We start from the raw sequence: 53,777 nt of genomic DNA, 5'->3' as shown, positions 1-53,777 counted from the left end.
AAATCGGCTCAAACATGAAGAAATGAAATGACTGAGTCAGCCGAGAAGAATTTCCCCGCTTATTCGCACCTTCCCTAATGGAACCCAAGTTGACATTGTTCGTCGAAAGAATGATCCAGTTACACAGCCACCGATAGGTACACCACTGTTTATAGATCCCTCTGCTGAGGACCCCACTGAGTATTTATCACTGGATTTGAACACTGGACTTTTTGTACCCCTGCATCCCGATGGTAGTCAGGAATTTAAACGTGCCGAATACACGATCAAGGTTCTGGGCTTAAATACTCGCGATTACCTGAGTCGCGCGCGAAGAAATGCGTATGCAAGCTATAAAGATGCTTTGAATGCTTATGCTAGGCTCAAAGAAGAGGGTAGTTCCATAGCTGTGCTGAATAATAAGAGAATGGAAATTAACAAAAAACACCATCCGACAGTTTGGCATGAAATGAAAGTCATAGCCTCTTTGGGCATAGCCCATCAAAATGAATTTGAACAGTCACCCGAGCTGTATCAGGTATGAGTTCAACTGAGCTAGTGGGACTGAATAACATCCGATCGACCTCTTGTTTAAAGGGGTGAGGGGAGGCCGCCTCATAACCACATGAGATTATAATGCCCGAATCCCCGTGTCGGCGGTTCGATTCCGTCTCTGGGCACCACATTTTGGTGCCATGAAATAAAAATTTGTTCATGCACAATGGTTTGAAGTGTGCCGGCTTAGCTCAGTAGGTAGAGCAACTGACTTGTAATCAGTAGGTCACCAGTTCGATTCCGGTAGCCGGCACCATTTGCCCAGATAGCTCAGTCGGTAGAGCAGGGGATTGAAAATCCCCGTGTCGGCGGTTCGATTCCGTCTCTGGGCACCACGAATAATTCCTCCTTAGCTCAGTCGGTAGAGCGACGGACTGTTAATCCGCAGGTCGCTGGTTCGAGCCCAGCAGGAGGAGCCAAATAAAAAGCCCAGCAGCAATGCTGGGCTTTTTCTTTTCCCGTTTTTCGATGTTCCGCTTCCCGCTGTTCGAAAAGCGTCCTGTCCGGTGACAAAGCTGTCGCAGCGCCCCTCTTGAATCTTTCCTCCCAGTGACTTGGCCCGTCTGCCGAGTATGATGGCGTGGTGAGTCCCTATGCTGCGCCCGCCGGATCACCCTGTCGTGATCGACGCCTGCCGTCACCCCGGCCCGGCAAAACGGGATCGGTTTCTTGAGTGAGGTCATGCATGAATGCAACAGAGCTTTGGCAGCTTTCCCCCGAGCAATTCAACGAGTGGCGGCGTGAGAACGATTATCCCCGTATCTGGGCGCTGCTGGTGGCGTCGTTGCCCCATTTCGACGACTGGATGGCGGAGCAGAAGATAGAAAAAAGCGTGATCTTCCAGATCGGCATCGCCCGCTTCATCAGCTCCCGCTGCGTGCTGGGCCTTTGTGTCTACATGAGCGACGACAAGGTCCGCTTGTATGAGAGTGCCTCGAGTGCACTGGAATCCCTGCGCAAGAGCGGCCTCATCCGCTCGGAGACCCGTTTCGAGCCTTACAGCATGTGGCTGGCGGGAAAACATGGCAATGACGAGGTGAAACGGGTGCAAAGCCTGCTCTCGGTCTCGGAGAACAACAAGGGGGAGGCCCAGGTGCTGGGCAAGCATCGTCTGCTCAACATCGGCGGTGTTGCCCTCAAAAGCCCCATCATCTCCGGCCGGTTGCTCGATTTTACCTGTCTCGACGAGCTCTCTCTCGATGGGGCCGTCAACAACTCCAAGGTTTATCTGTGGCACTGCTCGGCCAAGGGGGTCAGGGTCAATGGCGGGGTGATCGGGCTCGATCTGTTCGACTCTCTGCTGTGGGACCACAGGGCCTGGGCCAAGAAACGGGAGCTGGCGCTGGAGGACGGGGTCTTTCAGGACTTCACCATAGAGTGCGAGGAGATCCGCTTCCACTCCTCCCGGGCGGTGCTGAAAAACTTCAGCGTCAGCGCCAAGAACTTCGATGCCACCATGGAGCACACCAACCTGGACAAGGTGGAGGTGGTCTACAACGACAATGGGCGGATCGACCACAACGAGGCGAGCAAACTCTATCGCAATGCCAAGCGCCTCTTCTCCAGCGTGGGTGACACCGTCGATGCCGGCGAGTGTTACTACAAGGAGAAGCTGCACGAGATGAAGTCCCTGGCGAGCCCGCGGGAGCTGTTCCGGGAGCGCTGGTTGCGCAGCGGTCCGATGACGAAGTGCTGGCTCTCCCTGCTGTGCTATCTCAAGTGTGCGGGCAAGTTCATCAGCTTCATCACCTGGGGGTTTGGGGAGCGTCCCATCAGAAGCTTGCTGATGTCGATGGGGGTGATCCTGCTGGCGACCCTGACCTATTTCCTGGCGCCGGAGTCTGCAACCCACGGCCATCTGGGGCGCTCTCTCTATTTCAGCATCGTCACCTTCGTGACCCTGGGTTATGGGGACATCTCCCAGACCTCCTCGCCGCTGCAACTGCTGTCGGCCATCGAAGCCTTCTGCGGCATGTTCCTGACAGGTCTCTTCCTCGCGGGTTTTGCCTCGAAAACCAAGCAGTATTGACGGGAGCGCCGGCGGCGGGTGCCATCAGTGCCCGCTTCCGGTGCCCTCCTGCTGTCTTCCCATCCCTCCCGGCTGTCCCGGCGACCTTGCTTGACGCAGCGGCGGTGGAGCGACTTTATTTAAAGTCATCGCATGCCATGGCAAGCGATGGCGCCACCAGCGCCCGGACATGACGCAATCAGAGGAGAAAGCCCGGTATCGATCCGCCAACCACCGATGTAGAGAAGGAATAACGCTATGATATTGAATCACTTATGGGGATTGTATGCCCATCCCCACACCGAATGGCATACCATAGACGAGCGGCACGACAGCTTCAGAAACAGTCTGACCCACATCCTGCTCGTGGCCCTTATCCCTCCCATCTGCGCCTACTATTCCGCCGTTCACATCGGCTGGAGCATCGGGGTCGGCGATCCCATCACCCTGACCGCCAACAGCGCATTCAAGCTGTCGGTCGCCATGTACGTGACCCTTATCATCGGCGTGCTGGCACTCTCCTATCTGGTGCATTGGATGGGGCATACCTTCGGCTCGGATCCCAGCTACACGACCTCGCTGGAGCTGGCGGCCTACACCTCCACGCCACTCTTCATGGTGGGCTTCTCCGCTTTCTTCCCGCATCTCTGGTTCGTGATGCTCATCGGTTTGGTCGGGCTGACCTATTCCGTCTACCTGCTCTATATCGGCGTGCCCATCTTGATGCACATCACCAAGGAGCAGGGATTCATCTACGCCAGCTCAGTGGTGACGGTCGGCCTGGTGCTGCTGGTCTGCGTGCTGGCTGCCACGGCCATCCTGTGGGGATCCGGCTTCGGTCCCGTCTTCACCCAGTAGCCGTGTATGCCGACGGCAACGACGACAAGGGCGCCTTGATGGCGCCCTTGTCGTTGATCTCTCACCTGGTCGGCGTGTCTTTGCCAGACCCGGGAGGGAAGTCGTCTGCGTTGATCAGCGGGGATTGCCGCTGCCGATGCCGAACGGGATGCGGTAATCGCTGCTCTGATCGCCGAGGCTGACGGTCAGGTTGCCCTGGGCGCGGCTCGGGATCTGTACCTGCTGGGTACCCATCAGGTTGGCGTGGACGGAGGCCACCAGATCACCGGATTCATCGCGCACCTCCAGCATGGGGTTGGCTTTGCCGGCCATGGCGGCGCTGGCATGCCAGTTCACGAACAGCACACCCGGGGTGGCATTGAAGTCGGCGGGGACGGAAGCCTGGGCAACACCGGCACTCATCAGGCCTGCAACGGCCAGCATCTTGATCACGTTTTTCATGTTCATTCACTCTCTTGGTTTTTATGTCATTGGCAAGGCCTGACAGGCCTGCATCAATGCATCCTTGCAAGAGGTCATTCAAATGGTGTGTTGTTTTGTCACGGATGTTTGTCGCCCATGTGTATGGGGGACTGCCATGAACGACCAGTTGTTTTGCGGCTTGGCGCTCCTGCCTAAGCGATGCGTGAATATTAAGCGCCTCACCCGGTCATTGTTAGCGAGATAAACTGGCCTACACGTTCAAAAAATATGAATGATGTTTTGTGGGGGGACATAGACGGGTTGGAGGGGAGTCACCCTTCCGGAGAGAGGTGCATGTCCCAGACCTGACACCAGATTGTCACATCCGGTGCGTACTGTGCGGCTTCATTTTCACACTGGTTCAAGGATGACTATGTTTCGCGTTTCTTCCCTTGCCGCCTGCGTGGCGGCCACCCTGCTGAGCGGCTGCCATTCGGGCAATGACTCTTCCTCGCCTGCCGTCGGCGACTATCAATACAGCACCAAGGCGGTCTATGCCGCCCGTCAGGCAATGAACAGCTATGAGGTTGCCCCTGAAGGCTTTAGTCCCGTCTTCACCGAACTGGTGGCACGCCACGGCTCCCGCTCGCTGTCCAGCCCCAAATACGACGTGCTGACCAAGCTGGTGTGGGAGGAGGCCGCGAGGCAGGGGGCCTTGACCGAGCTGGGCCAACGGCTCGGCGCCAAGGTGGACGCCGTCACGGCCGCCAACCAGACCCTCGGCTATGGCCTGCTGAGTGCGCTCGGCAAGGAGGAGCACGCCAACCTGGCGACCCGGCTCGCCGAACGGCTGCCCACCCTGCTGACCACTGAATCGACTCCCCTCTGCCTCAAGGTCGAGACATCGGGCAAGGACCGCGCCAACGAAAGCGCCTACTTCTTCATGCAGAGCCTGGCCAAACGGGTCTCTCTGGTGACGGACAGCCCCGACTGTTACGTCAGCCAGGAGAACCCTTCCGAGATCGACAAGGGGCTGCGCAACAAGTTCGAGCTCTACTTCCACAAGACCGAGCCACAGGGGGAGTACACCCGGTATCTGCCCACCTTCCAGGCCTATCAGGCCTTTGTCGGGGACGAAGACAACGGGGTGGCTCCTGCTCCCGAGCTGACCGAGGTCCTCGATGCGCTCAAGGCCCTGCCCAGGACCCGGGTGATGGCCCGCGAGATGCTCGAGCGTCTCTACAGTAAAGCCTTCGTCGACGAGCTGGCCGCCGGGGTGGATTATGTGGCGGTGAATCCGGAAGACGGCGGCAAGACCCATGTGCGCGACGAGGTGGACGCCGCCCTCATGCTCTACAACCTCTTCATCATCGGCCCGGGGATGATCCGGGAGGCGCAGGCACAAGGCGGGTCCTGGGATCTCGAGCAGTTCATCACGCCAGAGGAGTCTGCCTGGTTCTCCTACCTCTCCGATGCCGAGGACTTCTACGAAAAGGGGCCGAGTCTTGCCAGCCAGAGCGCCACCTACGCCGTGGCCCAGCCCCTGCTTGACGGCCTCTTCAACGAGGTACAGACCCAGGTGGTGGAAGAGGCGGGCGAGCATGTCGCCAAGCTGCGCTTCGCCCATGCGGAGACCCTGATCCCGCTGGCGGCCCTGATGAAGCTGGAAGGGAGTCGCCAGAGCGCCCAGCCCGGCGTGCTGATGAGCCAGGAAAACAACGAATGGCGTGGCGGCTGGGTCTCTCCCTATGCGGCCAACATCCAGTGGGATGTCTACCGCAACGAGGCCGGCCGGGTGCTGGTGAAGATGCTTTACAACGAGAAGGAGCTCGCCTTCAAGGCAGGTTGCGCCCCCATTGCGGTGGGCAGCTTCTTCTATGACTTCGGCGAGCTCAAACGCTGTTACGACTACTCGTCCTGACGCGCTCGTGCCATCCCCGGGGCCGGTCATCGCCGGCCCCGTTTTTTTGGTTCAGGCGGAGCCGGCTTGTCGACGACCCGCCTGCCAGGTGGTGCCCATGGAGGCGGCGATGATGGCGGCTATCCCGAGCCATTGGGACGGGGGCAACTGCTCGCCCAGCCATACCAGTCCCATCAAGGCTCCCATGGCCGGTTCACCGCTGGTGAGAATGCCGTAGCTCTTGAGGGGAAGGCGGCGCAGGGCAAACATCTCGAAAGAGTAGGGGATGGCGCTCGAGAGCAGCCCCACCCCGATGATGGTGAGGATCACGGGGACGGTGAATGACGCCTCGATCGCCCCCTCCAGCCCGAAGGGCAATACCAGCAGGGTGCCCACCCACATGCCCAGCGCCGGAGCCTGTGCGCCCAGCAAGGCTCCTGCCCGCTTTCCGGTGAGCATATAGAGCCCCCAGAAGAGGCCAGCCCCGAGAGCCAGTGCGGCCCCCAGGGGATCGATGGCCTGCTGTGTTGCCCGCAGGGGCAAGAGCAGCAGCAGCCCGGCGATGGCCAGTATCAGCCAGATGAAGTCTGCCCGGTGGCGTGAGGAGAGCAGGGCCACTGTCAGGGGGCCGATGAACTCGATGGCCAGGGCTACGCCGAGGGGAATGCGTGCGATGGCGAGATAGAAGAGCAGGTTCATGGCCCCAAGCGACAGGCCGTAGGGGATGGCACCCAGCAGGGTGCGTCGGTCGAGGGGGACACGCCAGATGCGAAACACCAGGGAGAGAAGGAGGGCGGCGCACCCCAGCCGGAACAGGGTCGTGCCTGCGGCTCCCAGCAGGGGAAACAGGGATTTGGCCAGGGAGGCGCCGAGGGTGATCGACAGCATGGCGAGCAGGACGGCCAGAAGAGAGGAGAGGGCATTGGGATTGGGTTGCATGGTATTCATACCGGGCAGGACGATGGGCAGTAAAATATATCTGGAGACTTGGGGAAAACCGGTCTAATACTGGCCTTGTGCGATAATTTTTATCTAATGAACCCCATGACCGACAAATTTGATCTGCTCATCCTCGCCGAGCTGCAACAGGATGCCCGTCTGCCCACGCCGGAGCTGGCCCACAGGGTCGGTCTTTCCGCCCCAGCCTGCTACCGCCGCGTCCGCGCCTTGCGGGAGTCCGGTCTCATCGAGCGGGAAGTGGCGCTGGTGGCACCGTCCACCATGGGCTGGCCCATCACCATGCTGGTGCTGGTGACCCTGGAGCGGGATCATGGCCGCATCGTCGATGAGATGATCGCCAGCCTGCAGCGGGAACCCGAGGTGATGGATCTCTGGTATGTGACGGGGGAGCAGGACTTCGTGCTGCAAGTGGCCGCCAGGGACATGCAAAGTTACGAGCAGTTCACCCGTCGGGTGCTCCATGCCAGGGACCAGGTGCGCAGTTTCAAGACTCTGGTGGTCATGGGACAGCACAAGCGTTGCGGCGCCTTGCTGCCCGGGTAAAGAGGGGGCTGCGGCGAAGCCTTGCCGGCATTGCGGGAGCGCCGTCAGGGAAACGAACAGGGGCAGGTACGGCCTGCCCCTTCTGTGTCAGCCAGGTTCTCCGGGCGCCAGCTCCTCTGCCGTCATGGGGCGCAAGACCCGGCAGGGATTGCCGACCGCCACCACGCCTGCCGGAATGTCTTTGGTGACAACGGACCCCGCCCCGATGACGCTGTTGTCCCCTATGGTGACGCCCGGGCAGATGACGACGCTGCCCCCAATCCAGACGTTGTTGCCGATACGCACCGGCTTGCCGAACTCCACCCCCTTGATGCGCGGCGCTACCGCCACCGGGTGGGTAGCGGTGTAGATCTGCACTCCGGGGGCCAGCAGCACGTTGTCGCCTATGTGTACCTCGCACACATCCAGGATGGTGCAGTTGAAATTGGCGTAGAAATTCTCGCCGACAAAGATGTTGGCGCCATAGTCGCAGAAGAAGGGGGGCGTGATGAAACAGCGTTCTGCGCGGCCACCCAGCAGACGGGTGAGGCGCTCATCCCAGCCAAGGGCATCGGTTCGCTCCCGGTTCAGTTCTCCCAGCAGGGCGCGGCACTGCTCCCGCGCAGCCCGCAGTTCGGGGTCCCCTGCATCATAGGGCGCTCCCGCCACCATCTTCTGCCACTCGGGGCCACGCACGGCGGGCCGCTGCACTGTTGTTGCGTCAGTCATCATTGCTCCATCAGCCAGATCAGGGATTCGTAAGGGCGCAGCTTGCAGGATTGCGGGCGGGCCGGGCTATCCGGGTAGTTGCCAAGCAGCAGTCGCCCCTCCCCGCTTTGCAGCTCGGCAGGCAAGGCAAACTCCACCGGCTCGCCGTAGAAGTTGCTCACCACCAGCAGGGTCTGACCGTGGGCGCGGCGGGCATAGGCCCAGATCTGCGGGTGCCCTGCCAGCAGCTCCTGATAATCCCCCTGAGTGAAGATGGGGTGCGTCTTGCGAAGGGCGATGAGATCCCGATAGTGCCAGAACACCGAGTGCTGGTCGGCGAGCGCCGCCTCGGCATTGATCTCGGAATAGTTGGCGGCAGGCTTGAGCCAGGGCGTCCCGCTGGTGAAACCGGCGTTGGAGGCGGCGCTCCACTGCATCGGAGTACGCGAGTTGTCCCGGGACTTGGCACCGAGAATGGCGAGGATCTCGGCCTCGCTCATGCCTGCGGCCTGCTTGATGGCGAAGATGTTGCGGCTCTCCACATCCTGATAGTCATCGATGCGCTGATAACCGGGGTTGGTCATGCCGATCTCCTCCCCCTGATAGATGTAGGGCGTCCCCTGCAGGCCGTGCAGCGTGCTGGCCAGCATCTTGGCGGCGACCACCCTATGCTCGCCCTCATCGCCGAAACGGGAGACGATGCGCGGCTGATCGTGGTTGCACCAGAACAGCGCCGACCACCCCTTGCCATGCATACCGCTCTGCCAGTGGTTGAAGATGCGCTTGAGTTCGAGGAAATCGAACGGGGCCTTGGTCCATTTGTCGCCGCCCGGGTAATCCACCTTGAGGTGATGGAAGTTGAACACCATGGAGAGCTCGGAGCCATCGAGGGCGCCATAGCGCTGGCAGTGCTCCAGAGAAGTAGAGGACATCTCCCCCACCGTCATGGCCCCCACGGGGGCGAAGACGTCGCGGCTCACATCCTGCAAAAATTCGTGGATGCGCGGCCCGTCGGTGTAGAAGCGGCGGCCATCCCCCACCTCGTCGTCAGGGAATGCCTGATCCTTGGAGATGAGGTTGATGACGTCGAGGCGGAAACCGTCCACCCCCTTCTTGGCCCAGAAGTGGATGATGTTTTTCACCTCGGCACGCACCGCCGGATTTTCCCAGTTGAGATCCGCCTGCTCGCGGGCAAACAGATGCAGGTAGTACTGGCCGGTGGCCGGGTCCAGCTCCCAGGCGCTGCCGCCAAACTTGGATTGCCAGTTGTTGGGCACGCCGCCGTCCACCGGATCTTTCCAGATGTAGTAGTCGCGATAGGGGCTGTTCTTGTCCCCCAGCGCCGACTTGAACCAGGCGTGCTCGGTGGAGGTGTGGTTGACCACGATATCCATCACGATGCGGATGCCGCGCGCATGGGCGGCGGCCAGGAGCGCTTCGAAATCGCTCATGGTGCCGTAGGCGGGATCTATGTTGAGGTAATCGGCGATGTCGTAGCCGTTGTCCACCTGGGGGGAGACATAGACCGGGGTCAGCCAGAGGGCATCGACGCCGAGGGTCTTGAGGTAGTCGAGGCGGGCCATGATCCCCTTGAGATCACCGGTGCCACGGGCGCCGGAATCCTGAAAGCTCTTGGGGTAGATCTGGTAAATCACGGCGCTTTGCCACCAGGGTGTCTGTGTCATGGTTGGTTCGCTCATTGGTTGAAACCGGATTAGTTGGAACAGGGCAACGATAAAGGGCGGAGCCAGGGCTCCGCCGAGGTTGTGTGGATCAGGCCGTGGCCAGATCCAGCTTGCCGGCAGCCTGCTGGCGCTTGTAGACCAGCAGGGTCAGCAGGGCGGGGACCACGATGGCCACCAGCATGGCGATGGCGTAGATGCCCCAGTATTGCGGCTGGATGGAGAGGATGCCCGGCAGGCCGCCCACCCCGATGCCGTTGGCCATCACACCGGCGAAGCCGCAGATGAGAGCCGCACAGCTTGAGCCCACCATGGCGCACAGCATGGGGAACTTGTACTTGAGGTTGATGCCGTACATGGCCGGCTCGGTCACCCCGAGATAGGCGGAGATGGCGGCCGGGACCGAGATCTCCCGCTCGTTCTCCTTGCGGCTGATCAGGATGATGCCGACGACCGCAGACGCCTGGGCGATGTTGGAGAGGGCGATCAGCGGCCAGATGGGGGTGCCGCCCATGCTCTGCATCAGTTGCAGGTCCACCGCGTTGGTGGTGTGGTGGATGCCGGTGATGACCAGGGGCGCATAGAGGAAGCCGAACAGGGCGGCGCCGATGGGGGCAAACGAACCCGTCATGGCAGCCTTGGCGGCAAAGCCGACGCCGTCACCAATCCAGCGGCCGAACGGACCGATCAGGGCGTGGGCCACGATCACCGCCAGCAGCAGGGAGATGAAGGGCACAATCACCAGGTAGAGATAGGCCGGGATGATGCGCTTGAGGCTGGTTTCCACCCAGGCGAGGAAGACACCCGCCAGCAGGGCCGGAATGACCTGGGCCTGATACCCCACTTTCTGGATGACGAAGAGGCCGAAGTCCCACACTTCCGGGGTCTGCTGGCCGATGCCATAGGCGTTCATCAGTTGCGGCGACACCAGCGTGATACCCAGCACGATGCCGAGGATCTCGGAGCCGCCCATCTTCTTCACCGCAGACCAGCAGACACCCACCGGCAGGAAGTGGAAGATGGCTTCACCCAGCAGCCAGAGGAAGGCGTGCACCTGGGCCCAGAACTGGCTGATCTCGGTGAGGGTGTGGGTGCCGTCGTCGAACATCTTGATATCGCCGATGACGTTGCGAAAGCCCAGGATCAGACCACCGGTGATGATGGCGGGCAGCAGGGGGACGAAGATCTCGGCCAGGTGGGAGATGCCGCGCTCCAACGGGTTCATGTTGTGGCGGGCGGCCTGCTTGGCGGCCTCCTTGCTGCCGCCGCTCACGCCGATCTCCTGGGTGAGCGCCTTGTACCACTGATCCACCTCGTTGCCGATCACCACCTGGAACTGGCCGCCCTGGGTGAAGCTCCCCTTCACCGAAGGGATGGTCTCGATGGCCTTGGGATCGGCCTTGACCGGATCGGCCAGCACGAACCTGAGCCGGGTCAGGCAGTGGCTGACAGTGGTGATGTTCTCTTTGCCGCCGATCCGCTCGATCAGCTGCGCCAGATGCTGTGTGTTGACTTTTGACATGAGCCTTCCCTCTGTGACTCCATGAATAATGGTCGTGTCTTTACCGGCTGGCCAAGGACCGCCCGTTTATTGGTATCGTTCCCAATCAGCATGAAGCCAGTGGCTGGTATCGGCAATGGGAACGTTCCCAATTCGTGGCGCTGGTCACAAAAAGCGCAAAACGCCGGGAATGGAGGAAAAGATAGACTACAGGGGCTGACAGGGGGCGATGGTCGCTCTGGGGGGCTGCCCCTCTTCAATCTGGTCGAGCAGCTGTCTGGCGGCCAGGATGCCGGCGTCCTTGTAGCCGAAATCCAGGCTGAGGGTGTTGGCAAAGAGGAACGTCAGCATGGGATTGCTGCCAAGGCCGCTCACCAGGATGTCGGTGCGCCCCTGCTCCTGCAGGTATTTGGCGGCGCCGATGGCCAGGGTGTCGCTGGCACAGACCATGGCCTGGGTGGTGGGGGTGAGCAGCTCGGCCGCGAGCCGATAGCCGCTTTGCAGACCGAGATCCCCGAGGGCGCTGCGGGGCGTGCGCCCCTGTTCCCGACAGTAGTCGAGGTAAGCCTGATGCCGACGCAACCCGGTGGTGAGATCGCTGCGTTCCACCCCGAGATAGGCGACCTCGGTCAGGCCACGCTCTCCGAGGTGGGCAAGCACGGCGCGCACCGCCCCGTCATCGTCGAAGCAGACCGACGAGAAGCCGGGGCGCTCGCGGGCCATCAGCACCAGTTTCTCCCTGAGCGGCGCCATGGCGGCATAGTCCAGATCGTTGAAGGCAAACAGGATGATGCCGTCCACCCCGCGCCGCTCCAGCACCGCCAGGTGCTCGCTCACCTTGGCGGGGGAGAACTTGCTCTCCATCAGCACGGCGTCGTAGCCACGCTGGTAGAGGGTCTCCAGCATGCCGCGCACCGCCTGGTTCTCGGAGCTGGAGTCGAGGCGCGACACCACGATGCCGACCACCTGCTGGCTCTGGCTGCGCATGGCCCGCGCCGATTTGCTCGGGACGAAACCGTGCTGGGCGATCACCGATTCGACCCTGGCCCTGGTCTGGGCATTGACCTTGGGATCCTGATTGAGCACCCGGGAGACGGTCGACTTGCCGACCCCGCTGAGGCGAGCGATATCGAGGATGGTCAGTTTCTTTTCCATGGGGGATCCGTGACAGGGGAGGGCGACAATCGGGATGCAGACATTGTTGTGATTAACTCCTGTGAATACAAGCCCATGGCGTTAGAATGCCCTTTCCCAGGCGACTTTCTTCGCCGTTGCACAGGACGCGCATCATGGATCTGTTGGCAAGTCTGCACTTCTCTCTCTCCATCACGGGCCCCATCTGTCTGGTGCTGGTACTCGGCATCTGGCTCAAGCGGCTGGGTCTCTTGCCCGACAGCTTCGTCGAGTCAGCCTCCCGTCTGGTGTTCCAGGTCACCCTGCCAGCTCTCTTGTTTCTGAGCATGGTGCGCACCGATTTTTCCACCATGCCGAGCCCCTGGCTCATCCTCTACGGCCTGCTCGGCACCCTCGCCGGTTTCCTGGTGCTGGAGGTGCTGGCGGCCCGTTTCATCAGCGAGCAGAAACTGCGGGGCATCTTCGTGCAGGGCAGCTTTCGCGGCAACATGGGGATCATGGGGCTGGCCTATGTGCAAAACGCCTACGGCCCGGAGGGGATAGGGGCCGCCGCCCTGCTGGTGGGCTCCATCACAGTGCTCTACAACATCCTCGCGGTGATCACCCTGACCCGCAGCCTGGGGGGCGGAAAGGGGCTCACACCCATACTCAAGGGGATCGTCAAAAACCCCCTCATCATCGCCATTCTGGCGGCCCTGCCCTTCGGTCTGCTCGGCATCGAACTGCCCCAGCTGGTTATCAGCACGGGCAACTATTTCGCCAACATGACCCTGCCACTGGCCCTGCTCTGCACCGGTGCCAGCCTCAACCTCAAGGCCCTGCGCGGCGGCGCCATGCTGACCGGCTGGGCCACGGTCAACCGGCTGTGCTGCATCCCCGTGCTGCTGGTGCTGGGGGCCTGGGCGCTCGGCTTCAGCCCGCAGGCCCTCGGCATCCTGTTTCTCATCAGCTCTACCCCCACCGCCGCCGCCAGCTATGTGATGACCCGTGCCATGGGCGGTGACAGTGCCCTCGCGGCCAACATCATCGCCACCACCACCCTGGGCTCGCTCGTCACCACCAGCCTGGGGGCCACCCTGATGAACTACCTGGGGCTGATGGGCTAGCCCGGCACTCAGGGCAGACCCAACTCTCTGGTCTGCCCTGACCCGTCTCCGACGAACGCCCCCCTCAGTCACACCCTCCTGTTTTGGAAAGCGCTTGCCGTAAAATGGGCCGGCAGGCTCCGAGTATTGCCCTCTTTCGCTCATTATTCCCCCAGCTGGCTGCTGGCTGACGTCCTTATCCTCCTGGGCCGTATCATGACACCACGCCAGGTCGTGGCTGCCTGAACAACGCCTACCCTTGATACGCAGGCGCGCTGGACAGAGGTTTTCTTCCCTTATGTCGACCTGTCGCCACCCCCCTCTCATGGCGTCATTATCTGATGTGGATCACTCCAATGGTGGAAACCGGTTTCCGTAATTGGGTTGGGCTGATACATTCCGGACATCTCCCTTCCACCATCACCATGAGATGTCCATCATGTATTTATCGACAGCATTTCTGATGCGAAACCCGATCCAGGAATATGACTGGGGTAGCCGTGACGCCTTGACCCGGCTGTTCGGGATCACGAATCCGGAGCGCAAGCCTCAGGCCGAGCTCTGGATGGGGGCTCATCCCAACGGCTGTTCACAGGTCGAGGTAGCTGGCCTGCCGACGCCTCTGTCCGAGCTGATCGCCGGGCGCGGCGTGGCGATACTGGGCGAATCCACCTACGCCCGCTTCGGGGGGCTGCCCTTCCTGTTCAAGGTGCTCTGTGCCGAGAAGGCGCTCTCCATCCAGGTTCACCCCAGCAAGGCTCAGGCCGAGGCCGGGTTTGCTCGCGAGGTGGCGGAGGGTATCGCCATCGATGCTCCCTACCGCAACTATCGCGATGACAACCACAAGCCCGAGCTGGTGTTCGCCCTGACCCCCTATCAGGCGATGAACGGTTTTCGTGACTTTGCCGCCATCCTGGTGCTGTTTGAGCGGGTGGCGGCGGCCAGTCTGGCGCCGCTGGTGGAGGCGTTCGCCGCCGATCAGAGCGAGGGCGGACTGGCACGTTTCTTCCGGGCTCTGCTGACTCTGGAGGGGGAGAGCAAAGAGACGGCACTCGCCGCCCTCAGGGTCTGTGCCGAGCGCGATCGTCAGGACGAGACTTTTGCCCTGGTGCTGGACCTGTTCACCCAGTATCCGGGGGACGTGGGTCTGTTTGCTCCCCTGTTGCTCAATGTGGTGACGCTGCACCCGGGCCAGGCCATGTATCTGGATGCCGGTACCCCCCATGCCTATGTCCATGGGACCGGGCTCGAAATCATGGCCAACTCCGACAACGTGCTGCGGGCCGGGCTGACCGCCAAGCATCTGGACGTGGACGAACTGCTCGCCTGCACCAAATGCCGGCCCAAGCCGGTCGAGACGCTCCTGATCTCTCCCCGTGCGGAGGAAGGGGCGCAACACTTCGATGTGCCTGTCCCCGACTTCACCTTCAGTGTCTACGGCGAGGGGGAACACAGGCTGGTCACGACGAGCGCGGAGATCCTGTTTGCCATCAATGGCTCCCTCTCCCTGCACCGTGACGGCCAGCCCCCCCTGGTATTGGATAGGGGGCAGTCAGCCTTCCTGCCAGTCTGCCTCGGCCCTTATGAGGTGCAGGCCCAGGGCAGTTTTGCCCGCGCAGGCAACCGTTGAGTCAGGCCGCCTCGGGGCGGCCTGCTTGATCAGTGAGCCCTGCGCTCCGTCTCCTGGGCCAGCAGCATCCGCTCGTGAGCGATGAAGAAGGGGCGGTAGAGCACGTAGCTGTTGAGGATGCAGACCAGCACCATGAGGGCGTTGGCCAGGCTGCCATTGGCGGCCCAGGCTGCCCCCAGGGGAGAGGGCATGGACCAGGGCAACATGGCGACGAAGCGATCCAGGTAGCCCCACTCGGTCAGCAGCCAGGCCAGGGTGGCATTGACCATGGGGACCCCTATGAAGGGCAGGAAGAAGAGCGGGTTCATGATGATGGGAAAACCGAACAGCAGGGGCTCGTTGATGTTGAACAGCGAGGGGATGAGGCCGAGCCGGCCGACCGAGTGCAGGGTTCGGCTGCGGCTGCGCATGGCCATGAAGACCAGGGGCAGGGTGGTGCCTATGCCTCCGATCAGCAGGTAGTAGTCCCAGAACCCCTGCAGGAAGATGTGGGGCAGGGGCTCCCCTGCCATCAGTGCGCCCTGGTTGGCGCTTAGACCCGCCATCCAGAACGGGGAGAGCAGGCCGTTGACGATGAGGGCCCCGTGCACCCCCATGAACCAGAGCAGGTGTGCCACCAGCAGGGCGATGAGCAGTGCCGGCAAGGTATCGGCGCCGGTGACCAGGGGCTGGAACAGGTACTCCATCAGCTCGGGCAGCGATATCCCGAAATGCTGTTGCAGCCAGAGCCGCAGCAAGCTGAGGGAGAGGGTGATAAACAGCAGGGGAATGATCAGCTGGAATCCCTGGCGGGTCATCAGGGGGACCTCCTCGGGAAACTGGATGATCCAGCCGGCCCGCTGGAACAGGCGGATGACCTCCACCGTATAGAAGGCCGCCAGCAGGGCGGTGAAAATCCCGAGTCCTCCCAGGTAGCCGAAGACCCCTCCCTGTGCCGAGCGAAAGTCGATGAGCAGCAGGAAGGCGACGCAGCCGCACAGGCCGGAGAGGCGCTCCGGCATCTCATACGCCTTGGCCAGGCTGGCGGCGGCTCCGAAGGCGATGATGAGGGAGACCAGGCCGGCGGTATGGCTGTAGACAGGATACAGCCAGGGCATCAGCTGCTGGGAGAGGTCCCGCAGGGCGATGGCCAGCGGGTGGGCGTTGTCGCTGGCGACAGGGGGATAGAGGATGGGCACCAGCAGACTGCCGACGATGATGAAGGGCATGGCGAGCTGAAACCCGTCTCTGAGTGCCATCACGTGCCGACTGCGTGTCAGCCAGTTGGCAACCGGTATCATTCTTTGTTCAACAATGCTGGCCAGCATCCCCATCACTTGCATGTTCATTGCGGCATCTTTCCTCTTCTCGCCAGGCGCTATGGCGTGCCTCCATTCTGCTCTCTTTCGGACTCAGCGTCCGTATTCACCAACCGAGTTTCCCTGTTTTTCTAGCTGGCTCACAAAAAAGGCACGCTTCTCCAGGGAATGGTCGACCTGGATCACAAATGAAATGAATCAAAATGGAAACCGGTTTCCATTCATTTCCGAGATCGGCACAATCCCTCCCATACCACCCCAAGGAGATTATCTGATGAAGAAGATCATGTTGTGCTGCTCCTCCGGCATGTCCACCAGCCTGCTGGTCAAGAAGATGAAGGAAGAGGCGGCGAAACGCGGTCTGGAGGCCGAGATCAACGCCTTCGGTGCCAGCGAGTTCGACAACCAGATGCCCCACTACCAGGTCGTGCTGCTAGGCCCCCAGGTCAAGTACATGCAGGCGGAGCTGGCCGGGCGTGCGGCACCGCACGGCGTGCCGGTGGCCACCATCGACATGATCGATTACGGCATGCAGCGGGGCGACAAGGTGCTGGACCATGCGCTGTCGCTGATCGGCTAACCCGGCTCATTTCACAAGGAACAGTCCATGAACACGCTTTACGACCGCTTCGTCTCGGTGATCGAGCAGAAGATAAGCCCACTGGCCGGCCGTCTCGGTCAGCAGAAGTACATCCAGGCCATCCGCGATGGTTTCATCGCCGCGCTGCCTTTCATGATCGTCGGCAGCTTCATGCTGGTGTTCATCTTCCCCCCCTTCTCGCAAGAGACCCAGTGGGGCTTTGCCCGGGCCTGGCTTGACTTCGCCGGCACCTATCAGGCCCAGCTGCTGCTGCCGTTCCAGCTCAGCATGGGGCTGATGACCCTGTTCATCTCGGTGGGCATCGGTGCCAGCCTGGCCAGGCAAAACGGGCTGGATCCGGTCACCACGGGCCTGCTCTGCCTGATGGCCTTCATGCTGGTGGCCGCGCCCGTCAAGGATGGCCAGATCTCGATGCAGTACTTCTCGGGCCAGGGGATCTTCACGGCCCTGATCACCGCCATCTATGCCGCCGAAGTCTATGCCTTCCTCAAGAAGCACAACATCACCATCAAGCTGCCTCCTCAGGTGCCGACCGGGGTGGCGCGCTCGTTCGAGGTGCTGATCCCGGTGTTGCTCATCATCCTGACCCTGCATCCGCTCAATCTGATCCTTGAGAGCAGCACGGGGATGATCCTGCCCGAGGCCATCATGGCCCTGATCAAGCCCCTGGTCGCCGCCTCCGACACCCTGCCCGCCATGCTGCTGGCCGTGCTGCTGTGCCAGATCCTTTGGTTTGCCGGGATCCACGGTGCCCTGATCGTTACCGGCATCATGAACCCCTTCTGGATGGCCAATCTGGCCAACAACCAGGCGGCCATGGCGGCGGGCGAGGTACTGCCCCACATCTTCCTGCAGGGCTTCTGGGATCACTACCTGCTCATCGGCGGTGTTGGCTCCACCCTGCCGCTGGCCTTCCTGCTGTTGCGCAGCAAGGCGGCCCACCTGAGATCCATCGGCAAGATGGGCGTGGTGCCGGGTCTGTTCAACATCAATGAACCCATCCTGTTTGGCGCCCCTATCGTGATGAACCCGGTGTTCTTCCTGCCCTTCATCCTGGTGCCCATGATCAACGCCACCCTGGCCTGGTTCGCGCTGGATCTGGGGCTGGTGGCACGGGTGGCGTCCCTGACCCCCTGGACCACACCAGCCCCCATCGGTGCCTCCTGGGCCGCGAACTGGGCCATCAGCCCGGCGCTGATGTGCATCCTGTGCATGTGCTCGGCCGCCGTCATGTATTACCCCTTCCTGAAAGCCTACGAGCGCAGCCTGCTCAAGCAGGAAGAGGAGAGAGAAGAAGCTGAAAAAGCCTTCACCGGCGACGTCGCCATGGCGACCCGTCAGAACATCCGCTAATCGAACCATCGGCCGCCATTCCATGGCGGCCTGACAGGAGACACACCATGCAGTTCCGTTTCCCCGACACCTTCTGGTGGGGCAGTGCCTCATCCGCCCCTCAGGCCGAGGGCGCCAGCCTCCAGGGCGGCAAGGCCCCGACCATCTGGGATCACTGGTTTGCCATCGAGCCGAACCGCTTCCACCAGCAGGTGGGACCGGCCGATACCTCCACCTTCTACCAGCATTTTCGGGATGACATCGCCCTGATGCAGGAGATAGGTCACAACAGTTTCCGCACCTCCATCTCCTGGGCGCGCCTCCTGCCCCAGGGGCGTGGCGAACCCAACCCGGAGGCGGTGCGCTTCTACCACGCCATGCTCGACGAGCTGCTGGCCCGTGGCATCACCCCCTTCATCAACCTGTTCCACTTCGACATGCCGATGTCCATGCAGGAGCAAGGGGGCTGGGAGAGTCGCAAGGTGGTCGACGCCTTCGCCGAGTTTGCCGCCACCTGCTTCCGGCTGTTCGGGGGCAAGGTCAAACACTGGTTCACCTTCAACGAGCCGATCGTGCCGGTCGAGGGGGGCTATCTCTATGACTTCCACTACCCGAACGTGGTGGACTTCCGCCGTGCCGCGACCGTGGCCTACCACACCATGCTGGCCCACGCCAAGGCGGTGCAGGCCTATCGCGCCCAGGGCCAGGACGGCCAGATCGGCATCATCCTGAACCTGACCCCTTCCTATCCGCGTTCCCAGCATCCGGCGGATCTGAAGGCGGCCAACATTGCCGACCTCTTCTTCAACCGCAGCTTCCTCGACCCGGCGGTCAAGGGTGAATACCCGACCGAGCTGGTGGCGCTGCTGCGGGAATATGACCAGTTGCCGGCCAGCGAGCCGGAAGATCGCGCGCTGCTGGCCGCCGGCAAGGTGGACCTGCTCGGTGTCAACTACTACCAGCCGCGCCGGGTCAAGGCCCGCAGCAACGCGGTCAATCCTGCCAGCCCCTTCATGCCGGAGTGGTTCTTCGACTACTACGAGATGCCGGGTCGCAAGATGAACCCGCACCGGGGCTGGGAGATCTACGAGAAAGGCATCTACGACATCCTGGTCAACCTGCGGGACCACTACGGCAACATCCCCTGCTTCATCTCTGAAAACGGCATGGGGGTCGAGGGGGAGGAGAAGTTCCTCGGCGAGCAGGGCCAGATCCAGGACGACTACCGCATCGCCTTCATCCGCGATCACCTGAGCTGGGTGCACAAGGGAATAGGTGAGGGGTGCCAGTGCCTTGGCTATCACCTCTGGACCTTTGTCGACAACTGGTCGTGGAGCAACGCCTACAAGAACCGTTACGGCTTCGTCCGCCTCGATCTGGCGACCGGCGAGCGCCGCATCAAGAAGAGTGGCGAGTGGTTCGCCGACGTATCCCGCAACGGCGGCTTCTGAGCCGGCATCACAGCAACACCAAGGAGTACAAGATGTTTGATCTCGAAGAAACCGTCATGGGCATCATCATTAACGCCGGCCAGTCACGCAGCCTGTGCTACGAGGCGCTGCGCAGCGCCAAGCTGGGGCAGTTTGCCGAGGCGGACGACCTGCTGCGGCAGGCCACCGAGGCGGCCAACGCCGCCCACGCGGTGCAGACCAGGCTGATCGAGGCGGATCAGGGGGAGGGCAAGATCCCGGTCACCCTGGTATTGGTGCACGCCCAGGATCACCTGATGACCTCCATGCTGGCCAAGGAGCTGGTGTGCGAGCTCATCGAACTCTACCGCCGTCAGGCCGCCTGAGAGAGGAGCGCGAGATGTTGCGACTGGGACTGGATATCGGCGGCACCAAGATGGAGGGGCTGCTGCTCGACGGCGAGGGCAACGAGCTGTGCCGGCGCCGCATCGCGACGCCGCAGCAGGGTTACCAGACCTTCATCGAGGTGGTGACCGGTTTTATCCGCGGCTTCGCCGAAGAGGCCGGTGCGCCGGTCAGCATCGGCATCGGCTTGCCGGGGGCGGTGCGTGCCGACAACGGCTGCATCAAGAACGCCAACTGCCTGTTCCTCAACGGCCATCCGCTCAAGGCGGATCTGGAGGCCGCCCTCGGCCAGCCGGTCTGGCTGGCCAACGATGCGGACTGCTTCACCCTGTCCGAGGCCGTTGACGGGGCGGGCAGCGGTGCCAACCTGGTGTTCGGGGTCATCCTGGGCACCGGCTGCGGCGGGGGCATAGTGGCGCATCAGCGCCTGCTGGTAGGTCCCAACGCCATCACTGGCGAGTGGGGACACAATCCGTTGCCCGGCTATGACCCGGTGCGCGATGGCCCGGCCCAACCCTGCTACTGCGGTCGTCGCAACTGCATCGAGCGCTTCGTGTCGGGGACGGGGTTCGCGGGGCGCTTCGTCGAGCGCCATGGCCGCAGTCTGTCGCCGAAAGGGATCCTGACGGCGGCGGCCGAGGGGGACGAGGAGGCCCAGGCTCACTACGAGCACTTCCTCCATGCCCTGGGGCGCAGTCTGGCGAGCGTCATCAACCTGCTGGACCCGGATGTCATCGTCTTCGGTGGTGGCCTCTCCAACATAACGCGCCTCTATGAGGACTTGCCGGCGGCCATCACCCCCTGGCTGTTCACCGACCGTTGTCTGACCCGGCTGCTGCCGGCACGGCACGGGGACAGCAGCGGCGTACGCGGTGCGGCCTGGCTGCCCACCCCCCTGATCTGACTCTCTCACCTCAGTACCCATACACGGTGCCGGCTGCACCGTGGGGCCGCCCCTTGCCTGCGGCGCCCCTCAATGTCGTGGCCGGGGCCTTTTTTACCACGATAGGACGTTACAAAAAGGAAGAGCAAAGATGGAAAAAATGCACAAGGTCATGCCCCTTTCCCTGCTGACCCTGGCCATGTTCAGCGGCCCCGTGTTGGCCGACAAGTATGACTTCGCCATGCACGGCTATGTCCGCTCAGGCATCCTGGCCAATCAGGATGGCAACCGGGTGGACTCCGTCGGCCTGATGCCGGATGGCAAATGGCGACTGGGCAACGAGGACAACACCAAGCTCGAGCTGATCCCCCAGGTGACCCTGACCTCAGATGCCGGCCCGGTCGCCAAGATCCAGGCCAACCTGACCCATGAGACCGACTGCACGTCCGACTGGAACTGTGTGGATGACGACGGCCACGACATTCAGGTACGCGAGGCCTTTGCCCAGCTGACCAGGCTCGACTTCGCACCGGATGTGGTGTTCTGGGCCGGCAAGCGTTACAGCAGCTCGAACACCTCCAGCCACCAGTACGACTGGGAGTACATCCAGTACAACGGCACCGGGGGCGGGGCGGACAACATCGACATCGGTTTCGCCAAGTTTGACGTCGGCGTCTACGCCTTCACCCCGAGCGACGAGGCCAAGGCCTATCCCCACGACGCGAACGAGCAGGGTTATCCGGACGACTACTCCCTCAACCTCTGGTTCAAGAAGATTGGGGGCGGCCCCATCGATCTGCAACTGGTCGCCCACCACATGAACCAGAACGAGAACAACGCCTGGAAGGAGAGTGCCGAGAAGGGCTATGGCGTCACCGGCATCTACAACTTTGACGGCTTCTACGGTCTGACCGGCGGTTACTCCCGCTTCGTGGCCCAGCTCGGCAAGGGCTTGGCGGCGGGCGACTCCCTCGGCAAGAACGGCTGGGGCTGGTCCAACCTGGATGACACCCAGTCCTGGCGCCTGGTGCTCGACGGCCTGGCTTCTCTCGACAACGGTTGGGATGTCTCCACCTTCGCCTTCTACCAGAAGGACAAGAGCTACCGCTGGTGGACCGGGGATCAGGATGGTTGGGGCCGTTCCATGTGGGTTGCCGGGGTGCGTCCCATGCAGCAGATCACCCGGAACTTCGCCATGCAGTATGAGGTCGGCTACGAGTACCTCGACGATGACAACTACAAGGGCGTGGCGGGCAGCAAGGGCAAGGGGGGCATGACAAAGGCGACCATAGCGCCGACCCTGACCTTCGACTCCGGCTTCTGGAGCCGTCCGCAGCTGCGTCTGTTCGCCACCTACGCCAAGTGGGATGAGGGCGTCTCCGATGCCATCGACGGCAACTACGACTGGGGGAGCGGCACCCTCTCAGCCGGGGCTTACTCCCGCAGTGGCAAGACGGATACCTGGAACTTCGGTGTCCAGGGCGAAGTGTGGTTCTAAGGAGCACGAGCATGAGATCTCTCTTACGCAATACCCTGAGTTTCTGTGTGCTGTCGGCCCTGGCCGGCAGCACACTGGCGGCGCCTTCCCACTTTGAGCACTTCATCACCCGCCAGGGGGCGGCGCTGATGGATGGCAAGCAGGGGTTCCGCTTTGCCGGCATCCACGCCCCCGAGCTGCACCGCATCGAAGACGATGCGCGCGGCGTGTGCAAGGCCGACCCGCGGGGCTGGGGCCAGTACTTCAAGTGGCCGACCGCCGAGGAGCAGGCCAACTGGATCCGCGCCATGGTGCAGACTGGCGCCAAGGCCCAGCGGGTCTATGTCCTCTCGGTGCAGCAGGAGAACGACCAGGCTTGTGAGCGCGAGACCCACATTCTGGCCCCTGCCACGGCAGACGGCATGCCCGTGCTCAATGAAAAGGCCATGGTGGTCTATGACAACATGATTGCCGAGGCCGACAAGCAGGGGCTGCGGCTCATCCTGCCCTTCATCGATCACTGGTGGTGGTGGGGCGGGCGCGAGCAGCTGGCAGCCTTCTACAAGGAGACGGCAGACGACTTCTACGACACCTCGAGCAAGACCTACAAGGCCTATCAGGACATCATCCGCCAGGTGATCACCCGCAAGAACACGATCACCGGCCGTCACTACTATGACGAGAAGGCGATCATGGCCTGGGAGACCGGCAACGAGCTGGAGAACTCCAATGAGGCCTTCCTGACCCGGACCGCGGCCTGGATCAAGCAGTTCGCTCCGCACCAGCTGGTCATCGACGGCACCTACAAGAAGATCAACGACTTCTCTCTCAAGGATCCGAACGTCGACATCATCAGCAACCACTACTACACCAACGCCGGCAACAACCACCCGGATCAGGTGAAGAAGGATCTGACCGCCATCGCCGGCAAGAAGGCCTATCTGGTGGGCGAGTTCGGCCTGCTCGATCACCGGGATCTGGACAACATCATGCAGTCCATCGTCCATACCGAGGTGGATGGCGCCAAGGCGGTGGGGGGCTTCATCTGGGGTTTCCGTGGCCACCGTCACGACGGGGGCTTCTACTGGCACAAGGAGTACACGGGGCACTACAGCTATCACCTGCCCGGATTCCCGATAGAGGGCAAGGCCAACCAGGAGATGGACGTCGTCGACCTGGTGCGCAAGGCGTCGGCCCAGATGGCGGGTCTGGCGCAGGCGCCTGCCCTGCCGGCACCGGACGCTCCGTTGCTGCGCCAGACCGATTCGCCGTTTGCCATCAACTGGATGGGGGCGCCGGTGGGACGTGCCTATGACATCGAGCGCGCCACTTCCGCCAAGGGTCCCTGGACCCGTGTCGGCAAGGATGTCTCGGATGGCGTCAACGAGTGGGACCCGAGCAGGATGAGCCTGTTCAGCGACGACTACGGCTCGCTCAAGCTGGGTCAGACCTACTACTACAGGGTCATCGCCAAGAATGAGTCGGGTGCCTCCCAACCCTCCAACGTCATCTCGGTCAAACACACCCAGCAGAATCTGCCGCCTGTGGTCGAAGTGGGTGGCGATCTGACCACCTCGGTGGATCAGGGTGTCCTGCTCAGCGCCGTCTGGCGCGACGACCAGCTGCCGACCCCGCAGGTCAAGGTGGGGTGGCGCAGCACCGGGCCCCTCGAGGCCAGGTTCTGCCACGGCGATAAGGCTTCGACCCGTGCCTGGTTCCCTCAGGCGGGCGAGTATGAGCTGACCTTCAGTGCCGATGACGGCCTCGCCCGGAGTGCGAGATCCATCAAGGTGAAGGTGGATCGGGCCAGGGGCGAGCTGCCGGTCAGCTACTGCGAGTTCAGCTCTGCCGAGCTGGTGGCCAAAGAGGGTGAGCTGAACGTGGTCAAGAGTGCCGAGAACCAGCTGGAGGTGGCGGCCGACGGTTTCGCCGGTCCGTTTGCCAGCGAGGGTGACAAGATCACCTGGCACGTCGAGGCCCCCTGGTCCGGCGCCTTCAACCTGCACCTGCACTTCAACGGCAAGTGGGGCGGCAAGAAGAACAGCGTCGTCATCAATGGCACCGATATTCACCCGATCGAATTCCCGCAGACCGACGAGGCCGGTCAGGTGCAAGTCGTCCCGGTGCAGCTCAAGCAGGGCAAGAACCTGGTGAGCTTCGGTAAATTCGCCGGTGACTGGGGGTATATGTTCGTGAAGTCCGTCAAGGTCGTGGCGGAATAACAGTACGGGCCGCATCTAATGGTGCGGCCCGTATTCATTCGTGTTTCATTCACATCGGAGAGCGAGTCGTCGGAGGCCTTTTTTGGCGAGTGTGAAATATAGCCTTGTGCGGTTTATCCCGATACAGGGTGTCTCTTTCACATATTCAAAAATAAAGCGGCACGACCGTCTCCATGAAGGAGATAAAGATGAAGAAACATATTTTTCTCGGTGCTCTCTGGCTGGTTCTACCCGCGTTGTCCCTGTCTGCGATGGCGGCCGACTATCTGGTCGAGCAGTCGGCCGGAGATGGTCAACTGAATGTGGTCACCAGCGCCAAGGACCAGCTGACCCTGGGGGATGACGGTTTTCTCGGTCCCTTTGCCAGCGAGGGGGACAAGGTGACCTGGACGGTTGCGGTGCCCAGTGCCGGTGAGTACCAGCTTCGCCTCTTCTTCAATGCCAAGTGGGGCGGCAAGAAGAACACCCTGGTGGTCAACGGCGGCGAGCCGGTGCAGATCGACTTCCCCCAGACCGGTGAAGCCGGTGAAGAGAAGGTGCTCCCGGTGACCCTGCAGGAGGGCAGCAACAGCATCAGCTTCGGCAAGGCGCCCAATGACTGGGGTTATATGTTCGTGAAATGGATCAAGATCGCGGCCAAATAATCGAACACCTGGCTGCCTGTGCGAGCCGGCAGCCACCTTATTCGCCCATCAGAAATAAATAACAAGAAGGGTCCTGATGCTCTGTGGCTGATTTTATTGTCCGCCACAGAGAATGCCTCGGTGGTGTATTTCCATCACGACGTGACAATGAATGATGCGGTATCGCTGTCCTGATTATGGAATAACCGCTTATCCCCTGGATAAATAAAAGGATAGAAAAGTGAAGAGAAAGACGATCATCGCTACCCTGCTGCTCGGCTGCAGCACCGTGCCCGCTCTGCTGCTGAGCCCTTCGGCCCTGGCCGCGACCACCTACCCGGCCTGTGCCTCGGCGGCCAGCGACCCGGACGGTGACGGTTGGGGCTGGGAGAATGGCCAGAGCTGCCAGGTGGTGGCAGGGTCGGGCGGCGGCGCGACCACTTACCCGACCTGTGCCTCGGCGACCAGCGATCCGGACGGTGACGGCTGGGGCTGGGAGAATGGCCAGAGCTGCCAGGTGGCCAGCTCCACACCGACACCGGGCTCGGGGGACATGTATGTGAAGGATGGCCAGCTTTACTCCGCCAGTGGTCAGCGCTTCATCGCCCGCGGCATCAACCTGCAGTATGGCGACAACCCGGGGGCGGCCTTCGCGGCCATCACGCCGATCGCCAATACCGGCGCCAACATAGTGCGACTGCAACTGCGCAAGCACACCACGGCCCAGGAGCTGCGCGGTGTCCTCGATGCCATCGTCGCCCGCAACATGGTCGCCATGCCCATGTACTGGGAGAGCGACGTGACCTGCCAGAGCAACCCGCAGCCGCTGCAGACCGCCGTCGACTCGCTCTGGCTCGGCAGCTGGAAGGCCGTGATGCAGGATCCCAAGTACAAGGGCAAGATCCTGCTTAACATCGCCAATGAATGGGGTGAGGATACCAACAATTACGCCGACTTTATCACCACCTACAAGGGGCTCATCAAGGGACTGCGCGATGGCGGCTATACCATGCCGCTGGTGATCGATGCGGCCCACTGCGGCCAGTACGTGCAGAGCTTCCTCTCGGGTCGTGGCAGCGAGTTGCTCAATGCCGATGCCAGCAAGAACCTGCTGTTCTCCCTGCACGCCTACCACTGGCTCTGGGACACGCCTGCCGAGATCGATGCCGCCATTGCCCAGATGAAGGCGCAGAACCTGGCATTCCTGTTTGGCGAGTTCGGAGACAAGCGCTTCCAGGCCCCCAACAACGTCGATCACTATCATCTGCTTGGCAAGGCGCAGAGCGAGTCGGTAGGGTGGATCGCCTGGTCCTGGAAGGGGAATGGTGCCGGGGAAGAGGAGGTGCTAGACATGTCCTACGACTACGGCAGCATGGATCTCTCCCCAAGGGGAAATGACATCGTGTTCGGTGAGGCCGGCATTCGCCAGACGGCGTCCGCACTGCAATAGCATCTGGCTCACAGGGCGGGAGTCTGGAGGTTCCCGCCCCGTTGGGGGCATGGTAGGATGAAACCAGTTGTAAACCGGTTACCGGAATTGAACCCATGGCCAATATTACCGATGTGTCGCGTCTTGCGAATGTGTCCAAAGCCACCGTTTCCCGTGTTCTGAGCGGCTCGCGCGGCGTGCGGGAAGAGAGTCGCCTGGCCGTGCTGCAGGCTGCCGAGCAGCTGAATTTTCGACCCAATGCCACGGCCCGCTCTCTGGCGACCCAGGCGACGGATTGCGTGGGGATCATCCTCTCTTCCCAGCTTGGCAACCGGCTGGCCAGCATGCTGCCACTGCTGGAAGGGGCGCTGACCAAGGCGGGCAAGAGCATGCTGGTGCGCTTCGCCGACGAGGCGGAGCAACAGCAGCGGGCGGTCGATGAGCTGTTGGGGGGGCGTTGTGACGGCGTGCTGGTGCTGGGAGCCAAGCAATCCCTGGCGCCGGACGAGCGCCTCATCCAGCTCGATGGGGTGAGCGATTCGGACAACCTCAATCTCTGCTACGACCTGACGTTTGCCACCGAGAGCGCCTGCCGCTTCCTGCTTGGCAAGGGGCATCGCCAGTTGGTGCTGATGCTGGACGACAAGCTGTCGCCGGCGGGCAAGAGTGCCATCACGGGCTATCAGCAGGCACTGCAGCAGCAATCCCTGCCCTACAACGGCCAATTGGTGATCGACGGTGCCGACAACCAGCAGGCGCTGCTCGGCCTGCTCAACCGCTATCTGCCCTTCACCGCCCTGGTGGTGCAGCAGGATGCCCAGGCGGCCGATGCCATGCGACTGCTGCGTGAGTTCAACCTCCACGTTCCCCAGGATGTGTCCGTCATCAGCCTGGAGGGGGCCACCCTGGCAAGCCAGCTGACTCCGCCATTGACCTGCATCGAATACCCGAGTGAACGGCTGGCCCAGGAGAGCGTGCGCGTGCTGCTGGCACAGCTGGCACAAGGCCTGCGTCCGGCCGACGAACCGCAGAAGTTCCAGGGGCGTCTGGTGGTGCGTGAGTCGGTACTGGCCCGCTAGGGCTTGACCTTGCTGCGGCCGTCAGCTTTAGGCTGGGGGGACATTCAGAGAGGAGATTACCCATGACCATCGAACTCACCGTTTCCGGCATGTCCTGTGGTGGCTGTGCCGCCAGCCTGCAAAAAGCGTTGTTGGCCCAGCCTGCCGTCAGCACCGCCAGCGTCGACTTTGCCAGCCGCAAGGCCGTTATCGAGAGCGAGCTGGGCAAGGCGGAGCTGATCGCCCTAGTCGAGGCCAGTGGCTTCACCGCGGAATGACTTATCACCTAAGTGGTAAAAAACAGACCAATATTCTGTTTAATTCTTTTTATTGGTGAGAACGATCACTTAAATTCCGTTTAAAAAGAATAAAAATGCTGCAATCAACCCATAAGAAGGATTGCAGCATGACCCTTCCCATTCGCAAGACCCTGATCGCCGCCGTGCTCGGCCTGACCCTCTCCCCGATGGCTATGGCGCTGCCCAGCGTGCACATTCTGGCCACCGGCGGCACCATTGCCGGGGCGGGCCAGTCTGCCACCCAGTCCAACTACGAGGCCGGCAAGGTGGCCATCGAGACGCTGATCGCCGCCGTGCCCGAGATGAAAAACGTGGCCGACGTGCAGGGTGAGCAGGTGGTCAAGATCGGCTCCCAGGACATGAACGACGAGGTGTGGCTCACGCTCGCCAAGCGCGTCAACGCGCTGCTGGCCAGGGATGACGTGGACGGCATCGTCATCACCCACGGCACCGACACCATGGAGGAGACCGCCTACTTCCTCAATCTGACCGTCAAGAGCGACAAGCCGGTGGTGCTGGTGGGCGCCATGCGCCCCTCCACCGCCATGAGCGCCGACGGCCCCATGAACCTCTACAACGCCGTGGTGACTGCCTCCGACCCCGCCTCAAAGGGACGTGGCGTCATGGTAGCGATGATCGACACCGTGCTGGATGCCCGCGACGTCACCAAGACAAACACCACAGGAGTGCAGACCTTCGCCTCCCCCAACTTCGGCCCGCTCGGCTACATCCACAACGGCAAGATCGACTACCAGCGCAGCCCGGCCCGCCAGCACACCAGCAAGACCCCGTTCGACGTGAGCAAGCTCGACAAGTTGCCCCAGGTCGGCATCGTCTACAGCTACGCCAACGCCTCGGACCTGCCGGCCAAGGCCCTGGTGGATGCCAAGTTTGACGGCATCGTCAGTGCCGGGGTGGGCAACGGCAACCTCTACCACACCCTGTTCGACACCCTGGCCAAGGCGAGCAAGGACGGCATTCGCGTGGTGCGTTCCGCCCGCGTGCCGACCGGTTCCACCACCTTGGATGCGGAGATCGATGACGCCAAGTACGGCTTCGTCGCCGCCGAGACCCTCAACCCGCAGAAGGCGCGGGTGCTGCTGATGCTCGCCCTGACCCAGAGCAAGGATCCGGCCCAGATCCAGCGCTGGTTCCAGCAGTTCTAAGACCTCGGCTCGGCCTGATTGACACTACCCCGTGAGATGAAGGGCAGGATGGGATCCTGCCCTTTCTTGTTGCGCCAGAGGCAGATGCCGGCCCTCAGCTCATCATCAGCCAGCCGCAGAAACCCAGGTAAACCAGCCCCACCAGGGCGAGCCTGCCCGCTGTCATCCGCTCCCGACTGAACCCCCACCACATCAGCGCGACCGCCAGCAGCGTCACCAGGGAGGAGGCCATCATGGTGTTATCCAGCAGCCAGGGGGTGAACAGCAGGCAGAACGCCTTGGGAATGGTGCCCTGGATCATCATGGCCCCCGAGATATTGGCCAGTGCCAGCCGGTGTTTGCCCTGCCGCACCCAGATAAGCACGTTCATCAGCTCGGGCATTTCGGTGGCCACCGGGCTCAGCAGCAGGGCCGCCAGCACCGGCGAGAGGCCGAACAGCTCGCCCATGCTCTCCAGCTGGTGAACGAACAGCTGGGCCGCCAGCGCCACCACACCGAGCGCCACCAGGGTTTGCAGCAGCACCTTGCCGAGCGCCGGGATCCTGGCGTGCGGATCCAGCTTGAGGGGGGAGGGCAATTCGGCCTCGTGGCTGTCGGTCTGTTTCAGCTCACGTCGCACATAGAGGAGGTACATCAGCACGAACAGGGGGGCCAGCCAGGTTTTACCGGTGAAGGCCACCATGCCAAGCAGCACGGCCAGCAGGAAGATAGCGGCAAACCAGGCCTGATCGCGGCCAATTTCGCGCTGCACCTCACCATGAATGACCCTGTGCCCATGGTCCAGGCACAGCAGCAGGGTCACGCCAACGGCGGCATAGCCAAGGGTGGAGAGCACCAGGGGACCGCCGAGGGCCGCACCTATGCCTATCTGCTGCTGGGCGGGGGCATCCCCCATCAGCAGGGCGGTCAGGGTGACGATACATTCGGGCAGGGCCGTGCCGAGGGCCGCCAGCAGAGAACCGGTGGCACTTTGGGACAGTTTGAAATGATGGCCGGTCCATTCGATGCCGTTGACGAAGTATTCGCAGGCCAGATAGATGGTGACGGCAGAGATCAGAAATAACAGCAGGGTGATCAGCATGATGAGTAACCGCCAGGCGAGCAGAACAACCGATGGACTCGATACGGCTCGCCCGGCTGGCTTGCGTATCGAGGCCAAAGGTCTTGCAGGACGATAGGTGCTATCGCCGCCCATGCCATGGATCGGCAGATCCAAGAATGTTGACATGAGCCCTGCCCGGATCACGGGCGGGTTGCTACTCCCCAATGACAGTGCGGGATTTTTACCAAGTGGCTCGGTGAGGCGCAAGGCCAACAGGGGATGATCCGTGCGACAAGTTGTAAAAGGATGTGACAACCCTCGACTCTCCCGTCCGGGATCCTGATCTTTTTACGGGGATCCTTGTGCTGGCACAGCGATTGCTATGAGTTGGCTACTGTCCACATTGACTTGGGAAGGGTGAACGATGAAACGGTGGATCCAACATTTTTACCAGCTTAATCGCCTCAACTGGCTGATGGTCTGGCTGCTGCTTTGCTGCAGCATCATCCTGCTGTTTCCGGCCGGATTGATGAAAGGCGCCGTGAGCCAGTGGGCCACGGCTCATGCGGCCTGGCTTGGGGTCGGCATGTTGATCGCCATCTCCTATTTCTGCAGTCAGGGCTTCCTGATCGCCTGGGAGTGGGCCTGTGACGAGTGGCAGTCCCGCCGCCAGCAGGATCAACTGGCCCAGATGATTGGCTTCCTCGACTTCAACGAGAAGGCGGTGCTGCGGGAGTTCGTACTGCAACGGAAAAGCGTCATAAACCTGCCGATCACCGAACCCGCCGTCAAAAACCTGATGGATGCCGGCGTGCTCACCTACGCCTACGGCAAGCCGACGCGAGAGAAGGAGGACGAGAACCAGATCCGCGCCCTGATGATCGCCCTGCCAGCGCGCCCTCTGCTTACCTACAAGGTTCTGGGGCTGTCGCGGGGCAAGATGAGCGACGAGCAGGTGGAGCAGATCATGAATGCCAGGCCCAAATTCGCGCAGAAAAGCCTCCAGCGCTGACCTTCTCCACCCATTGTCTAGTCCTGAAATAGGTTTACACATTTTCAACTAGCATTTCTCTACTCAGAACCCCCTATGTACCGCATCGGGGGTTCTGTATTTCAACGCATGATGCGGCCGCTCCGCGTTGTAAATATCCACCGCTTCACGCACCATTTCCCGCGCTTGCGCCAAATCCTGCGGGCTTTGCAACAATAACTCTCCTTTCAAAATCCCGTTCACCCGCTCCGCCAACGCATTCTGGTAACAGTCATACCCATCCGTCATCGAGCATTTCACCCCGTACCGTTCATGTAATGACTGATACAGTCCCGAGCAATACTGCACGCCACGGTCTGAGTGATGGATTAGCTCCCCGCTGCCACACCGTTGCTTCAGCGCTTTCTTGAACGCCATCGCCACCGACTCCGCGTGCATTCCTTCGTGTACGTGGTGGCCTACTATCTTGCGTGAGTACGCATCCGTCACCAGGCTCAGGTACAGCGGCCCGCTCCTGGCTGGCAGATAGGTGATATCTGCGACCCAGACCTGCTCCGGTGCCACCGGTGTGACCTGCTCTGGCCCCGCCTTGAGCAAGTTGGGATGACGGTAGAAACGGTGAAAACTGTGGGTGGTCTTGTGATACGCCCGCTTAGGCAGCACCAGCAGGCGGTGCTCGGCCAATATCTGAAACAGCCTGTCACGCCCGACCTTGAGCCCGTCATCATCCTGACCCTGCAGCAGATAATGCAGCTTGCGAGTGCCCACCCGCGGTTGTCGCAGTCGAACCTGACGCACAAAGCGCACCACCTGTAGCCCTTGTGCATGGCGCTCGTCGGCGACCCGATTGCGCTTGTAGTAAGTCTGCCGGCTTATCCCGAGAAACAGGCAAGCCCTGACAATGGTCAGCCTCTCGACTTGCCGCTGCGAGAGGACTTGCCGGGTCGCTTTTTTACGATGGAGACGCCGTAGTCATTCTTCAGTACATCGACGACGGCCTCAAAGAACTGGGCTTTCTGACTCATCAGCGCCAGCTGTTGCTCGAGTTCCTTGATACGCTGCTCGGGCGTCTGGTTGTCGGGGTCTGGCATGGTGATGCTCCTGCCGGCACGAACAGAAGCCCCCTGGCTCCAATCTTGCCGACCATGTTTACGCAACCATACCAGAACGGTGGAACGGCCCTGAATGCCATAGCGCACCTGAGCCTGTTTGTAGGTGAGCTCGCCTTTTTCAATCTGCTCGACCAGCGCCAGTTTAAAAGTCAGCGAGTAATCGTGCTGTGTCCGTTTCACACCTTGTCCCATCGGGTTCTCCATTTATTGGGGGGAAAGGTGTAAACCATATTCAGGACGGGACACATGAAAGAAAAGAGCCGGACATCTGTTCCGGCTCTTTGCTGTCTGGCGTTGCTTATTCGGTTCTGGCCTTAAGGTAGCCGGCGTAGTCGGGCACCTGGACGCTGAATGCCTGCTGCATGTGCGGGCTGTCCATGATGAAGTCCGCCGTCGCCTCGTTGGTGGCGACCGGGATGTTCCAGACGGCCGCGAGGCGCAGCAGGGCCTTGACGTCAGGATCGTGGGCGGCGGGATTGAGGGGATCCCAGAAGAAGATCATCACGTCTATCTTCCCTTCGGCGATGAGGGCGCCGAGCTGCTGATCCCCTCCCATGGGGCCGGAGAAGAGGCAGGTAATGGGCAGCTGCGCCTTCTTGCCGAGCAGGGTGCCCGTGGTGCCGGTCGCATAGAGGTGGTGGAGCTTGAGCTCCTCCTTGCGGCGCAGCACCCAGTTCAGCAGAGGGGCTTTCATGTTGTCGTGAGCCACCAGGGCAACCCGTTTGTGGGGCGCCATCTCGCGTGCAATCAGTTCCATGGAGGTCATCCGTAGCAAAATGATGGGAATGGGGTCGTATCCTAATCGAAAGCGGCGCCTGCCGCTGCCCCATGCATCGTAACTGTGATCCCGGAGGCGGTTCAATCCGGCGCCAGCCATCCTGACAGCCTCTGGCCTGCCTTGTCAGCAATCAGGCAGGCTACCGTATCGTTGGGCAAGATCTCTGCCGCTGGTACCATGAAAAAACCCGCCTGGGCGGGTTGGGATTGTCTCTTGATGTCATCGCGATTCAGGATGACTCGGCATGGAGCTGGGATTGCTGGTAGTTTTCCAGACCGATACGGGCGATGAGATCGAGCTGGGTTTCCAGCCAGTCCACATGCTCCTCTTCATCTTCCAGGATCTCCTGGAACAGGTCGCGGCTGACGTAGTCCTGCACAGACTCGGCATAGGTGATGGCGACTTTCAGGTCGGGGATGGCGTCCATCTCCAGAGACAAGTCACAGCGCAGCATCTCTTCCACCGTCTCACCAATGCGCAGCTTGCCCAGATCCTGCAAGTTGGGCAGCCCTTCCAGAAACAGCACCCGCTTGACCAGCTCGTCGGCATGTTTCATCTCATCGATGGATTCGTGATACTCCTTGTGCCCCAGCCCCTTGAGGCCCCAGTCATCATAGATGCGGGCATGCAGGAAGTATTGGTTGATGGCAACCAGCTCATTGGCCAGCACCTTGTTGAGGTGGGCAATGATTTTGGGATCTCCTTTCATCGACATTACTCCTCGTTTTCGAGCCTAGGCAACGATCACTAGAGCTTAGTCCAGAAACATGACCATAACGTGATGGGGGAAAGTCGTCCCCTGGAGGGCAGAAGGAGAGATGAAGACGAGCAGTCGGCGGTTTTACGCCACTTCGTAATAGAGCGGTGCCTGCTCTGACCTCATCTTGTCGATTTCGGTAGCGATGATCTCCATCGCCATGCGCACACATTTACCACATTGGGCACCGACTTCCAGCGACTGTTTCAACTGTCTGAATTCAGTCTTGCCTGCCTGTACCGCCTTGCGGATCTGGTTATCTGTGATGCCGCGGCACAAACACACGTACATAATCTGGACCTCATGCTGGAATGAGATGAAATCTAAATGAGAATGGTTCGTAGTGCAAAGAACGAATGGTAATAAGATCCCGTGCTTGCCAGTGATTCCACCCTTGGGGAGAATGCCTTTATCAGAGAGGATGCGAACATGTTCAAAAAACTATTCAATGCCCTGTTCAAGGGAGAGATCGCCCAGAGCCCCGAGGTTGAGCCCATCGAATACATGGGCTATCTCATCTATCCCGAGCCCATGGCGGAAGGGGGGCAATACAGGCTGGCCGGTCGCATCACCAGGGAGATAGACGGGCAATTACAGACCCATCGCTTCATCCGCTCCGATCTCTTTGCCAACCCGGCGGATGCCGAGCGCTTCATGGTGCAAAAGGCCCATACCTTCATCGACCAGATGGGGGAGCGCATGTTTGAACCCCGTGTGAAGCCAGACGCCAGCCCAGCTCCATGATGTCAGCCGAGCTGCTCGCCTTGCGCCACGCTATCGCTTCTGCCGGCGAGCGGCGTCTGATCTGGCTGGAAGGGGAGGAGGATGACTGCATCGTTCGTGCCGAATCCTTGCTGTGGGGGGGGGTGTTCTGGCTGGGGCAGGGTCCTGAGCGTCATGCTCCGCAGCCTGCCGCCAAGGCGCTTCAACGGCTCGGTCAGGAGTGCGACACCCTGGTATTCAATGCCTTCAGCGGTTTTCACCCCGATGCATTCGGTGCCTTGGCGGGGACATTGAGGGCTGGGGGGCTCTTGCTTCTGCTGACCCCGCCGCGGGAGGTATGGCCGACCTACCCAGACCCTGATCGTCAGAGGCTGGTCGCCCAGCCAGAGGAGGTCGATCGTGCCGGGCAGGGGTTCATCTCCCGTCTGGTACGGTTGCTGGAAGAAGATCCGGCGCGAGATCTGACGCCTGCCTCTTGTGATATTACCTGGCAGCCTCTCGACGGGGACCGGCCGCTAAGTGCGGATCAGGCCCGTGCGCTGCCCGCCATCCACAACGTGTTGCACGGCCATCGCCGTCGCCCCCTGGTGCTGAGCGCCGATCGCGGTCGTGGCAAGAGCGCCGTGCTGGGGCTGGCGAGCGCCGACTTGCTGAGTCGGGATCCGGCCTTGACGATAGCGGTGACGGCCCCTTCCCACGCTACAGTGGCGACACTTTTTGCCCATGCAGAGCGCGCGCTGGCAGAGATGCCTGAGCGGCTGGCCGGTCTGAGCTATGTGTCCCCTGATCGGGTGGCTCAAGGAGATGTGCTGGCGGATCTGTTGCTGGTGGATGAGGCCGCCGCCATCCCGACCCCGCTGCTGGAAGCCATGCTGGCCCGTCACAGTCGCATTGTCTTCGCTACAACGGAGCACGGCTATGAGGGGACGGGGCGCGGCTTTCATCTGCGCTTCAAGAGGGTACTCGATGAGCAAACCCCGGATTGGCAGGAGCTGCACCTGGTGGAGCCCATTCGCTGGAGCCTGAGCGATCCGCTGGAGCCTCTGATCTTCCGGCTCCTTGGTCTGAATGCCGACATATCGGCACCTCATCCCCCGACATCACCGACCTGGCGCCTGGTCGGACAAGATGAGCTGGCCCGTGATGACGCGCTGCTCAATCGGGTGTTCGGCCTGCTCGTACTGGCTCACTACCAGACCAGCCCCAGTGATCTGCGGTATTTGCTGGAGGGGCCGGATCTCGACATTCATCTGATGGAGCAGGGACAGGAGTTGCTCGGGGTGGCGCTGGTCGCGCGGGAGGGCAATATACCCCCTGATCTGGCGCACGCGATCTGGGCCGGACGAAGGCGCCCTCGTGGACATCTGCTGCCCCAGTCGCTGCTGGCCCACGCCGGTTTCGTGACGGCGGGGGAGCGCTCTTATGCCAGGGTGATGCGCATCGCCATCCATCCTGCCCTTCATCGTCTCGGGCTGGGGTCCCGGTTGCTGGACAAGCTGGTATCACATTATCGGGTATTAGGGGTCGATTATCTGGGATCTTCCTTCTCCGCCAGTCCAGATCTGCTGCCATTCTGGCTCAAGGCGGGATTGAAGGTGCTGCGTCTTGGTCTGCAGCGCGATGCGGCCAGCGGCAGTCATGCAGCTTTGCTGCTGATGCCGTTGCAATCGGAATATCACGCAGAGCTGGCGCAATGGCGACAGCGTTTCATGAGCCAGTTGCCGGCCCTGCTGGCAGGTGAACTCAAGAGGCTGGATACCGAACTGGTCTGGCTATCCCTCAGAGGCGGACCTGTCACTCATGTGCCGGATCTGGATGAATTCGAGCATCGGGAACTCGATTGCTTTGCCCACCATCACAAGCCATTCGAATTGTGCCAGGCGACACTGCAACGCTGGCTACTCCGGCGAGTGATGATGCTGGATGCGTTGAGTCAGGATGAACGACGGTTGCTGATCGCCACCATCTGGCAATATGCGCCCTGGTCAGAGCTGGCTGCCCGACAGGGTGTCGCGGGCAAACCCGCCCTGATAAAAGCATTGCGCTCCCTGCTGGCCAGACTGCTGGCTCAGCAAGCCCCAGCGGGCTGACCCCGCCTCTGGCACGGCAGAAAACCACGGAGCCTGGGAGGAACCAATGGACCCTCCGGGTTCTGCACATCGATTCGACTCACCATGGCTGAAGCTCTCTCCGTTCAAGGCGCGGCCACCCCGGGACCCGTTTCTCCCTCTTCCCTGCTCGCGTTTTGCCCATTGCCACTGCTCTGATGAGCCTGGTCAGGGCTGTCTGCATTTTGGTTTTTTCTGAATATGGACTAATACTTGAATGTGAAATGAATTTTAATAAATGCATTATTTTCAGATGGTTAGCGTCGGGTGTATTGAATGCAGGCCATCTTCTCCAACGTGCACAGGGAGTGCAATGTGAGAAACGATGCAGCTCAGGCAGGTGCCGGAATGATGATGTGGTTCATCAGCAGCAGCGCCTTTGCCAATGAGATCCGGTTCAACATGACGCGCGGGGCGACCGCCATCAGCCAGCAGGTCTATGACCTGCACATGACGATTTTCTATATCTGTTGCGTCATCGGTCTGCTCGTCTTCGGCATCATGTTCTGGTCCATCGTGCACCATCGAAAATCGCGCGGTGCCAAAGCCGCCCAGTTTCACGAAAGCACCCGCATCGAGTTGCTGTGGACGGCCATCCCCGTGTTGATACTGATCGCGATGGCGGCACCGGCAACCTCGACCCTGTTGAAGATGGAGGATACCTCCAAGGCCGATCTCACCGTCCTCGTCACGGGCTCGCAATGGAAATGGCATTACAAATACCTCGAGTATCCGGTGGCGTTTTATTCCCTGCTGGCGACCAGCAAACAGCAGATCTCCGGTGATGCCCCCAAGGGCGGCAATTATCTGCTGGAGGTGGATAACCCTCTGGTATTGCCGGTCGGCAAGAAGATCCGTTTCCTGATGACCTCGGACGATGTCATTCACTCCTGGTGGGTTCCCGCCTTCGCCGTGAAAAAAGATGCCAATCCTGGCTACATCAACGAGTCCTGGACCCGGATCGACAAGCCGGGCACCTATCGTGGGCAGTGCGCCGAGCTGTGCGGGAAGGATCACGGTTTCATGCCCGTGGTTGTGGTGGCCAAATCCGCAGAGGAGTTCGAGAAGTGGATTGCCAGAAAGGGAGACGAGCAGGCAACTGCCAAGGCACAGCAACAGGCGCAGGCAGCGGAGACCATGACGTTGCCACAAGCCATGGCGCAGGGGGAGAAAGTCTATCTGGGGCACTGTGCGGCCTGTCATCAGCCCGCGGGTACCGGATTGCCGGGCATCTTCCCGGCGATCAATGGCAGCAAGGTGACCACACAGGCGGACCATCGGGCCCAGCATCTGGACATCGTCCTGCATGGCAAGAGCGGCACGGCGATGCAACCTTTTGGCAAACAGTTGACGGCGCAGGAACTGGCCGCCGTCATCACCTATGAGCGCAATGCCTGGGATAACAAGACCGGTGACCTTGTGCAGCCAGCTGAGGTGCAGTCCCTTCTCAACCCGGCCGTTCCGGACAAGGACAAGTGAGGCGTCGGCATGAGTGATGGAATCACGGATACCCCGCACAGCGAACATGTCCACCAGCCAGCGGCCGGTCTGAGGCGCTGGCTCTACACCACCAATCACAAGGACATCGGTACCCTGTATCTGTGCTTTGCTCTCACCATGTTCTTTACCGGTGGCGCCATGGCCATGGTGATCCGGGCAGAACTGTTCCAGCCCGGACTGCAACTGGTGGAACCCCTGTTTTTCAACCAGATGACCACGGTACACGGCCTTATCATGGTCTTTGGTGCCGTCATGCCCGCCTTCACCGGCCTCGCCAACTGGCTGATCCCCATCATGATTGGGGCCCCTGACATGGCGTTGCCCCGCATGAACAACTGGAGCTTCTGGATCCTGCCGTTTGCTTTCCTCATCCTCCTGTCGAGCCTGTTTATGGAGGGAGGCGGCCCCAGTTCTGGCTGGACCTTCTATGCCCCCCTGTCCACCCAGTACAGCGGCAACAGCACGGCCCTGTTCGTCTTTGCCATTCACATCATGGGGATCTCCTCCATCATGGGGGCCATCAACGTCATCGTGACCATCTTCAACCTGCGGGCGCCGGGCATGGGTTGGATGCAGATGCCGCTGTTTGTCTGGACCTGGCTCATCACGGCGTTTCTGCTCATCGCTGTCATGCCGGTGCTGGCGGCTGCGGTGACCATGGTGCTGACGGACAAGTATTTCGGGACCAGTTTCTTCGATGCGGCCGGTGGGGGGGATCCTGTCCTGTTTCAGCACATTTTCTGGTTCTTCGGGCACCCGGAAGTCTACATCATGATATTGCCGGCTTTCGGCATCGTCTCCAGCATCATTCCGACCTTCTCCCGCAAGAAGCTGTTCGGTTATCGCTCCATGGTCTATGCCACCAGCAGCATCGCCTTGCTCTCCTTCATGGTCTGGGCGCACCACATGTTCACCACCGGATTGCCCGTGGTGGCGGAGCTGTTCTTCATGTACACCACCATGCTGATCGCTGTGCCGACAGGGGTAAAGGTATTCAACTGGCTTGCCACCATGTGGCGTGGTTCTCTGACATTCGAGACCCCCATGCTGTTTGCCATCGCCTTCATCACCCTGTTCACCATTGGCGGTTTCTCCGGGCTGATGCTGGCCATGACGCCGGCTGATTTTCAGTATCACGACACCTATTTCGTAGTGGCCCATTTCCACTATGTGCTGGTGACCGGTGCCGTCTTCTCGATCCTGGCTGCGGCCTACTACTGGTTGCCGAAATGGACGGGGCACATGTATGACGAGCGGCTCGGCCAATGGCACTTCTGGTGTTCGCTCGTCTCGGTCAATGTGCTGTTTTTCCCCATGCATTTTGTCGGGCTGGCGGGCATGCCTCGCCGCATTCCCGATTACGCCCTGCAATTTGCCGACTTCAACATGCTGATCAGCCTGGGGGGCTTTGCCTTCGGCCTGTCCCAGCTGCTGTTTGTCTGGGGCGTGATCAAATTCATCAGAGGCGGAGCCAAGGCAAGCGATCGGGTATGGGAGGGGGCCGAGGGGCTGGAATGGACGCTCTCTTCTCCCCCTCCCTATCACAGTTTCCAGACTCCGCCGGATATCCGGTCGGAAGAGCGTTAGGGAGGTCATATGACCCAGGTCAGTCATGCCCCCTTGCTCAGAAAACTGGCTCTGGTCGTGCTCGTCATGTTTGGTTTTGCCTTTGCGCTGGTGCCGCTTTATGACGTCTTCTGCCGGATCACCGGCCTCAATGGCAAGACGTCTGATCAAGCGGCCAGTACGGAGCGGGCGGTGATCGACAGCAAGCGGAGCATCCAGATCGAGTTTCTTGCTCATGCGGATACCCGGATGCCGTGGGAGTTCAGCGGTGAGACGACTCGGCTGTCGGTGCGGCCGGGGGAGGTGAAGATGGTCAACTTTCGGGTGTTCAATCCCACGGAGCGGTCCATGGTGGGTCAGGCGGTCCCGTCGGTCTCTCCCGGTCCCGCCGCAGCCTATCTGAAGAAAGTGGAGTGTTTCTGTTTCAATCGCCAGGAGCTGAGGGCAGGACAGAGCAAGCTGATGCCGCTCAAGTTCTATATCGATCCGGCACTACCGGACAGCATCAATACCATCACGCTTTCCTACTCGCTCTATGACATCACGGCGTCCGTACCGGCACCGGCACTCGCACAGAGGAAATGACCATGGCCAAGGTGAACCAGACCTATTATGTCCCGGACCAGAGTCGCTGGCCCATCATTGGTGCCATTGCACTGTTTTTCCTGGCGTTGGGGGCGGGACATCTGGTCAATGAAGTGGCGAGTGGGCAGACCGGTTTCGGCCGGTATCTGATGATGGCCGGTGTCGCCCTGCTGGCATTCATGTTGTTTGGCTGGTTCCGTCACATCATCCGGGAGTCAATGACCGGGCTCTACAGCGCCCAGATGGACAGATCCTTCAGGCAGGGCATGGTCTGGTTCATCTTCTCCGAAGTGATGTTCTTTCTGGCTTTTTTCGGAGTGCTGTTCTATGCCCGCCAGCTTGCGGTGCCCTGGCTGGATGGTGCGGGCCACAGGGTGATGACGGGCCAGCTGCTGTGGCCGGATTTCACCGCTCACTGGCCCCTGCTCAAGACGCCCGGCGGGGCCACGACCCAGGCCATGCCCTGGCAGGGGATCCCCCTCATCAATACCCTGATCCTGCTCGGCTCCTCCGTGACCCTGCTGTTTGCACACATGAGTCTGGAAAACGGCAGACGTATGCGGCTCAAGGGGATGTTGCTGGCCACCGTGGTGCTCGGGCTGACATTCCTGTGGTTTCAAGGCTATGAGTATCTGCATGCCTATCGGGATCTCGGGCTGCGTCTGGATTCCGGCATCTATGGCAATACCTTCTTCATTCTGACCGGGTTCCATGGACTGCACGTGCTGCTGGGCACCCTTTTCCTGACCATCATCTGGCTGCGAATCATGTTGAGGGATCATTTCACCCCACAGCGTCATTTCGCTTTCCAGGCTGCGGCCTGGTACTGGCACTTCGTCGATGTGGTCTGGCTCTGTCTGTTCGTCTTTGTCTACCTGCTTTGATGCCGTGCTCAGTAGGGGCGCGGGTTGGGCTCCAGCCAGCCCATCGCGAGAGAGAGCAGCAGTATGATGACCACCAGCAGGGAGAAGAAAACGCGCCGACCCAGAGGTACCGACATCTTTTGCGTATTGCCTGCACTGAGCATCAGCCAGAGGGCGTGAAACAGCTGGCCGATGATGAGCAGCAGCATGAGTACCAGAACGACCTTGATCAACATCTTGGGATCCTCCTCGATATGCGCGATTCGGCTGCACGAGACAAGCGACGACCATGGCATCACAGACGCTGGTTCGTCTTGTTGTTCACTCTGGTGGTGACGGCCGGTTTGTGCAAGCTGGCGTTCTGGCAGTGGCAGCGCGGAATGGAAAAAACGGCCTGGCTGGCGCAGATGGCAAAGATGCAGCAGGCCGGGCCAAGGACATTGGCCCAGATCGACTGGCAACACCCGGAGTCACTGGATGGCCAGCCTCTGCAAGGGAAAGCCGAGTGGATCAGCCCTTATGTCTGGTTGCTGGACAACCAGATCGTCAACGGGGAGGTTGGCTATGACGTGCTCATCCCGGTACGCACAGAGGGGGGATCCTCACAGTTGCTGGTCAACCTGGGATGGGTGCCTGCGCCATCCGACAGGTCGCAATTGCCCAATCCCGCCATTCCCGCCGCAATGACCCTTGAAGGTGTTCTGCGCATGGCTCCCGGCGGCTTCCTGCTGGGACAGAACATAGAACCAGGCCCCTACCCGAACCGGCTGCAATCCATCAGGGTCGAGACCCTGCGACAGGCAATCGGAGTCCCGCTTGCAGACGCCGTGTTGTATCAAAGACGAACCCCATTCCTCTATCACTACCAGCACAATGTCATGCCTCCTGAAAAACACCGGGCCTATGCGGTGCAATGGCTCGGCTTGGCGCTGGTGGTTCTGTCAGGGGGGGTCATGCTGACAAGGAGGTGCTCCCCATGAGCGGATGGCGACGCTGGCGGGTGCCAGCGCTCTTTGCTGCGGTGATCCTGCTGCCTGTGGTGCTGGCGGCTCTGACTCTTCACCAGGGCTGGTATGAACCCGGCACGCGCAGCAAGGGGCACTGGCTGCACCAGGATATCTATCTGTTGCAACCGCTTCCTGCCCATCAGCACCAATGGCGACTGGTCTATCTGGTGGCCCCTCGCTGCGAGGGGCAATGCCGGCAGGTCCCTGTGCTGATGGCGCGCATCCAGGCGGCACTTGGCCGCAACCTGGACAAGCTGGAGCTGGTCCAGTTGACGCCACCTCACGAGGCAAACAGTGAAATGAGGGAGGGGGATATACTGCTGGTGGACGCCCGCGGCTTGGCCATCTTGCGTTACGAGGTGCCCGGCAGCACGACGACCTGGCCGTTGCTTGGCAAGGCGGTACTGTCGGATCTGCAGCAACTGCTCAAATATCAGCGTGGGGTGCAGTGACGATGCAGCCGACATGGGACTCGCATCTTCTGGTGACTGCACGGTCAACGAGGCGTCATATGAAGATGCACAAGAGGCTGGCCTCCGTGGCCATTGCGCTGGCAGTTCTTGTCATCGCGCTCGGTGCTTATACCCGGTTGACGGATGCCGGGCTGGCTTGCCCCGATTGGCCAGGTTGCTATGGTTCCCTGGCCATTCCCCGCGCTGAGCATGCGGAACTGGCGGCACAGCGCTATCCGGCCAGCCCGCTTGTTCCTCACAAAGCGCGCAGCGAGATGGTGCATCGCTACTGCGCCGGGGTGCTGGGAGGCGTGATTGTGCTCCTGTCCGGCTTGGGCTGGCGTACAGGCGGCCGACTGCGTCACCTCTCGCTCATCTTGCTGGTGCTGGTTGCGGGTCAGGCGGCACTGGGTATGTGGACGGTGACCCTGGCCCTGCATCCCCTGGTGGTGACCACTCATCTGCTGGGCGGCTTCGCCATCCTGACCTTGCTATGGCTCTATCGGGCCGAATTGGCAGGTTTCCCTTCACCCCCGCCCGTACACCAGGGCGTTTCCTGGCTTGGCAGCATGGCCTGTGGCGTGTTGCTGCTGCAGATCGCGCTGGGGGGCTGGACGTCGGCGAACTATGCGGCCATGGCGTGTGTGGAGTTTCCCTTGTGCCAGGGCAACTGGCAGGCAGAGCTGAATTGGGCGCAAGCCTTTCATCTCCCTCTGGGGCACGCCAGCTATGAGTTCGGCGTGCTGGGCAAGGAGGCGCGCCAGACCATTCACATCGCCCATCGCCTGGGAGCGCTGACCACGGCCTTGCTGGTGGGTGCTTTCGCCCTCGCGCTGCTCTGCCAGCGGACCCCCCTGAGAGGGTTTGGCTGGCTGTTGCTGGGTCTGCTGACCGTGCAGATTGCCTTGGGATTGGCGAACGTCCATCTGGCCCTGCCGCTGGCCAACGCCCTTGCACACAATCTGGTGGCCGCCCACCTGCTGGCCTGTTGTGTGCTGGCGCGCGGGAGACTCTCTATGCCTCATCACAACCCCTTGCCATCCCCTGGGATGGTCAGGAGCCGGACATGAATGGGAGAGGGCGGGCACAGCGCTTTGCCCTCCGCCGGGTGCGCGATTATTGTCAGTTGACCAAACCAAAGGTGGTCGCCCTGCTGCTCCTGACCGCCTGGGTGGGCATGCTGCTGGCCGAGCCGACACGCGCCTCTCTGGACGAGATGATACTGGGCCTGGCGGGGATTGGACTGCTCGCTGCCGGGGCGGCGGCCATGAACCATTCTCTGGATAGCGGCATCGATGCCCGGATGCGCAGAACGCGCTGGCGCCCGGTCGCCATGGGACGGATCACGCCGGGGCAGGCGATGAATTTTGCGATCTGTCTGGCACTGTCGGGGTTTGTTCTGCTCCATTGGGGCGTGAATCCCCTGACTGCCTGGCTAACTCTGGCCAGCCTGTTCGGCTATGCGGTCATCTATACCCTGCTGCTGAAGCGGGCCACGCCGCAGAATATCGTTATCGGCGGATTGGCGGGAGCCATGCCGCCGCTCTTGGGCTGGACCAGCATCACGGGGCAGCTTTCGGCCGAGCCCTGGCTGCTGGTGATGATCATCTTTACCTGGACGCCGCCCCATTTCTGGTGTTTGGCCATCCACCGGCGCGATGACTATGCCGGTGCCGACATTCCCATGCTGCCGGTCACCCACGGCACCGATTTCACCAAGACAGCCATCCTGCTCTATCTGCTGATCCTGACGCTCGTCTGTCTGCTGCCCTATCTGATCGGCATGTCGGGGCTTGTCTACCTGGTCGGCAGCCTTGGGTTGAACCTCGGATTCTGCTGGCATGGTTGGCTGTTGAAGTACGGGGATCGGCCCGGCCAGGCGATGCGCACCTTCCGTTTCTCCATCTATCACCTGATGCTGCTGTTTGGTCTGCTGATTCTGGATCACCACTGGTTGTGGCGGTTGTCATGACGTTGATGCGGGTCGCGGTCGGGTGAATGGTGACGCTGCGTCGGTGCACTGCAGGGATGCACAGACCTGATGCAAAACAAGATGGCCCCAAGGGGCCATCTTGTTTTCAGGGGGACGGAGTGGAGCCTAGAGCTTGACCATGATGTGGCGCGGCACCGTGTAGTCCTCCAGCGCGTAGAGGGAGAGATCCTTGCCGTAGCCGGACATCTTCATGCCGCCGTGGGGCATCTCGGAGGTGAGCATGAAGTGGGTGTTGATCCAGGTGCAGCCGTACTGCAGGTGGCTGGCTACCTTGCTGGCAAGGCCGAGATCCCGGGTCCAGACCGAGCTGGCGAGGCCGTAGTCCGAGTCGTTGGCCCACTGCACCACCTGCTCGGCGTCGCTGAAGCGGGTCACCGACACCACCGGGCCGAACACCTCCCGGCGCACGATTTCATCCTCCTGACGGGCGTGGGCGATCAGGGTCGGCTCGAAGAAGAAGCCGTTGCCGGGGCGGATCTTGCCCCCCGCCGTCACCTCCACGTGACCGCTGCTCTGGGCCCGCTCCACGAAGCTGGCCACCCGGTTGCGCTGCCGGTCCGAGATGAGCGGCCCCATCTCCACCCCCTCCTCGCGCGGACCGCCCACCTTGATGGAGGCGACCGCATCTGTCATGGCGGCGACAAACTTGTCGTAGATCTTGCCCTGGGCGTAGATGCGGCAGGCGGCGGTGCAATCCTGGCCGGCGTTGTAGAAACCGAAGGTGCGAATGCCCGCCACCACGGCCTCCAGGTCCGCATCGTCAAAGATGATGACCGGCGCCTTGCCGCCAAGCTCCAGGTGGGTGCGCTTCATGGTGCGGGCGGCGCTCTGCAGGATCTTCTGGCCGGTGGCGATGTCACCGGTGAGGGACACCATGCGCACCAGCGGGTGCTCCACCAGCGGCGCCCCCACGCTCTCGCCCCGGCCGCAGACGATGTTGATGACGCCGCGGGGGAAGAGCTCGCTGGCCAGCTCCGCCAGGCGCAGGGCGGTGAGCGGGGTCTGCTCGGAGGGCTTGAGCACCACCGTATTGCCGGCGGCGAGCACCGGGGCCATCTTCCAAGCCGCCATCATCAGCGGATAGTTCCAGGGGGCGATACTGCCCACCACACCGATGGGGTCGCGGCGGATCATGCTGGTGTGCCCCTCGATGTACTCCCCCGCCAGCGGCCCCTGCAGGCAGCGGGCGGCGCCGGCGAAGAAGCGGAAGCAGTCCACTACCGCCGGCAGCTCGTCATTGAGCACCGCCAGATAGGGCTTGCCGCAGTTGAGGGATTCGAGGGCCGCAAACTCCTCGGCGTGGCGCTCGATGGCATCGGCCAGGCGCAGCAGCAGGGTACTGCGCTGGGCTGGCGTGGTGCGGCTCCACTGGGCGAAGGCGCGTTGGGCGCCGTTCACCGCCCGGTTCACCTGCTCGAACGAGGCTTCGGGCACCGAGGCGATCAGCTCACCGGTGGCCGGGTTGAGGATGGGCTCGGCCTGGCCGTCACCGGTGACGAACTGACCGTCGATCAAGAGTTGGGTAGAGAGTTTCATGGTTGCATCCTTGCGCACGCGTTGAGTCGTTATTTGCCACTGCCGGCGACGTCCTGGCCGTCGCGGGTGAGGTAGTAGGCAAGCAGAATAGGAATGGTGGTGAAGGCCACTATGATGAGGGCCACCACGTTGGTGACCGGCCTGTCCCGTGGCCGGATCAGCTCCTGATACATCCAGATCGGCAGCGTGGTCTGCTGGCCCGCGGTGAAGGTGGTGACGATCACCTCGTCAAAGCTCAGGGCGAACGCCAGCATGCCCCCCGCCAGCAGCGCCGTGGCAAGGTTGGGCAGGATCACGTAGCGCAGGGTCTGGAAGCCGTCGGCACCGAGATCCATCGACGCCTCGATGAGGCTCTGGTTGGTGCGGCGAAAGCGCGCCAGGGCATTGTTGTAGACCACCACCACGCAGAAGGTGGCGTGACCTATGACGATGGTCCAGAAGCTGAAGGGGATCTCCATCACCCCGTAGGCGGAGCGCAGCGCGATACCGGTGACGATGCCGGGCAGGGCGATGGGCAGCACCAGCAAGAGTGACACCACCTCCTGACCGAAGAAGCGGCTGCGGGTGATGGCCCCCGCCGCCAGGGTGCCGAGCACCATGGCGGCCAGCGTCGCTAGCCCCGCTACCTCCAGCGACAGCTGGATGGCGCGCCACACGTCGGGGCGGTTGAGGGTCACCTCGAACCACTTGAGGGTGAGCCCGGGGGGCGGGAACTGGTAGCTCTTGCTCTCGCTGGTGAAGGCATAGAGGAAGATGAACAGGATCGGAAAGTGCAGGAACAGGAGACCGCCGATGGCCGCGTACTTGAGCAGGCCGGAGGGCTGGCTGCTATGGTCCCGCTTCATGGAAGTATTAGAGCGCATCGAATGCCCCCAAGCGTTTCGCGATGGTGAGGTAGATGGCGATGATGAGGATCGGCACCAGCGAGAAGGCGGCAGCGAAGGGCAGGTTGCCCGCCGTGCCCTGCTGCATGTAGACCACCTGACCTATGTACATGGTGGAGTTGCCTATGATGCCGGGGATGATGTAGTCCCCCAGCGTCAGGGAGAAGGTGAAGATGGAGCCCGCCACCACGCCGGGCAGGGCCAGCGGCAGGATCAGGGTACGAAAGGTCTGGGCCGGGGTGGCGCCGAGATCGCCGCTCGCTTCCAGCAGGGAGCGCGGGATCCGCTCCACCGCCGCCTGGATGGGCAGGATCATGAAAGGCAGCCAGACGTAGACGAACACGATGAAGGTGCCGATGCGCGAGAACGAGAGCGACGGCCCCCCTATCACCGGCAGCGAGAGGATGGCGTCCAGCAGCCAGTCCAGTCCCAGAGTATCTGCCAGCCAGCTGATGACCCCCTCCTTGGCCAGGATCAGCTTCCAGGCGTAGACCCGTACCAGATAGCTGGACCAGAGCGGCAGCATGATGCCGACGTAGAACAGAGCCCGGGTCTTGCCGCTGGTGTAGCGCGCCATGTAGTAGGCCACCGGAAAGCCGAGCAGGGCGCAGGCCAGGGTCACCAGCAGCGACATGCCGACGGTGCGCAGGATCACGTCCAGGTTCTCAGCCCGCAGCAGGGCAACGAAGTTCTGCAGCCCCAGCTCGTGGCGGATCTGGCCGCTGAACTCGTCCAGTCCGAAGAAGGCGTTGGAGAGCAGCATCAGCAGGGAGCCGACATAGATGATGCCAAGCCAGAGCAGGGGGGGCCCCAGCAGGATGGCCAGCAACAGACCCGGCCGCCCGTAGAGCAGGGTGGAGAGGCGCCGCAGCGGCCGATAGGAGAGGGGGGCAGTGGGTTGGCTCATGGCAAGGCTCGCACTGTGGGGGGCGCTCATGGTTGAGCTCCCTGAGGGGCGGTGTGCAGGCGATGGATCGCCTGCTCCGGCCAGCTGAGGCTGACCCGGGCGCCACGGGGCAGACGGGCCTGGCCCTCGTTGGGGTGGTTGACGATAAGCTCGAGCTGCTCGCCGAGATCGACCCGGTAGCGCACGAAGGGGCCGAGATACTCCACTTCGCGCACCTCCCCGGACCAGCCCGGAGTGCCGGCCTCGGCGAGGCGGATCCGCTCCGGGCGCACCATCATCTGCTGAGCATCGCCGCACAGACGGCGGGCCTGCTCCCCCTCGAACAGGTTGACTGTGCCGACGAAGCGGGCGACGAAGGGGGTGGCGGGGGCGTCGTAGATGGTATCCGGCGCGGCGATCTGCTCGATCTTGCCCTGATTGAAGATGCAGATCCGGTCGCTCATGGAGAGCGCCTCCTGCTGATCGTGGGTGACGAAGATGAAGGTGATGCCGAGCTGGCGCTGCAAGGCTTTCAGCTCGAGCTGCATCTGCTCGCGCAGCTTGAGGTCGAGGGCCCCGAGCGGTTCGTCCAGCAGCAGGATGCGCGGCTGGTTGATCAGCGCTCGGGCGATGGCGATGCGCTGGCGCTGGCCGCCGGAGAGCTGGCCCGGCTTGCGGTTGCCGACGCCGGGCAGGCGCACCAGTTCCAGCATCTCGTCCACCTTGCGGTAACGCTCCGCCTTGGCGACGCCCTTGAGCATCAGGCCGTAGCCGATGTTGTCGCGCACATCCATGTTGGGAAACAGGGCGTAGTCCTGAAACACGGTATTGAGGTTGCGATCGTAGGGGGGCACGGTGGAGCAGGGCTCGCCAAACAGCTGGATCTCCCCCTCGCTCGGGTATTCGAAGCCCGCGATCATCCGCAGGCAGGTAGTCTTGCCGGAACCGCTCGGCCCCAGCAGGGTGAAAAACTCGCCGGCCGGGATCTGGAAGGAGATGTCGTCGACCGCCTTCACCTCGCCATAGTGGCGGCTGACCCGGTCAAATTGTACGGCATTCATGGGACGTCCTTGTCTGTGTGGGAAGCGGGCCGGACTCCTGTCCGGCCCCATATCGGCATTTACTGAGGCACCTCAGCGGCCACCCAGGATGGCGATATAGTCCGAGACCCAGCGGTAGTAGGGCACGCAGGTTCCCTGGCTCTTGCACTGGGAGACAGGGGTACGCCAGAAGTGAACCCGATCGAAGTTGTCGATGCCGTTGGTCTTGCACCCCTCTTTCCCGAGCAGGGCATTGCCCTCGCAGGTGGCCGGTACCACGGGCACGGAGCCGAACCAGGAGGCGAGATCCCCCTGCAGCTTGTTGTTGAGGGAGTGCTCCAGCCACTGATAGGCACAGGTGAGGTTCTTCGCCTCGCTGTGCACCATGCTGGTATCGGCCCAGCCGGTGACGCCCTCCTTGGGCACCGTCGTGGCGATAGGCTGCTTGTCGGCGATCAGGGTATTGGCCTGGAACGGCCAGGAGCCGGAGGCCACCACCCCTCGTTCTTGAAGTCGTCGATCTGGACGAAGGCATCGTGCCAGTAGCGTCCCACCAGCTTGCGCTGCTGGCGCAGGAGGTCGAGGGCGGCCTTGTACTGATCTTCGTTGAGCTCGTAAGGATCCTTGATGCCGAGCGCCGGCTGGTGGCTCATCAGATAGAGGGCGGCATCGGCGATGTGGATGGGGCCGTCGAACGCCTGTACCCGCCCCTTGTTGGACTTGCCGTCCGGCAGGGTCTACTCCTCGAACACCACGCTCCAGGAGTCGGGCGCCTTGGGGAACACCTTGGTGTTGTACATCAAGATGTTGCCGCCCCACTGGTAGGGCACGCCATAGTGCTTGCCGTCTACCGTGTGCCAGGGGGCATTCTGCAGGCGGGGGTCTATCTTGCCGTAGCTCGGGATGAGCGCCAGGTTGAGTGCCTGCACCTTGCCACCGGCAATCAGACGCAGGCTGGCGTCGCCGGAGGCGGTCACCAGATCGAAGCCCCCCTCGTTCATCAGCGCCACCATCTCGTCCGAGGTGGCGGCCGTCTTGACGTTGACCTTGCAGCCGGTCTCTTTTTCGAAGCCGGTGACCCAGTCGTAGTTCTTGTCGGTCTCGCCGCGCTCCACGTAGCCGGCCCAGGCCACGATGTTGAGCTGGCCTTCACCCTTGCCGAGGGTGGTGGGGGCAGCCTGGACCTGGCTTGCCAGCAGCGCCGGGATCAGGGCCAGGGTCAGAGGGGTCAATTTCATCTTGCTCTCCTTGCATGATTGGCAACCGTGGCGGCGCCACAGTAGGCATTAACATCCTGTTAACCAGTCATGAGCGTAGGAGAAGCCGGGAGCAATGAGAATTTCAATTTTTAACGGCTTGGGTATCTGTAAAATCGATATCGAGTGCGGATGAATCTGATTTTTTTGCCGGAGTCACGGCTGTTCAGGCTCAGTCCTAGCGGGGGAGGTGCTGGCGGGCCCGTAGCCGGCTCTGATCTCTGGCGATGTCGATGAACTCGCGTGCGGCCCAGTCAAGGCGCGAGCCGCGCCGCCACACCAGACCGATGTCGATGGCGGGGATGGGCTCCTTGATGGCGCGGGCCTCGACCCGCTCTTGCTCCAGCGACCAGGGGCGGTAGGCAAAGTCCGGCAGCAGGGCGAGCCCGAGCTGGCTCGCCACCAGGCTGCGCACCGCTTCTACCGAGGCGGTCCGCAGCACGATGCGCGGCGCGATGCCGTAGCGGCGCAGGCCGCCGCCGATGATCTGGTCAAGCTGGTCGGCGGTCAGCGAGATCATGGGCTCCTCGCCGAGCGCCTTGAGGGAGAGGGTCGACTCGGCGCAGAGGGGGTGGTTGGCGGCGAGCCAGACCCGCAGCGGCGAGCGGGTCAGCAGCTCGGTATCGAACGCCTCCTGGCGGATGGTGCGGTTGGTCATCAGGATCCCCACATCCACCTCGCCGTTGACGATCTGGTGTTCGAGATAGGGCTGCTCATCCTCCTTCACCTCGATCTGTACCGCCGGGAAGGCGCGGCGAAAGCGGCCGAGGGCCTCCGAGAGGTAGTAGCCTGCCACCAGCGTGGTTACGCCTATAGTAAGCCGCCCCTGATCCTGCTGGGCCACCGCCTTGAGGGACTGGCCGGCTTCGGTCATGGCGCTTAGGATGCGACGGGCGTGCAGCAGAAACTGGTGGCCCTGGGTGGTGAGGCTGACCCCGCGCGGATTGCGCTCGAACAGGGCGGCGCCGAGCTCGGTCTCCAGCTCGCGGATGGCGCTGGTGACCGCCGACTGGGAGATGTGCAGCTCGGCGGCTGCCCGGCTGACCGAGAAGCTGTCGGCCACCGCCACGAAATAGCGGATCTGGCGAAAGGTGAAGTTCATCTGGGCGTCCTGCCACGTGCGATCAAGGTGAGTGCCAGCTTAACCTCGAATCATACCCAGACAAAAGGCGCCGTGATGGCGCCTTTGTCATTGTTTTTCCGGAAATTAGCGGGCTGTCACCGCCTCTGTGACCGGTACACGGTTCACTCCCTTGCCCAGATAGGCGAGGGTGATGGTCACTATGATGCAGGTGAAGCTGAGCCACATGTAGGGCAGGTAGTCGAGGGTCGCCACCCCCAGTACCCCGGCCATGAAGATGCCGTTGTCGCTCCAGGGCACCATGCCGCAGGTGAGGGTGCCGCCAAACTCAGCGTTGCGGGAGAGGCTCTTGCGCGCAAGCCCCAGCCGGTCGTAGTTCTTGGCCATGATCTTGGGGGTCAGGATCAGCGATACATACATGGCGGAACCGAACACGTTGGCCAGGAAGGCGGTGCCTATGGTGTGGCTGGTCAGGCTGCCGGCGCTGTTGATGCGCTTCTCGAAGGCGCTGGCGATCACTTCCAGGATGCCGACCTTCTCCAGCAGACCGCCGAAGCCCAAGCCGAAGATGATGACGGCCACGGAACCCAGCATGGACTCCATGCCGCCGCGGCCCAGGATGTTGTCGATGAAATCGACGCCGGAGGTGATGGCAAACGGGCTGTAGGCGGAGTGCATCGCCTTCACCGGATCCATGTCCTGGAAGACGATGGCCCAGACAAGACCCAGCAAGGCGCCGAAGCTGATCACCGGGAATGCGGGCTTGCGGTTGGCCAACAGGCCCAGCACCAGCACCACGGGCACTATGGCCATGGGGGTGATGTTGAACTGTTTGTCGAGGGCGTCCATCACCAGATTGACCTGCTCCAGGCTGACGTTGCCGGAATACTGCATGCCGACCACGGTGAACAGGGCGGCGGTGATGACGTAGGAGAACAGGCTGATGGGCAGCATCCCCTTGATGTGTTCCATCACGTCGACGTTGGACATGGTCGAGGCCAGCACCACGGAGTCGGAGAGCGGGGAGAGCTTGTCACCGAAGTAGACGCCGGAGAGCACGGCACCGGCTACCAGCGGCGCGGGTACCCCCAGGCTGTGGCCTATGCCCATCATGGCGATGCCGGCGGTGGCCGCCGAGCCCCAGGAGGTGCCGGTGGCCAGCGAGGTGAGAGAGCAGATGATCAGGGTCGCCAGCAGGAAGATGGAGGGGTGTATCACCTTGAGGCCGAAGTAGATGATGCTGGGGACGATACCGCCAGCAATCCAGGTGCCCACCAGGGCACCGACGGAGATCAGTATCAGGATGGCCCCCATCCCCTTGGCGACGCCGTCGACTGCCGCCTGCTCCAGGGATTTGTAATCGTGGCCGAGCTTGATGCCGAGTCCCATGATGACGAACCAGGCGATGAACAGTGCCAGCTGGATTGACAGATCCAGCACGCTGGTGAAGGAGAAGGCCAGGGCCAGGAAAATGGCCAGGCAGGCAAATACTTGCGACATGCCCGGCAATCGGATGTGGTGTTGTTGGTTTTGCATAGACGCTCCCTAAACTCTTGCTCGCCAAGGTCAGCCCCTCTCGTCCTGCGGATGCGTCGATCCCGAGAGGCTTACCAAAAGAGGGCGCAATCTACCATAAAGCGGAGGTGTAAAATCCCTGCTCATTCGGCAAAATAGCTTTAAAATTTTAAAATCCCACAAAATAGTTGATCTAATCGGCATTTTTCACTGTTCAATCGACACCGTTTGATAGCCGGAGATCCATAGGCAAGTTCGATTGCAGATGGCGACACCAAAGATGATAATGGTTATCATTAATCTTTCTCGGACTAATGCCAATGAACTGGATAGCACGCGCTCTGCTCTTGGCCGCCCTTCTGGCGGTGCTGGTCTGGGGTCAGGAGAAGGAATACGGGTTCTGGAGCCTGGGGTTCTTGCTGGCTGCCTGGGTCATGCTGGAACCCAGGCTGAGACCGGTGTTGATCCTGCTGCCGGTTGCGGGAATGACAGGGGTCGTCACTCTGCTCTGGCAGCAGGGCTGGCATTAAGCCTGGCGAGTGGGGACGGCCTGGATCTTGTCGTAGGCCTGGCGCAGGGAGGCGATGACCTTCTTCTCCATCTCGCTGCGTTCGGCGTCTGTCGTGAAGTAGATCATGTCGACATCGTGGCGGATATAGTGGGAAGGAAGCTGGTTGAGTGTCAGGCAGCAGAGGTCTGCCAGCTGATAGGGGGTCAATGTTCGAGCCAACCCCTGTTTTTCTATCTCCTTGAGCACCAGATGCTCATAGAAGTTGTGAATATCGGTATCCAGGATCATGGGAAAACCCCCGTGGTGGCGTAGCATCTTCAACAGCATAGCCATGGGGCATGAAAACACAAAAGGCCCGTTACTCTCGTAACGGGCCTTTGCGGAATGAATGGTGCGAAGAGAGGGACTCGAACCCTCACATCCGTGGGACACTAACACCTGAAGCTAGCGCGTCTACCAATTCCG

Annotated in this window: 51 protein-coding genes, 3 tRNA genes, 1 pseudogene and 1 riboswitch; of the genes and pseudogenes, 34 read left to right on the top strand and 21 right to left on the bottom strand. The window is 61.6% G+C overall.

The window, feature by feature from the left end:
• Positions 1-196: 196 nt before the first annotated feature.
• From PG887_RS11820 to PG887_RS11795, 6 genes are all read left to right on the top strand, one after another.
• Positions 197-523: a hypothetical protein gene (locus PG887_RS11820; RefSeq protein WP_270821760.1), complete on the top strand. Its 327-nt coding sequence runs from the start codon at positions 197-199 to the stop codon at positions 521-523.
• A gap of 191 nt (positions 524-714) precedes the next feature.
• Positions 715-790, top strand: a tRNA-Thr gene (locus PG887_RS11815).
• Positions 791-793: 3 nt separating this feature from the next.
• Positions 794-869: transfer RNA gene (locus PG887_RS11810), tRNA-Phe, on the top strand.
• A gap of 8 nt (positions 870-877) precedes the next feature.
• Positions 878-953, top strand: a tRNA-Asn gene (locus PG887_RS11805).
• 266 nt (positions 954-1,219) lie between these two features.
• Entirely contained in the window at positions 1,220-2,563 is a 1,344-nt protein-coding gene (locus tag PG887_RS11800; RefSeq protein WP_201936512.1) for a potassium channel family protein, read from the top strand.
• Between the two features lie 237 nt (positions 2,564-2,800).
• Positions 2,801-3,400, top strand: a complete 600-nt coding sequence (locus PG887_RS11795) for a Yip1 family protein (RefSeq protein WP_029314835.1) — start codon at positions 2,801-2,803, stop codon at positions 3,398-3,400.
• Between the two features lie 114 nt (positions 3,401-3,514).
• Here the strand turns inward: PG887_RS11795 and PG887_RS11790 are convergent, their stop codons facing one another.
• On the bottom strand, positions 3,515-3,847 hold the full coding sequence (locus tag PG887_RS11790; protein ID WP_039039727.1) for a hypothetical protein: 333 nt from the start codon (positions 3,845-3,847) through the stop codon (positions 3,515-3,517).
• Between the two features lie 382 nt (positions 3,848-4,229).
• Here PG887_RS11790 and PG887_RS11785 point away from each other — a divergent pair, with 382 nt between their 5' ends.
• Positions 4,230-5,723 (top strand): histidine-type phosphatase, encoded by a 1,494-nt coding sequence (locus tag PG887_RS11785; protein ID WP_103243776.1) that lies wholly within the window; start codon positions 4,230-4,232, stop codon positions 5,721-5,723.
• Between the two features lie 51 nt (positions 5,724-5,774).
• On the opposite strand, the gene PG887_RS11780 is transcribed toward PG887_RS11785, so the two are convergent.
• On the bottom strand, positions 5,775-6,650 hold the full coding sequence (locus tag PG887_RS11780; protein WP_270821757.1) for an EamA family transporter: 876 nt from the start codon (positions 6,648-6,650) through the stop codon (positions 5,775-5,777).
• A gap of 96 nt (positions 6,651-6,746) precedes the next feature.
• Between PG887_RS11780 and PG887_RS11775 the strand changes: the two genes are divergently transcribed.
• Positions 6,747-7,205, top strand: a complete 459-nt coding sequence (locus PG887_RS11775) for an Lrp/AsnC family transcriptional regulator (protein ID WP_039039724.1) — start codon at positions 6,747-6,749, stop codon at positions 7,203-7,205.
• Between the two features lie 87 nt (positions 7,206-7,292).
• Here PG887_RS11775 and PG887_RS11770 read toward each other — a convergent pair whose 3' ends face one another.
• The 4 genes from PG887_RS11770 to treR all read right to left on the bottom strand — a co-directional run bounded on the left by PG887_RS11770 (position 7,293) and on the right by treR (position 12,230).
• Positions 7,293-7,913, bottom strand: coding sequence for a sugar O-acetyltransferase (locus tag PG887_RS11770; RefSeq protein WP_270821755.1), 621 nt, complete (start codon positions 7,911-7,913; stop codon positions 7,293-7,295).
• On the bottom strand, positions 7,913-9,577 hold the full coding sequence (treC, locus tag PG887_RS11765) for an alpha,alpha-phosphotrehalase (protein ID WP_270821754.1): 1,665 nt from the start codon (positions 9,575-9,577) through the stop codon (positions 7,913-7,915). The genes PG887_RS11770 and treC overlap by 1 nt, the downstream gene beginning before the upstream one ends.
• An 88-nt stretch (positions 9,578-9,665) precedes the next feature.
• Positions 9,666-11,096: a PTS trehalose transporter subunit IIBC gene (gene treB, locus PG887_RS11760; RefSeq protein ID WP_244812338.1), complete on the bottom strand. Its 1,431-nt coding sequence runs from the start codon at positions 11,094-11,096 to the stop codon at positions 9,666-9,668.
• Between the two features lie 186 nt (positions 11,097-11,282).
• A complete protein-coding gene (gene treR / locus PG887_RS11755; RefSeq protein WP_041211765.1) occupies positions 11,283-12,230 on the bottom strand; it encodes a trehalose operon repressor TreR in 948 nt (315 codons plus the stop codon).
• 134 nt (positions 12,231-12,364) lie between these two features.
• On the opposite strand from treR, the gene PG887_RS11750 reads away from it, so the two are divergent.
• Positions 12,365-13,315, top strand: a complete 951-nt coding sequence (locus tag PG887_RS11750) for an AEC family transporter (protein ID WP_010675784.1) — start codon at positions 12,365-12,367, stop codon at positions 13,313-13,315.
• Between the two features lie 409 nt (positions 13,316-13,724).
• A complete protein-coding gene (gene manA / locus PG887_RS11745; protein WP_210599894.1) occupies positions 13,725-14,924 on the top strand; it encodes a mannose-6-phosphate isomerase, class I in 1,200 nt (399 codons plus the stop codon).
• Between the two features lie 29 nt (positions 14,925-14,953).
• Here manA and PG887_RS11740 read toward each other — a convergent pair whose 3' ends face one another.
• Entirely contained in the window at positions 14,954-16,252 is a 1,299-nt protein-coding gene (locus PG887_RS11740; protein WP_041211762.1) for a PTS sugar transporter subunit IIC, read from the bottom strand.
• Positions 16,253-16,496: 244 nt separating this feature from the next.
• On the opposite strand from PG887_RS11740, the gene PG887_RS11735 reads away from it, so the two are divergent.
• The 12 genes from PG887_RS11735 (at position 16,497) to ansB (ending at position 29,126) form a co-directional block, all read left to right on the top strand.
• On the top strand, positions 16,497-16,802 hold the full coding sequence (locus PG887_RS11735; protein ID WP_041211761.1) for a PTS sugar transporter subunit IIB: 306 nt from the start codon (positions 16,497-16,499) through the stop codon (positions 16,800-16,802).
• A 27-nt stretch (positions 16,803-16,829) separates the two neighbouring features.
• Positions 16,830-18,176 carry a PTS sugar transporter subunit IIC gene (locus PG887_RS11730; RefSeq protein ID WP_128312936.1) on the top strand — a complete coding sequence of 449 codons (1,347 nt, stop codon included), beginning with the start codon at positions 16,830-16,832 and terminating at the stop codon, positions 18,174-18,176.
• A gap of 47 nt (positions 18,177-18,223) precedes the next feature.
• Positions 18,224-19,606, top strand: coding sequence for a glycoside hydrolase family 1 protein (locus PG887_RS11725; RefSeq protein WP_041211759.1), 1,383 nt, complete (start codon positions 18,224-18,226; stop codon positions 19,604-19,606).
• 32 nt (positions 19,607-19,638) lie between these two features.
• The gene (gene chbA / locus PG887_RS11720; RefSeq protein ID WP_041211758.1) at positions 19,639-19,950 is read left to right on the top strand and encodes a PTS N,N'-diacetylchitobiose transporter subunit IIA; all 312 of its coding nucleotides are present in this window, start codon (positions 19,639-19,641) and stop codon (positions 19,948-19,950) included.
• A gap of 14 nt (positions 19,951-19,964) precedes the next feature.
• On the top strand, positions 19,965-20,873 hold the full coding sequence (locus tag PG887_RS11715) for an ROK family protein (RefSeq protein WP_182976311.1): 909 nt from the start codon (positions 19,965-19,967) through the stop codon (positions 20,871-20,873).
• Positions 20,874-21,003: 130 nt separating this feature from the next.
• Positions 21,004-22,350, top strand: coding sequence for a maltoporin (locus PG887_RS11710; RefSeq protein WP_134996939.1), 1,347 nt, complete (start codon positions 21,004-21,006; stop codon positions 22,348-22,350).
• Between the two features lie 11 nt (positions 22,351-22,361).
• Complete coding sequence (locus PG887_RS11705) at positions 22,362-24,551, top strand: CBM35 domain-containing protein (RefSeq protein ID WP_128341829.1); 2,190 nt, start codon at positions 22,362-22,364, stop codon at positions 24,549-24,551.
• 188 nt (positions 24,552-24,739) lie between these two features.
• Entirely contained in the window at positions 24,740-25,195 is a 456-nt protein-coding gene (locus PG887_RS11700; protein ID WP_041211754.1) for a CBM35 domain-containing protein, read from the top strand.
• 220 nt (positions 25,196-25,415) lie between these two features.
• Complete coding sequence (locus PG887_RS11695) at positions 25,416-26,624, top strand: carbohydrate-binding domain-containing protein (protein WP_210599895.1); 1,209 nt, start codon at positions 25,416-25,418, stop codon at positions 26,622-26,624.
• A gap of 95 nt (positions 26,625-26,719) precedes the next feature.
• Complete coding sequence (locus PG887_RS11690) at positions 26,720-27,682, top strand: LacI family DNA-binding transcriptional regulator (RefSeq protein ID WP_041211752.1); 963 nt, start codon at positions 26,720-26,722, stop codon at positions 27,680-27,682.
• A 62-nt stretch (positions 27,683-27,744) separates the two neighbouring features.
• Positions 27,745-27,939 (top strand): heavy-metal-associated domain-containing protein, encoded by a 195-nt coding sequence (locus tag PG887_RS11685; RefSeq protein WP_128312930.1) that lies wholly within the window; start codon positions 27,745-27,747, stop codon positions 27,937-27,939.
• A gap of 128 nt (positions 27,940-28,067) precedes the next feature.
• Positions 28,068-29,126, top strand: a complete 1,059-nt coding sequence (ansB, locus tag PG887_RS11680; protein ID WP_270821752.1) for an L-asparaginase 2 — start codon at positions 28,068-28,070, stop codon at positions 29,124-29,126.
• A gap of 94 nt (positions 29,127-29,220) precedes the next feature.
• Here ansB and PG887_RS11675 read toward each other — a convergent pair whose 3' ends face one another.
• Positions 29,221-30,207: a sodium:calcium antiporter gene (locus PG887_RS11675; protein ID WP_237690372.1), complete on the bottom strand. Its 987-nt coding sequence runs from the start codon at positions 30,205-30,207 to the stop codon at positions 29,221-29,223.
• Positions 30,208-30,295: 88 nt separating this feature from the next.
• Positions 30,296-30,403: riboswitch (yybP-ykoY riboswitch) on the bottom strand.
• Positions 30,404-30,592: 189 nt separating this feature from the next.
• On the opposite strand from PG887_RS11675, the gene PG887_RS11670 reads away from it, so the two are divergent.
• Positions 30,593-31,180 (top strand): superinfection exclusion B family protein, encoded by a 588-nt coding sequence (locus PG887_RS11670; protein ID WP_010675780.1) that lies wholly within the window; start codon positions 30,593-30,595, stop codon positions 31,178-31,180.
• A 63-nt stretch (positions 31,181-31,243) separates the two neighbouring features.
• On the opposite strand, the gene PG887_RS11665 is transcribed toward PG887_RS11670, so the two are convergent.
• The 4 genes from PG887_RS11665 to PG887_RS11650 form a co-directional block, all read right to left on the bottom strand.
• Positions 31,244-32,463 (bottom strand): IS3 family transposase gene (locus tag PG887_RS11665; protein WP_270821750.1). Its coding sequence is split into 2 segments (ribosomal slippage): positions 31,244-32,115 and positions 32,115-32,463, totalling 1,221 coding nucleotides; the frame shifts between segments, so codons are not numbered across the junction.
• Between the two features lie 106 nt (positions 32,464-32,569).
• Positions 32,570-33,028 (bottom strand): methylglyoxal synthase, encoded by a 459-nt coding sequence (locus PG887_RS11660; RefSeq protein ID WP_041211864.1) that lies wholly within the window; start codon positions 33,026-33,028, stop codon positions 32,570-32,572.
• 250 nt (positions 33,029-33,278) lie between these two features.
• Entirely contained in the window at positions 33,279-33,758 is a 480-nt protein-coding gene (gene bfr / locus PG887_RS11655; protein ID WP_010675778.1) for a bacterioferritin, read from the bottom strand.
• Between the two features lie 132 nt (positions 33,759-33,890).
• Positions 33,891-34,097, bottom strand: coding sequence for a bacterioferritin-associated ferredoxin (locus PG887_RS11650; protein ID WP_199769676.1), 207 nt, complete (start codon positions 34,095-34,097; stop codon positions 33,891-33,893).
• Between the two features lie 138 nt (positions 34,098-34,235).
• Here PG887_RS11650 and PG887_RS11645 point away from each other — a divergent pair, with 138 nt between their 5' ends.
• The 6 genes from PG887_RS11645 (at position 34,236) to PG887_RS11620 (ending at position 41,172) form a co-directional block, all read left to right on the top strand.
• On the top strand, positions 34,236-34,550 hold the full coding sequence (locus PG887_RS11645; RefSeq protein ID WP_041211748.1) for an HlyU family transcriptional regulator: 315 nt from the start codon (positions 34,236-34,238) through the stop codon (positions 34,548-34,550).
• A complete protein-coding gene (locus tag PG887_RS11640; RefSeq protein ID WP_270821749.1) occupies positions 34,547-36,619 on the top strand; it encodes a tRNA(Met) cytidine acetyltransferase TmcA in 2,073 nt (690 codons plus the stop codon). The genes PG887_RS11645 and PG887_RS11640 overlap by 4 nt, the downstream gene beginning before the upstream one ends.
• A gap of 366 nt (positions 36,620-36,985) precedes the next feature.
• Positions 36,986-38,116: a cytochrome c oxidase subunit II gene (gene coxB, locus PG887_RS11635; protein WP_270821748.1), complete on the top strand. Its 1,131-nt coding sequence runs from the start codon at positions 36,986-36,988 to the stop codon at positions 38,114-38,116.
• A gap of 9 nt (positions 38,117-38,125) precedes the next feature.
• Positions 38,126-39,724 carry a cytochrome c oxidase subunit I gene (gene ctaD / locus PG887_RS11630; RefSeq protein WP_270821747.1) on the top strand — a complete coding sequence of 533 codons (1,599 nt, stop codon included), beginning with the start codon at positions 38,126-38,128 and terminating at the stop codon, positions 39,722-39,724.
• A 9-nt stretch (positions 39,725-39,733) separates the two neighbouring features.
• Complete coding sequence (locus PG887_RS11625) at positions 39,734-40,288, top strand: cytochrome c oxidase assembly protein (protein WP_201932973.1); 555 nt, start codon at positions 39,734-39,736, stop codon at positions 40,286-40,288.
• Positions 40,289-40,290: 2 nt separating this feature from the next.
• Positions 40,291-41,172 (top strand): cytochrome c oxidase subunit 3, encoded by an 882-nt coding sequence (locus tag PG887_RS11620; RefSeq protein ID WP_042864889.1) that lies wholly within the window; start codon positions 40,291-40,293, stop codon positions 41,170-41,172.
• A gap of 8 nt (positions 41,173-41,180) precedes the next feature.
• Here PG887_RS11620 and PG887_RS11615 read toward each other — a convergent pair whose 3' ends face one another.
• A complete protein-coding gene (locus PG887_RS11615; protein WP_039039709.1) occupies positions 41,181-41,387 on the bottom strand; it encodes a DUF2909 family protein in 207 nt (68 codons plus the stop codon).
• A gap of 78 nt (positions 41,388-41,465) precedes the next feature.
• On the opposite strand from PG887_RS11615, the gene PG887_RS11610 reads away from it, so the two are divergent.
• Genes PG887_RS11610 through cyoE form a run of 4 tightly spaced genes read left to right on the top strand, consistent with a single transcriptional unit; the run spans position 41,466 to position 44,582 of the window.
• The gene (locus PG887_RS11610) at positions 41,466-42,131 is read left to right on the top strand and encodes an SURF1 family protein (protein ID WP_234922604.1); all 666 of its coding nucleotides are present in this window, start codon (positions 41,466-41,468) and stop codon (positions 42,129-42,131) included.
• Positions 42,128-42,610: a hypothetical protein gene (locus tag PG887_RS11605; RefSeq protein ID WP_201932974.1), complete on the top strand. Its 483-nt coding sequence runs from the start codon at positions 42,128-42,130 to the stop codon at positions 42,608-42,610. Before PG887_RS11610 ends, PG887_RS11605 begins: the two co-directional genes overlap by 4 nt.
• A 59-nt stretch (positions 42,611-42,669) precedes the next feature.
• The gene (locus PG887_RS11600) at positions 42,670-43,680 is read left to right on the top strand and encodes a COX15/CtaA family protein (RefSeq protein ID WP_270821745.1); all 1,011 of its coding nucleotides are present in this window, start codon (positions 42,670-42,672) and stop codon (positions 43,678-43,680) included.
• Positions 43,677-44,582, top strand: a complete 906-nt coding sequence (gene cyoE, locus PG887_RS11595) for a heme o synthase (protein WP_270821743.1) — start codon at positions 43,677-43,679, stop codon at positions 44,580-44,582. The genes PG887_RS11600 and cyoE overlap by 4 nt, the downstream gene beginning before the upstream one ends.
• Before the next feature lie 126 nt (positions 44,583-44,708).
• Here cyoE and PG887_RS11590 read toward each other — a convergent pair whose 3' ends face one another.
• The 7 genes and pseudogenes from PG887_RS11590 to nhaC form a co-directional block, all read right to left on the bottom strand.
• A complete protein-coding gene (locus PG887_RS11590; RefSeq protein WP_134996928.1) occupies positions 44,709-46,139 on the bottom strand; it encodes a gamma-aminobutyraldehyde dehydrogenase in 1,431 nt (476 codons plus the stop codon).
• Between the two features lie 29 nt (positions 46,140-46,168).
• The gene (locus PG887_RS11585) at positions 46,169-46,984 is read right to left on the bottom strand and encodes an ABC transporter permease (RefSeq protein ID WP_270821761.1); all 816 of its coding nucleotides are present in this window, start codon (positions 46,982-46,984) and stop codon (positions 46,169-46,171) included.
• A gap of 7 nt (positions 46,985-46,991) precedes the next feature.
• On the bottom strand, positions 46,992-47,960 hold the full coding sequence (locus PG887_RS11580) for an ABC transporter permease (protein ID WP_024944801.1): 969 nt from the start codon (positions 47,958-47,960) through the stop codon (positions 46,992-46,994).
• Positions 47,957-48,970, bottom strand: coding sequence for an ABC transporter ATP-binding protein (locus PG887_RS11575; RefSeq protein WP_201996595.1), 1,014 nt, complete (start codon positions 48,968-48,970; stop codon positions 47,957-47,959). The genes PG887_RS11580 and PG887_RS11575 overlap by 4 nt, the downstream gene beginning before the upstream one ends.
• A gap of 72 nt (positions 48,971-49,042) precedes the next feature.
• Positions 49,043-50,187: pseudogene (locus PG887_RS11570) on the bottom strand (ABC transporter substrate-binding protein).
• 196 nt (positions 50,188-50,383) lie between these two features.
• Positions 50,384-51,307, bottom strand: a complete 924-nt coding sequence (locus tag PG887_RS11565; RefSeq protein WP_069651945.1) for a LysR family transcriptional regulator — start codon at positions 51,305-51,307, stop codon at positions 50,384-50,386.
• 105 nt (positions 51,308-51,412) lie between these two features.
• Complete coding sequence (gene nhaC / locus PG887_RS11560; RefSeq protein ID WP_270821742.1) at positions 51,413-52,822, bottom strand: Na+/H+ antiporter NhaC; 1,410 nt, start codon at positions 52,820-52,822, stop codon at positions 51,413-51,415.
• Between the two features lie 299 nt (positions 52,823-53,121).
• Between nhaC and PG887_RS11555 the strand changes: the two genes are divergently transcribed.
• Positions 53,122-53,331 carry a hypothetical protein gene (locus PG887_RS11555; protein ID WP_010675758.1) on the top strand — a complete coding sequence of 70 codons (210 nt, stop codon included), beginning with the start codon at positions 53,122-53,124 and terminating at the stop codon, positions 53,329-53,331.
• Here the strand turns inward: PG887_RS11555 and PG887_RS11550 are convergent.
• A complete protein-coding gene (locus tag PG887_RS11550) occupies positions 53,328-53,600 on the bottom strand; it encodes a late competence development ComFB family protein (protein WP_029314828.1) in 273 nt (90 codons plus the stop codon). The two genes, PG887_RS11555 and PG887_RS11550, sit on opposite strands and share 4 nt — an antisense overlap.
• Positions 53,601-53,777: the final 177 nt, after the last annotated feature.

It is taken from the genome of Aeromonas sp. QDB14 (genome assembly GCF_027707845.1).
Classification (GTDB): domain Bacteria; phylum Pseudomonadota; class Gammaproteobacteria; order Enterobacterales; family Aeromonadaceae; genus Aeromonas; species Aeromonas caviae.
The sequence above is the reverse complement of the archived record's forward strand: the minus strand, read 5'-3'. Positions and strand labels throughout refer to the sequence as shown.

Excerpts from the sequence above, each read along its gene's own strand:
- PG887_RS11690 (WP_041211752.1), top strand. The coding sequence starts at position 26,720 with ATGGCCAATATTACCGATGTGTCGCGTCTTGCGAATGTGTCCAAAGCC.
- PG887_RS11550 (WP_029314828.1), bottom strand. The coding sequence starts at position 53,600 with ATGATCCTGGATACCGATATTCACAACTTCTATGAGCATCTGGTGCTC.
- manA (WP_210599894.1), top strand. The coding sequence starts at position 13,725 with ATGTCCATCATGTATTTATCGACAGCATTTCTGATGCGAAACCCGATC.
- PG887_RS11650 (WP_199769676.1), bottom strand. The coding sequence starts at position 34,097 with ATGTACGTGTGTTTGTGCCGCGGCATCACAGATAACCAGATCCGCAAG.
- PG887_RS11660 (WP_041211864.1), bottom strand. The coding sequence starts at position 33,028 with ATGGAACTGATTGCACGCGAGATGGCGCCCCACAAACGGGTTGCCCTG.
- PG887_RS11600 (WP_270821745.1), top strand. The coding sequence starts at position 42,670 with ATGAAGATGCACAAGAGGCTGGCCTCCGTGGCCATTGCGCTGGCAGTT.
- PG887_RS11725 (WP_041211759.1), top strand. The coding sequence starts at position 18,224 with ATGCAGTTCCGTTTCCCCGACACCTTCTGGTGGGGCAGTGCCTCATCC.
- PG887_RS11705 (WP_128341829.1), top strand. The coding sequence starts at position 22,362 with ATGAGATCTCTCTTACGCAATACCCTGAGTTTCTGTGTGCTGTCGGCC.
- bfr (WP_010675778.1), bottom strand. The coding sequence starts at position 33,758 with ATGAAAGGAGATCCCAAAATCATTGCCCACCTCAACAAGGTGCTGGCC.
- PG887_RS11605 (WP_201932974.1), top strand. The coding sequence starts at position 42,128 with ATGAGCGGATGGCGACGCTGGCGGGTGCCAGCGCTCTTTGCTGCGGTG.
- PG887_RS11580 (WP_024944801.1), bottom strand. The coding sequence starts at position 47,960 with ATGAGCGCCCCCCACAGTGCGAGCCTTGCCATGAGCCAACCCACTGCC.
- PG887_RS11795 (WP_029314835.1), top strand. The coding sequence starts at position 2,801 with ATGATATTGAATCACTTATGGGGATTGTATGCCCATCCCCACACCGAA.
- PG887_RS11670 (WP_010675780.1), top strand. The coding sequence starts at position 30,593 with ATGAAACGGTGGATCCAACATTTTTACCAGCTTAATCGCCTCAACTGG.
- PG887_RS11735 (WP_041211761.1), top strand. The coding sequence starts at position 16,497 with ATGAAGAAGATCATGTTGTGCTGCTCCTCCGGCATGTCCACCAGCCTG.
- PG887_RS11700 (WP_041211754.1), top strand. The coding sequence starts at position 24,740 with ATGAAGAAACATATTTTTCTCGGTGCTCTCTGGCTGGTTCTACCCGCG.
- PG887_RS11585 (WP_270821761.1), bottom strand. The coding sequence starts at position 46,984 with ATGAAGCGGGACCATAGCAGCCAGCCCTCCGGCCTGCTCAAGTACGCG.
- PG887_RS11780 (WP_270821757.1), bottom strand. The coding sequence starts at position 6,650 with ATGAATACCATGCAACCCAATCCCAATGCCCTCTCCTCTCTTCTGGCC.
- PG887_RS11565 (WP_069651945.1), bottom strand. The coding sequence starts at position 51,307 with ATGAACTTCACCTTTCGCCAGATCCGCTATTTCGTGGCGGTGGCCGAC.
- PG887_RS11740 (WP_041211762.1), bottom strand. The coding sequence starts at position 16,252 with ATGAACATGCAAGTGATGGGGATGCTGGCCAGCATTGTTGAACAAAGA.
- PG887_RS11640 (WP_270821749.1), top strand. The coding sequence starts at position 34,547 with ATGATGTCAGCCGAGCTGCTCGCCTTGCGCCACGCTATCGCTTCTGCC.
- ansB (WP_270821752.1), top strand. The coding sequence starts at position 28,068 with ATGACCCTTCCCATTCGCAAGACCCTGATCGCCGCCGTGCTCGGCCTG.
- PG887_RS11730 (WP_128312936.1), top strand. The coding sequence starts at position 16,830 with ATGAACACGCTTTACGACCGCTTCGTCTCGGTGATCGAGCAGAAGATA.
- PG887_RS11625 (WP_201932973.1), top strand. The coding sequence starts at position 39,734 with ATGACCCAGGTCAGTCATGCCCCCTTGCTCAGAAAACTGGCTCTGGTC.
- PG887_RS11675 (WP_237690372.1), bottom strand. The coding sequence starts at position 30,207 with ATGCTGATCACCCTGCTGTTATTTCTGATCTCTGCCGTCACCATCTAT.
- PG887_RS11800 (WP_201936512.1), top strand. The coding sequence starts at position 1,220 with ATGAATGCAACAGAGCTTTGGCAGCTTTCCCCCGAGCAATTCAACGAG.
- chbA (WP_041211758.1), top strand. The coding sequence starts at position 19,639 with ATGTTTGATCTCGAAGAAACCGTCATGGGCATCATCATTAACGCCGGC.
- PG887_RS11770 (WP_270821755.1), bottom strand. The coding sequence starts at position 7,913 with ATGACTGACGCAACAACAGTGCAGCGGCCCGCCGTGCGTGGCCCCGAG.
- PG887_RS11715 (WP_182976311.1), top strand. The coding sequence starts at position 19,965 with ATGTTGCGACTGGGACTGGATATCGGCGGCACCAAGATGGAGGGGCTG.
- PG887_RS11785 (WP_103243776.1), top strand. The coding sequence starts at position 4,230 with ATGACTATGTTTCGCGTTTCTTCCCTTGCCGCCTGCGTGGCGGCCACC.
- PG887_RS11575 (WP_201996595.1), bottom strand. The coding sequence starts at position 48,970 with ATGAATGCCGTACAATTTGACCGGGTCAGCCGCCACTATGGCGAGGTG.
- ctaD (WP_270821747.1), top strand. The coding sequence starts at position 38,126 with ATGAGTGATGGAATCACGGATACCCCGCACAGCGAACATGTCCACCAG.
- PG887_RS11710 (WP_134996939.1), top strand. The coding sequence starts at position 21,004 with ATGGAAAAAATGCACAAGGTCATGCCCCTTTCCCTGCTGACCCTGGCC.
- PG887_RS11620 (WP_042864889.1), top strand. The coding sequence starts at position 40,291 with ATGGCCAAGGTGAACCAGACCTATTATGTCCCGGACCAGAGTCGCTGG.
- nhaC (WP_270821742.1), bottom strand. The coding sequence starts at position 52,822 with ATGCAAAACCAACAACACCACATCCGATTGCCGGGCATGTCGCAAGTA.
- PG887_RS11645 (WP_041211748.1), top strand. The coding sequence starts at position 34,236 with ATGTTCAAAAAACTATTCAATGCCCTGTTCAAGGGAGAGATCGCCCAG.
- cyoE (WP_270821743.1), top strand. The coding sequence starts at position 43,677 with ATGAATGGGAGAGGGCGGGCACAGCGCTTTGCCCTCCGCCGGGTGCGC.
- PG887_RS11615 (WP_039039709.1), bottom strand. The coding sequence starts at position 41,387 with ATGTTGATCAAGGTCGTTCTGGTACTCATGCTGCTGCTCATCATCGGC.
- coxB (WP_270821748.1), top strand. The coding sequence starts at position 36,986 with ATGATGATGTGGTTCATCAGCAGCAGCGCCTTTGCCAATGAGATCCGG.
- treR (WP_041211765.1), bottom strand. The coding sequence starts at position 12,230 with ATGGAAAAGAAACTGACCATCCTCGATATCGCTCGCCTCAGCGGGGTC.
- PG887_RS11775 (WP_039039724.1), top strand. The coding sequence starts at position 6,747 with ATGACCGACAAATTTGATCTGCTCATCCTCGCCGAGCTGCAACAGGAT.
- PG887_RS11685 (WP_128312930.1), top strand. The coding sequence starts at position 27,745 with ATGACCATCGAACTCACCGTTTCCGGCATGTCCTGTGGTGGCTGTGCC.
- PG887_RS11555 (WP_010675758.1), top strand. The coding sequence starts at position 53,122 with ATGAACTGGATAGCACGCGCTCTGCTCTTGGCCGCCCTTCTGGCGGTG.
- PG887_RS11590 (WP_134996928.1), bottom strand. The coding sequence starts at position 46,139 with ATGAAACTCTCTACCCAACTCTTGATCGACGGTCAGTTCGTCACCGGT.
- treC (WP_270821754.1), bottom strand. The coding sequence starts at position 9,577 with ATGACACAGACACCCTGGTGGCAAAGCGCCGTGATTTACCAGATCTAC.
- PG887_RS11750 (WP_010675784.1), top strand. The coding sequence starts at position 12,365 with ATGGATCTGTTGGCAAGTCTGCACTTCTCTCTCTCCATCACGGGCCCC.
- treB (WP_244812338.1), bottom strand. The coding sequence starts at position 11,096 with ATGTCAAAAGTCAACACACAGCATCTGGCGCAGCTGATCGAGCGGATC.
- PG887_RS11790 (WP_039039727.1), bottom strand. The coding sequence starts at position 3,847 with ATGAACATGAAAAACGTGATCAAGATGCTGGCCGTTGCAGGCCTGATG.